Origin of the sequence: Variovorax sp. CCNWLW186, from assembly GCF_037203865.1 — a bacterium.
Lineage (GTDB): Bacteria > Pseudomonadota > Gammaproteobacteria > Burkholderiales > Burkholderiaceae_C > Variovorax.
In genome coordinates this window covers 55629-111270 of record NZ_JBBCBO010000001.1, presented here as the reverse complement: position 1 = coordinate 111270, position 55642 = coordinate 55629, and the positions used below count along the sequence as shown (strand labels likewise).

Here is a 55642-nt window from a genome sequence, read left to right as displayed (position 1 = left end):
GGCATACAGGCCCGGCGCGCCCGGACGGCGCACGAGGATGATGCCTTCCTCGCACAGCTTCGCAAGCGGCAGCGGCCGCGAGGCCTTGCTGCGCGCGAGGGCAAAGCGGTGGTCGCTGGGCATTGCCACCAGCACAGGTTCGCGCAGCAGCGTTTCGAAGCGCAGGCCTTCGGGCCGCGCCACCGGCACGCGCAGCAGGCCGCAGTGCAGGCGGCCGGCGTCGAGCGCCTCGGTGAGTTCGGCCGCGTTGTCCTCGCGCAGCTGCAGCTCCACCTCGGGATGCGCGCGGCGAAAAGCACGCAACGCCTCGGGCACGAAGCGGTGCGCCGCGGCCGAGCTGGTGAAGCCGACCGCCAGCGTGCCGGCCTGCCCTTTGGCCACGCGCGCCATGCGCTGCTTCATGGCCGCCATGTCCTGCAGCATGCGCAGCGCCTCCACCTGGAACAGCCGGCCCGCATCGGTGAGCGCCACGCCGCGCGGATGCCGCCGGAACAACAGCACCCCCAACTCGCGTTCGAGCGCCTTGATGGCTTGGCTCAACGGCGGCTGCTGAATGCCCAGCTGTTCGGCGGCCCGCGTCATGTGGCCGGTCTCGGCGACGGCCACGAAGTAGCGAAGCGGTCTTATTTCCATACTTTTTTGATATCGGAAGTGCCTCTTTATTTTATTTGACCCTAGGTCACCGTGCACCTATCGTCCGGCCGCTCATTCAAAAAAGCGGCCCATCGAGGCCGCATTCCGGAGACAAGTCCATGCGCAACTCGCGCCCTCCTGCATTGCCTGACGCGCCCTTTTGCGCCTGCCGTTCGTTCGTTGCCGTGATCGGTATTTCGCTGGTTCTTGCCGCCTGCGGCGGTGGCGGCGGTGGTGGCAGCGCCGGTGCCGGGTTCTTTCCCATCGCATCGCCCCCGCCGCCGTCCAATGGCGGCACGCCCGACACCGATCCGCCCGACAACCCGCCGCCCCCGACCGTGCAGCCGGTGGTCTCCTGCGCGGATCTCGCCGGCAAGAGCCTGCCCGCCTCGCTCATCAGCCTGCCCACCCAGGGCGCAACCGTGACCAGCGCAGTGCCGGTGGCGGCAAGCGACGCCGGCAACCGGCTCGGTGACTACTGCCGCGTGCGCGGCACCATCCAGCCGATGGACCCTGCTTCGCAGGCCATCAACTTTGCGGTCAACCTGCCCGAAAAGTGGAACCGCAAGACCATTCACTTCGGCGGCGGCGGCTTCGACGGCGTGCTGATCGACGGCACCGAGGTCATCCGCTTCGGCCCCGCCGGCAAGCCCGCGCCGCTTGCGCTGGGGTATGCAACCTACGGCGACGATTCAGGCCACCAGTCCAGCAGCATCACCGACGGGCGCTTTGCCGCCAATGACGAGCAGCTTGCGAACTACGGCGGCAATTCGCTCAAGAAAACGCGCGACGTGGCGCAGGCGCTGGTGCTCGCGCGCTACGGCATCGAGCCCGCCTACGCCTACTTTCTGGGCACCTCCACCGGCGGGCGCGATGCCCTCAGCTACATCCAGCGCTGGCCGCAGGACTACGACGGCGTGATTGCCAACGAGCCCGCGCTCAACTACACCGGCACGCGGCTGTCGAACGTAGCGGTGGGCCGGGCGCTCTACAGCAACGGCGGCGCCGGCTGGATGAACGTGGCCAAGACGCTGCTGGTGCAGAAGGCGGCAATGCAGGCCTGCGACAAGCTCGACGGCGCGGCAGACAACATCGTGAGCAACGTGGAAAGCTGCCGGCTGCTGAACACGCAGATCCTTGCGTCGCTGCGCTGCAGCGGCGGCACCGACAACGGCGATACCTGCCTTTCGGACGCGCAACTTGCCACCGTGCGCACCATCGAATCGCCGCTCGAGTTCAGCACCTACTCGCTGGCCAACGGCGTAAAGCGCGCAGGCGGCTACAACATCCTCGAAGGCACCTTGGTGGCGGGCCCCTTCACCACGCGCGACCTGGGCACGCGCAAGGTGCCGGGCAACCCCGCCACGTCGGCCGACGCCAACATGTACGTTACGGGCGACCAGTGGGTGAAGTACTTCGTCACGCGCATCGACACCTTCGATTCGCTGGGCTTCGACCCGCTGGACCCCGGCAGCTATGCCTCGCGCGTGAGCGAAGTGTCGGCGCTGACCGATGCCACCAACCCGAACCTCGCGCCCTTCTTCGCGCGCGGCGGCCGGGTCATCATGCTGCACGGCCTGGCCGACGAGGTGATCAGCCCCAACTCGACCATCGAGTACTACAAGCAGCTCATCGCCACCGTGGGCCAAGCTGCGGTGGACGAGCACGTGCGCTTCTATACCGTGCCGGGCATGGGCCATGGCACGGGCAGCTTCATTCCGAATTGGGACTCGCTTGCGGCGCTCGAGGGCTGGGTGGAGGCAGGCCTGGCACCTGCCACAGGCGTAGCCGTCGATGCGGTGGCAGGCACTTACGGCCGCACGCGTCCGCTGTGCCAGTTTCCGGCATGGCCCAAGTACCGCGGCAGCGGCAGCCTCGATGCGGCAGTCAACTACAGCTGCGTAACCGAGGTCGGCGATCCGCTGGCCTGCCCCAACCTGCCGGCCACCCCTGCCAGCTACAAGGGCGGCAACAGCTTCGGCGAAGAACTGCGCGTCGACATCGATCCGGCCACCATGGCCTACACCGTGACCATCGACGCCAGCTTGCAGCGCGCGGCGGGCACGCAGCGCAGCGGCTCCCTGGTGGCGCAAGGCAGCTGCAGCTATGCGAGCAGCGAGAGCGCGGCAGTCTTCAGCTTTGCGCCCGGCGGCGTGCTGCTGGGCGGAGTGAACGCGCCGAGCGGCGGCGGTTTTGCACCGCTCGTCGCCTTCCAGAACACCTTCGAGAACACGGCCGCACCGGCGGTGTTCAACCCGGTGGCCAACATCTTCAACGCGGTCGGCGTGCAACAGGGCACCGGCGCCGCGGTGGCGCATGCCTCATCGGTGCGGCTGCGCAATGCGGGCACTTTCCAGTATTGCCGCGATGCGGTGACCGGCGGGTTCATGACCTACGACGCCACATGCACGCAGACGGAGAAGGGCTACATCACCTACAACACCGCGCGCGGTGCCTTCGACCTGCGCACCACCTCGCCCACCGGCGGCGCCGTGACCACCGGCGGCACGCTCACAGGGTCGATGGTGATCGGGCTCGTGAACGGTGCCGCGGTGCCGCTGCACCTGGTGCGCGAATCGGCGGCAAATGCCGGCCTGCGGATGTTCGGCCTGCAGCAGACGCTGACGCCCGGCACGGCGGACGGCAGCTACGCCATGGCCGCTGTGACAGGCCAGAACCGCGAAGCCACCGTGGCGGGCAGCAGCTTCAACCTGGGCGGCACCTCTGCATCGCTCAGCTACGACACGCCTGTGCTCGGCGTGGCGCAGGCCGATGCGGGCCGGCCGGGCAATTTCATCTTCAACAGCGGCGTCCTCGGATTCGCTTCCACGGCAGGAACGAACGCGGCGCTGGAACTCGGAGTACGACATTGAAAAAACAACTTTCCACGCTGGCCGCTTTCGCGCTGCTGGGCACCGCGCTGCCGCTCTCCGCGCAAGCGGCCTCGCCCGCATCCAAGCAGGCACCTGCATCAACGCCCTGCCCCGCACCCGTGCCTGAGGCCGCACGCTGCTACACAGGCGAAGACGGCAACGGTTCTTTCTACTGGATCGCGATTCCGAACAACTGGAACCGCGGCGTGCTCGTGATGCATGCGCATGGCGGCCCGGAGACCGGGCCCCCCAAGCTCGAGCGCAGCCAGGAAGACCTGAAGCGATGGGCGATCACCGTGAAGGCCGGCTACGCCTGGGCCGGCTCCACCTATCGGCGCGGCGGCTACGGCGTGACGATGGCGGCGGAAGACACCGAGCGGCTGCGCCAGATCTTCGTGCGCCATTTCGGCCAGCCACAGCGCACGCTGCTGCATGGCCAGAGCTACGGCGCGGGCGTCGCGGCAAAGGCGGCCGAGCTCTATGCGCCTGTGGGCAGTGCAAAGTCGCCCTACGACGGCCTTCTGCTCACCAGCGGCGTGCTCGGCGGCGGCAACAGCGCCTATGACTTCCGGCTCGACCTGCGCGTGGTGTACCAGTACGTGTGCCGCAACCATCCGCGTGCCGATGAGCCGCAATACCCGCTGTGGATGGGCCTGCCCGCCGATTCAAAACTCACGCGGCCCGAGTTGGCCGCGCGCGTCAAGGACTGCACCGGGGTCGGCATGCCCGCCGCGCAGCGCACGCCTGAGCAGGCCGCGCGGCTCAAGACCATTCTCTCGGTCGTGAAGATCGAGGAGCGCTCGCTGCTGGGCCACCTGAACTGGGCGACCTGGCTGTTCCAGGACCTGGTGCAAAAACGCCTGGGCGGCCGCAATCCGTTCGGCAACATTGGCGTCGTCTACCAAGGCTCGGCCGACGATGCGGCGCTCAATGCGGGCGTGCTGCGCTACGCCGCCGATCCGCAGGCCAAGGGCGCCCTGGCAGCCGACAGCCAACCGACCGGGCGCACAGCGCTGCCCACGCTGGCGTTGCATGCCATCGACGACCCGACGGCTTTCGTCGAACTCGAGAACGCCTATCGCCGCATCCGCGACGCGGCCGGCACCGGCGGCCAGCTGGTGCAGAGCTTCAGCGCGGAGCGCGAGCACAGCTACCTGAGCGATTCGGAATACCCCGCGCTCTTTACCGCCCTGCTCGACTGGATCGACAAGGGCGAAAAGCCTACGCCGCAAAGCCTTGCGCAACGCTGCGCATCGCTGGCGCCGCGCTACGACACCGACGGCAAGAACGGCTGCCACATCAAGCCCGATTGGCAGCCGCCCGCGCTCGAGAGCCGCGTGCCGGCGCGAGCCCCCTGAATTTTCATTTTTACTTGACGGAGACTTCCATGAAAAAACTGTTCGCCCTTGCGGCGCTGGCCCTTGCCATGGGTGCGCATGCGCAAGACTTTCCCGCCGGAAAGCCGGTGACCATCGTCGTGCCCTTTGCAGCCGGCGGCCCCACCGACCGCGTGGCGCGCGACTTGGCCGAGGCGCTGCGCAAGCCCCTGGGCGGTGCGAGCGTGATCATCGACAACGTGCCCGGTGCCGGCAGCTCCATCGGCGCGGCCAAGGTGGCACGCGCCAAGCCCGACGGCTACACCCTGCTGCTGAACCACATCGCAATGGCCACCGTGCCGACGCTGGTGCGCAACCTGCCGTTCAAGGTCGAGAGCGATTTCGAGTACCTGGGCATCGTCAACGACGTGCCGATGACGCTCATCTCAAAACCCGCCATCGAAGCCGCCAACTACAAGGAACTGACCGCCTGGATTGCGGCCAACAAAGGCAAGATCAACATCGGCAACGCGGGCGTGGGCTCGGCCTCGCACCTGTGCGGCCTGCTCTACCAGAGCGCCACCAAGACCGACATGACGCCCGTGCCCTACAAGGGCACCGCACCGGCCATTACCGACCTGATCGGCGGGCAGATCGATCTGTTGTGCGACCAGACCACCAACACTTCGCCTCAGATCGAGGCCAGGAAGGTCAAGGCCTACGCGGTCACCACGCCCAAGCGGCTGACAACGCCGCTGCTGAAAGACCTGCCCACGCTCGACGAATCGGGCCTGAAGAACTTCCAGGTCACCATCTGGCACGGCCTGTATGCCCCCAAGGGCACGCCGGCACCGGTGCTGAAGAAGCTCAACGAGGCCATGAAGGCCGCATTGCGCGACGCGGACTTCATCAAGCGCGAAGAAGCGCTTGGCGCCGTGGTGGCCACCGACGGGCGCATCGAACCCGAAGGCCACAGGAAGTTCGTGGCGGACGAAATCGCCAAGTGGACGCCCATCATCAAGGCGGCGGGCGTGTACGCGGACTAGGCCCGCGCCTCCAGCGACGATTCGCGCATGTCGAAACAACGACTGCTTCGTTTGCCCTTGCAGCCGGCGATGACTACGATGTTTCCACCACTACAAGGAGCAGAGACATGTCGAATCACGTTTACAAGTCGCTGGAGCTCACCGGCTCGTCCCCTGTCAGCATCGAGGAAGCGGTGCAGACCGCCATCACCAAGGCGCACCAGACGGTGCGCAACATCCAGTGGTTTACCGTGACCGAGACGCGCGGCCACGTGGTGGACGGCAAGATCGCGCACTGGCAGGTCACGCTGAAGATCGGCTTCACGCTGGAGTAGCGAGGCGGTTCATGCAACCAAGAGTCACCGTCATCACCCTGGGCGTCGAAGACCTGGAAAAAGCCGTGGCGTTCTATCGCGACGGGCTGGGGTTTTCCACGGACGGCATCATCGGCAAGGAGTTTGAGAACGGCGCCGTCGCGTTCTTCGAACTGCAGCACGGGCTCAGGCTCGCGCTGTGGCCGCGCTCGAGCATTGCGGCCGATACCGGCCTGCCGCTGCGGACGGGCGGGCCGCTTGAATTCACCCTTGGGCACAACGTCTTGTCCAAGGCCGAAGTCGATGCAGTGATGCAGCAGGCCGCAAAGGCCGGCGCCACCGTGGTGAAGGCCGCGGCCGACACTTTCTATGGCGGCTACGCGGGCTATTTCACCGACCCCGACGGCCACCTGTGGGAGGCCGTCTACAACCCCCAGCTGCTGCCCGAAGCGGGAACAGACTAGGCCCCGGGCGCTTGCGCCTTCAGTCGCCGGGGATGTGCGGCGGATGCAGTTCCACCGCCTTGTCCGACTTCTTGCGCAGCCTGATGTTGAGCATTTCCACGACCAGCGAGAAGGCCATTGCGAAGTACACGTAGCCCTTGGGCACGTGGTGCCCGAAACCTTCCGCGACAAGCACCACGCCCACCACCACCAGGAAGGACAGCGCCAGCATCTTGATGGTGGGGTGGTTCGATACGAAGCGGCCGATGGGGCTGGCGAACAGCATCATGAGCAGCACAGACACGATCACCGCGGCGATCATCACCCGCACATCGTCCACCATGCCCACCGCGGTGATGATGGAGTCGAGCGAGAACACCAGGTCGATGATCATGATCTGCAGGATGACCGCCGCGAAGGTGGCCTTCACCGCGCTGGACTTCTGCTCGTGCCCGCCCTCGAGCGACTGGTGAACCTCGCTCGTGCTTTTCCAGATCAGGAACAGCCCGCCCAGGATCAGGATCAGGTCGCGCCCCGAAATGCCCTTGCCCAGCACCGAGAAAAGCGGATTGACCAGGCCCACGATCCAGGCAAGCACCAGCAGCAGCCCGATGCGCATGAACATGGCCATGAACAGCCCCACCCGCCGTGCGAACTCGCGTCTTTCGGGCGGCAGTTTGTCGACCAGGATGGAGATGAAGATGATGTTGTCGATGCCCAGCACGAGCTCGAGCGCAGTCAAGGTGGCAAAGGCAATCCAGACCTGGGGATCCGTCAGGAGTTCAAGCATCGGGGTTCTTTCGCCGCGGCAGCGCCGCCAAGAAGGTTGGGAATGTCCTGAAGTCTGCCATGCCCGATTTCCCCGCAAGGGTTTGCCCTATTTTTTAGTTATCAAACAAAACTATATTGATTACGTGAAATAACTTTATTGATGAGCCGGGCCGCCCCGGCGAAAGGAGACAGCGATGGTTCAATCCGTGTTCTCTTCGTACCGCCCGGCATGGGCGGCTCTTGCCGCGGCGTCCCTGCTGGCGGCCTGCGGCGGAGGTGGTGGCGGAGGCGGCGGGGGTGGCTTTCCGTTCGTTCCGCCGGCGCCCTCTCCCGGCGGCTCTGCACCTTCGGAAGCGCGCCCGGGCACGCTTCAGTCGTGCACCGATCTCGCCGGCAAGGCGGCGTTCGGCAGCACCGTGTACACCAGCGTGACTTCAGTGGCCGCGGGCGCGCTCACCGTGGCCGGCGCGAGCACGCCCGCGCCGGAGCACTGCCTCGTGCAGGGCCAGATGAACCAGCGCACCAGCAGCGTCGACGGCAAGACTTACGCCATCGGCTTCGAGATGCGCCTGCCCGTCAACTGGAACGGCCGCTTCTTCTACCAGGCCAACGGCGGGCTCGACGGCAACGTGGCGCGGGCCACGGGCAGCGTGGGCGGCGGTGCGCCCACCACCACGGCGCTGCACATGGGGTTTGCGGTCATCAGTTCCGACGCGGGGCACTCGGGCGCGCAGATACCGACCTTCGGCATCGACCCGCAGGCGCGGCTGGACTACGGCTACAACGCCGTTGCGCAGCTCACGCCCATGGCCAAGAACCTCATCGCCAAGGCCTACGGCCGCGAAGCCGACCGCTCCTACTTCGGAGGCTGCTCGAATGGCGGCCGCCACGCGATGGTGGCCGCGGCAAGGTTTGCCGGCCAGTACGACGGCATCCTGGCCGGCAACCCCGGCTTCAACCTGCCGAAGGCCGCAGTGGCCCAGCTTTACGGGGTACAGCAATACGCCCGGGTCACCACCGCCAACACACCGGCCGGCAAGCCCGACCTCCAGACCGCCTTCACGCCCGCGGAAATGAGCACCGTGGCCGACGCGGTGCTTGCGCGCTGCGATGCGCTGGACGGCGCCGCCGACGGCATCGTTGCGGATGTGCAGGCGTGCAAGCAGGCCTTCAACCTCGCCAACGACGTGCCCTCGTGCAGCGGCGCGCGCACCGGCAGCTGCCTCACGGCTACGCAGAAGGACGTGCTCGGCAACATCTTTGCCGGCGCCCGAAACAGCGCGGGCACCGCGCTCTACAGCAGCTTTCCGTTCGACGCCGGCATCAAGGGGGCCGACTGGCGCCAGTGGGAGTTCTCCAACTCGCAGAACCTCGACACCGCCGCGCTCGGCTTCGTCTTCAGCACGCCGCCGCTGGCGCCGAGCCGCCCCTTCGGGATCGATTTCGCGCTCGGGTTCAGCATGGACGCCGACGCGCCGACCATCTTCGCGAGCAATGCGGTCTACACCGAATCGGCAATGTCGTTCATGACGCCGCCCGACCCCGCCAACCTGTCGGCGCTGCGCGATCGCGGCAGCAAGCTCATGGTCTACCACGGCACCAGCGACGCGGTGTTCTCGTCGGACGACACCACCCGCTGGTACGAGCAGCTGCGCACGGCCAATGGCGGCGATGCGTCGGGCTTTGCGCGCTTCTTTCCCGTGCCCGGCATGAACCATTGCGGCGGCGGCCCGGCCACCGACCAGTTCGACATGCTGACGCCGCTGGTGGCGTGGGTCGAACAGGGCAAGGCACCGGCCACCGTGATCGCCAGGGCTCGCGGAGCGGGCGCCAATGTGGTCAACGCCGAGCTGCCCGCCAACTGGTCGCCCACCCGCACGCGGCCACTGTGCCCTTACCCGAAGACCGCGGTCTACCTGGGCGGTCCCCTCGAATCGGCTTCGAGCTTCGCCTGCCAGTAGGCAGCAACGCTACAGTGCCGCCGGCCTGATCCTGCTCGCCATGCCGGCGGTACCGAAGGCCTGGAACCGGTCGATGCACAGGTCGCGCGCGGCCGCGGTCGCTTCTTTCAGGAACTTGCGCGGATCGAATTCGCTGCGGTCGCTGCCCATGGCCCGGCGCATGGCGCCCGTCATGGCCAGGCGGATGTCGGTGTCGATGTTGACCTTGCGCACGCCGTGGCGAATGCCTTCCTGTATTTCTTCCACCGGCACGCCGTAGGTTTCCTTGATCTCGCCGCCGTATTCGCGGATCACGGCCAGCCATTCCTGCGGCACCGAAGAAGAGCCGTGCATCACCAGGTGCGTCTTCGGAATGCGCGCGTGAATGTCCTTGATGCGGTCGATTGCAAGAATGTCGCCGGTAGGCTTGCGGCTGAACTTGTAGGCGCCGTGCGAGGTGCCGATGGCAATGGCCAATGCATCCACGCCGGTGCGCGACACGAAGTCGGCCGCCTGCTGCGGGTCGGTCAGCAGCTGGTCGTGCGAGAGCACGCCCTCGGCGCCGCTGCCGTCTTCCTCGCCCGCCATGCCCGACTCCAGCGACCCCAGGCAGCCCAGCTCGCCCTCCACCGAAACGCCGACCGCATGCGCCATTTCAACGACGCGGCGAGTCACGCCCACGTTGTAGTCGTAGCTTGCCGGGGTCTTGGCGTCTTCCATCAGCGAGCCGTCCATCATCACGCTGGTAAAGCCCGAACGAATGGCCTGCATGCACATCGAAGGGCTGGCGCCATGGTCCTGGTGCATCACGATGGGGATCTCCGGGTACATCTCCACCGCCGCCTCGACCATCTTGCGCAGGAAAGGCTCGCCGGCGTATTTGCGCGCACCGGCCGAGGCCTGCAGGATGACCGGGCTGTCGGTCTTTTTTGCGGCCTGCATGATGGCCTGGATCTGCTCCAGGTTGTTGACGTTGAACGCCGGCACGCCGTACTGGTGCTCGGCCGCGTGGTCGAGCAACTGACGCAGCGAAATCATGGCCATGGAAAGCTCCTGTGGATGTGGGGAATCAAATGGATGAGGTCAGCGGCCGCCGTCCTGCAGGGCCTCAGCGGCCAGCAGGCGGCGCGCACGCTCGGCCACCACCTCCGCGGTCAGGCCGAACAGCTTGAACAGTTCGCCGGCCGGAGCCGATTCGCCGAAGCGGTCGAGCCCGACCACGTCGCCGTATTCGCCGACGAACTTCCACCACAGGCCGGTGCTGCCGGCCTCCACCGCCAAGCGCGGCAGGTGGCGCGGAATGACCGCATGGCGCCACGCGGCGTCCTGGCGCTCGAACACGTCCATGCACGGCACCGAGACCACGCGGGCCTCGATGCCCTCCTTTGCCAGCAACGCCGCGGCGGCCAGCGCAACGCCGACCTCGGAGCCGCTTGCCAGTAAGGCCACGCATTCCGATTGCGGGCGCCGCAGCACGTAGGCGCCGCGCGCAATCGATTCGATGCGCGCGCCATCTTCACCCGCATGCGGCAGCGCCTGGCGCGTGAGCAGCAGGCAGCTCGGCCCGTCCATGCGGCGCAGCGCCTCACGCCAGGCCACCGCGGTTTCGGTGGCGTCGGCAGGCCGCCAGACATCGACATCGGGAATCAGCCGCAGGCTCGATGCATGCTCCACCGGCTGGTGGGTCGGGCCGTCTTCGCCGAGGCCGATGGAGTCGTGCGTGAAAACATAGATGACCGGCAGCTTCATCAGCGCCGACATGCGCACGCCGTTGCGCGCGTAGTCGGAAAAAGTCAGAAACGTGCCGCCGAACGGACGAAAGCCGCCGTGCAGCGCCAGCCCGTTCATGATGGCCGCCATGCCGAACTCGCGCACGCCGTAGTGCACATGGTTGCCTGTGCCCGTGCCCTTGAGCGCGCGGTGGCCCTTCCAGTCGGTAAGGTTCGATCCGGTCAGGTCGGCCGAGCCGCCGATCAGCTCGGGCATGGTGGGGCCGACCTCGTCGAGCACCTGCTGCGAGGCCTTGCGCGTGGCCACCGATGCCTTGCGCTGTTCCGCGCCCGCGGCGGCCGAAGCCAACGCGTCTTCGACCTGCGCGGTGAGCGGCGCATCGGTGCGATGGCGCCGCAGCAGCTCGCGCGCAAGCACCGGGTGCTCGTGCGCATAGGCCGCAAAGCGCTCTTGCCACGCCTGGTGCAATGCGGCGCCCTTCTCGCGTGCCGACCAGGCCTGGGCAACCGCAGGCGGTACCTCGAAGGGCGCGGCGCTCCAGCCGAGCGCTTCCCGCGTCAGCGCTATTTCTGCATCGCCCAATGCTTCGCCATGCGCCTTGGCCGTGCCGGCGCGGTTCGGCGAGCCCTGGCCGATGCGCGTCTTGCAGCACACCAGCACCGGCCGGTCCGCCTCAACGGCCTTGGCAATGGCCGCATCGAGCGCCGCGGCGTCATGGCCGTCGACATTGCGCAGCACGGTCCAGCCATAGGCTTCGAAGCGGCCCGGCGTGTCGTCGCTGAACCAGCCGCCCACCTCGCCGTCGATCGAGATGCCGTTGTCGTCGTAAAAAACCACCAGCTTGCTGAGCCGCCATGTGCCAGCGAGCGAGCACGCCTCGTGGCTGATGCCCTCCATCAGGCAGCCGTCGCCCAGAAACACGTATGTGCGGTGGTCGATCACCTCATGCCCGGGCCGGTTGAATTCTTCAGCCAGCAGCTTCTCGGCCAGCGCCATGCCCACCGCATTGCTGATGCCCTGCCCCAGCGGCCCCGTCGTGGTTTCCACGCCGGGCGTCACGCCAAACTCCGGGTGCCCCGGCGTGCGCGAATGCAGCTGCCGAAAGCGCCGGAGCTCCTCCATCGGCAGCGCATAGCCGCTCAGGTGCAGCAGCGCATAGAGCAGCACCGAGCCGTGGCCGTTGGAAACGACGAATCGGTCGCGGTTCATCCAGCGCGGGTCGGCCGGGTCGTGCCGCAGCCGGTGGCGCCACAGGGCCTCCGCGATGTCGGCCATGCCCATCGGCATGCCGGGGTGGCCCGAATTGGCGGCTTGCACGGCGTCCATGGCCAGCGCGCGAATCGCGTTGGCGCACTGCGTGCGCAAGGCAAGGTTTTCAATCGTCATGCCGAAGATCCTGTTGATGGTGTTGTGCGGTGTGCAGGCAGTGCGCGGCGCGTCAGATCGCATAGGCCTTCTTGCGGCGTTCCATCAGGCGCAGGATCATCGGCGTGAAGATCAATTGCATGGCCAGCTCCATCTTTCCGCCCGGCACCACCAGCGTGTTGGCGCGCGACATGAACGAGTCGTGCAGCATGCTCAGCAGGTATGGAAAGTCGAAGCCGATCGGGTTGGCGAAGCGGATCACCACCAGGCTCTCGTCCGGGCTCGGAATGGTGCGTGCTATGAACGGGTCCGATGTGTCGACCACCGGCACGCGCTGAAAGTTGATGTGCGTGCGCGTGAACTGCGGGCAGATGTAGTGCACGTACTCGTTCATGCGCCTGAGGATCACGTCGGTCACGGCTTCGGTCGAATAGCCGCGCGTGTTCTTGTCGCGGTGCAGCTTCTGGATCCACTCCAGGTTGATCACCGGCACCACGCCGATCAGCAGGTCCACATGGCGCGCAATGTCGACCTTCTCCGTCGTCACGCCGCCGTGCAGGCCCTCGTAGAACAGCAGCTCGCTGGCGGGCAGCGTCTCCCATTCGGTGAAGGTGCCGGGCTCCTGCTTGTAGGGCGCGGCTTCCTGCGCGTCGTGCAGGTACTTGCGGCTGCGGCCGGCGCCGCATTCGCCGTAGTCGCGGAACAGCGCCTCGAGTTCCGCGAACAGGTTCGCGTCCTCGCCGAAGTGGCTGAAGTTCCGGTTGCCGGCGGCTTCGGCCTCGGCCATCGCCACCTTCATGGAGTTGCGGTCGTAGCGGTGAAAGCTGTCGCCCTCCACGATCGCCGCCTTGACGCTCTCGCGGCGGAAGATGTTCTCGAAGGTCCGCGTGACGGACGTGGTGCCCGCGCCGGACGAGCCGGTAATGGCAACGATGGGATGTTTGGCTGACATGGTGGCCTTGGAGAGATAAAAAAGCTGTGGTGCAACCGCTTTGCAATCGATTCGCAACCGCTCAGGCCGCGGTCGCAAAGAGTCCGCGCTTGCCGAAGAGCGGCGCCTGGTAGGTGTCCTGCGGGTCTTCGCTGTGGTAGGCCTCCACGCGCGCCACTTCTTCCGACGAGCCGAAGACGAAACCGATGCGCTGGTGAATCGACTCCGGCTCCACCGCCATCAGCCGCCGCCGTCCGGTGCTGGCCATGCCGCCGGCCTGCTCGATCAAGAACGAAATCGGGTTGGCCTCGTACAGCAGCCGCAGGCGCCCGTCGCGGCCCGATTCCTTGCTGTCGCGCGGGTACATGAAAACGCCGCCGCGCATCAGGATGCGATGCGTCTCGGCCACCAGCGAGGCGATCCATCGCATGTTGAAGTCGATGCCGCGCGGCCCCTCCTTGCCGGCCAGGCACTCGTCGACATAGCGCTTCACGGCCGGCTCCCAGAAGCGGCTGTTCGACGCGTTGATCGCGAACTCGCTGGTCTGCCGCGGAATGCTCAGGTTCGGGTGGCTCAGCACCCATTCGCCGAGTTGCGGATCGAGCGTGAACGCATGCGTGCCGTTGCCCAGCGTGAGCACCAGCATGGTCGAAGGGCCGTAGATCGCATAACCGGCGCCCACCTGTTCCGTGCCCGGCTGCAAAAAGTCTTCGGGCTTCGCATCGGCGTCGAGCGTCGGCGCGCGCAGTATCGAGAAGATGCTGCCCACCGCCACGTTCACATCGATGTTCGAAGACCCATCCAGCGGATCGAACAGCAGCAGGTACTTGCCGCGCGGGTACTGCTGCGGCGGAAGGTAAGGCTCTTCCATTTCTTCGGACACCATGCCCGCCACGTGGCCGCCCCACTCGTTGGCGCGCAGGAACATGTCGTTGCTCAGCACGTCGAGCGTCTTCTGCTCTTCGCCCTGCACGTTCTGCGTGCTGGCGCTGCCCAATACGTCGCCCAGCGCGCCGAGCGCCACCTTGCGCGAGATCGCCTTGCAGGCAAGCGAGACGTCGGTGATGAGCGCGTTGAGCGCGCCCGTGGCACCGGGGTGGCGGCGGCGCTCCTCGATGATGTACTGGGTCAGCGTGGCCTTGCCTGCAATGGGCATGATCGTCTCCTGTTGGATTTTCAAACTCTGGTCGTTGCCGTCGTCGTCGCTTCTTCATCGCGGCGCACGGGGTGCGACTCGCGCACCGTCAGCAGCAGCTGCTGCGGCGTGGCAACGCGCCAGGCCGGCGCCGCGCCGGCCGCCGCCGCATGGCCGCCATAGCCCCATGCCACCAGCGCCGCCGGACAGCCGGCCGCATGCGCCGCCAGTAGGTCGGCCGGACCGTCGCCCACCATCAGCAGCCGCGCGGGTTCCACACCCAGCTGGCGCGCTGCGGCCTGCAACAGGAAAGGAGCGGGCTTGCGCTGCGCCGCGGCGTCTGCGCCGTAGACCCCCGCCATCGCCGGCAGCAGACCCGCTGCATCCAGCACGGCGCGTGCCAGCGGCGTCGGCTTGTTGGTCACCACCACCATCGGCAGCGTGCGGCGCAGCCCGGCGACCAGTTCCGCAATGCCTTCGAACACGCCGCCGAACTGCAATGGCGCCGCCAGCGTGACGGCATCGAACGCGCGGCGCAGCCGCAGGCGCAGTGCCTCGTCGCCCGGCACGCCTTGCCGGCGCAGGGCCTGCACGATGAGCGCGTCGGGGCCGTCGCCGATCCACGCGCGCACGGTGTCCAGGTCGAAGCGGGCCAGTCCTTCCTGTTGAAGCGCGGCATTCAGCGCCTCGCGAATGTCGGGCGCACTGTCGACCAGGGTGCCGTCCAGGTCGAAGGCGATGGCGTCGATGCCGCGCAGGTCTTTCGTCATGCGGGACACCCTTCCACGGCATGCCGTCCCTGCAGTGCCTGGGCGCGGATTGCGTCGATGGCTTCGCGGTAGCGGCCGCCGCTGAAAACCGCGGAGCCAGCCACCAGCGTGTCGGCGCCCGCCGCGCCAATGCGCGCCGCGTTGCCGGGCTTCACGCCGCCGTCCACCTCGAGCCAGATGTCGCGCCCGCTCGCATCGATGCGGCGGCGCACCGCTTCGATCTTCGGCAGCACGCTCTCGATGAAGCTCTGCCCGCCGAAGCCGGGGTTGACCGACATCAGAAGCACCAGGTCGAGCTGGTCCAGCACATGGTCGAGCACCTGCAGCGGCGTGGCGGGGTTGAGCACCAGCCCCGCCTTGCATCCGCTGGCCGTGATGAGCCGGATCGTGCGGTCGATGTGCTCGCTGGCCTCGGGGTGAAACGAGATGATCGAGGCGCCCGCCTCCGCGAACATCGGGATCAGCGCATCGACCGGCTTGACCATCAGGTGCACGTCGATCGGCACCGTCGCGTAGGGCTTGATGGCCTCGCACACCAGCGGACCGATTGTCAGATTCGGTACATAGTGGTTGTCCATGACATCGAAATGGATCAGATCGGCGCCGGCCTCGATCACCGCCGACACCTCGTCGCCAAGCCGCGCGAAGTTGGCGGACAGCAGGCTGGGCGCGATGCGCATCGGCTGGCCGGACCGGGGCGGAGCGGTTTTCGGGTTCTGCATGTCAACACCCCTCCCGGTAGAGCGCCTGCACCGCATTGAGCTGCGGCGCCGTGGAGGCCATTGCCAGCAGTTCGTCGATTCCCAGCCATGGCGCACGCTGGAGCTGGCCGCCAGGTTCGCCGGGCAGCGGATCGGTGGTGTCTCCCAGCCCGGGCAGCACCAGCCCCGCGCCGCGAAAGTCGCTGCCTTCGGTCCAGAAGGTGGGCGTGACCAGCGTCCAGAGGCCGGCCCCAAGGGCGGAGCGCAAGCCGTTGGGCGAGTCTTCGATGGCGATGGCGCGCTCGGGCGGCACGCCCAGCGTTTCGAGCGCCAGCAGGTAGATGTCGGAAGCCGGCTTCTTTGCGCGCACCTGGTCGCCGCAGGCAATCACGTCGAACATCGTGAGGCCGCGCGGGCCCAGCGTGGCCTGCAGCAGCGCGTCGATGTTGATGGCAGTGGTTGTGCTGGCAATGGCCAGCCGCAAGCCGGCGTTCTGGGCCTCTTCAAGAAAGCGCAGCACGCCGGGGCGCAGTGCAATGCCGCCGCGGCGCGCAATGTCGGTGTAGTGCTGCGTCTTGGCGGCATGGATCTCGGGCACGCGTTCGTGCAGGCGCTTTTTCTCGGCTGTGCCCAGGGGCAGCGAGTCGATATAGGCCTTCATGCGCTCCTTGCCGCCCGTCACCGCCAGCAGCGAGCGGTACTCCGCCTGCTCCCAATGCCAGCCGATCCCCAGCTGGTCGAACGCGAGATTGAAGGCCATGCGGTGCACTTCCTCGGTGTCGGCCAGGGTGCCGTCCACGTCGAATACAAGGGCTTCGATGCTCATTTGCTTGCTCCTTCTGCCGGCGTTGAACTGGCCGGCGGGTTGAAGACGCGGCTCGCCAGGATGTCCTGCGCCTCGAGCGTGCAAAGCTGTTCGCGCGTCAGGGCCTGCTCGCTGCCGAAGAGGCGCGTGGCATGGCGCAGCCGGATGCGGTCGAGCGCATTGCGGATCGAACGCGCATTGGCAAAGTGCGGCTGGCTGCGCCTGAGGCTCACATAGCGCCCAAAGGTGGAGGCCGCGCCGTCATCAAAGCCGTAGTTCAGCCGCTCCAGCATGAGCTGCGCAATCTGCATGAGCTCGGCTTCGCTGTAGTCCGGAAAATCGATGTGGTGCGCAATGCGCGAAGCCATGCCCGGGTTGCTGCTGAAGAAGGTCTCCATGCGGTCCTTGTAGCCCGCAAGAATCACCACCAGGTCGTCGCGCTGGTTCTCCATCACCTGCAGCAGAATCTCGATCGACTCCTGCCCGTAGTCGCGCTCGTTCTCGGGGCGGTACAGGTAGTAGGCTTCGTCGATGAACAGCACGCCGCCCATGGCCTTCTTGATCACTTCCTTGGTCTTGGGCGCCGTGTGGCCGATGAACTGGCCCACCAGGTCGTCGCGCGTCACCGCCACCAGGTGGCCCTTGCGCACGTAGCCCAGCTGCTTGAGCACCTCGGCCATGCGCATGGCCACCGTGGTCTTGCCGGTGCCCGGGTTGCCGGTGAAGGACATGTGCAGCGAAGGCGGCTGCGACTGCAGCCCCTGCTCCTGGCGCAGCTTGTCGATCAATAGCAGCGCAGCAATGTCGCGGATTCGGCCCTTCACCGGCGCCAGGCCGATCAGCTCGGCATCGAGCTGGTCGAGCAGCGCCTTCACGCCCGAAGACTCGAAGAGCTGCTTCGGCGCGGTGGCAACGGCCGGGGCGGTGGGAGTTTCGGTGGCGTCCATGCGTGGCTCCGGCAATGCGTGTGCGTTGCGTGTTCCGCTCAGTACCGGCTGCCTTCGGGCCGCGCCTGCGCCGCATAGCTTTCGATGCTGTAGCGGATGGTGCGGCCCGGCTCTTCGGTGCGAATGAGGCGAAAGCCCGGCTCGTTCGAAGGCCGGTTGACGATGAACGACATCACGACCGACTCGGTGCCGTGCGTCGAATCGAACGCCGTCACGCGGATGTACTGCTGCGGAAAAGTCTTGCGGCAGGCCGCAAGCTCGAGCATGACGCCGGCGGCATCCTTGATGTCGAACATCGGGTTGCCGAACATCTCCCAGAAGGTGTTGCGCGGGTGCGGGTCGTCGGTGTATTCGAGCCCGATGGCCCAGCCCTTGTCGAGGCAATACTCGACCTGGCGGCTGATCTGCTCGTTGCTCAGGTCAGGCAAAAAGGAAAAAGTGCCTTGTGTGATTCGCATGTCGGTTGCTCCAGGAAAAAGGTGAACGGGCGGCCTCAGGCCATCGACGGCGTGGGCACGTAGTCCGACGTGTCGGTGGAGGCGTAGTTGAAGGAGATCTCGCCCCAGGTGTCGAGCGCGGCCGCCAGCGGGGTGCACCACTTGGCCGCGTCGCGCAATATTTGCGGGCCCTCGTTGGCAATGTCGCGCCCTTCGTTGCGGGCCAGCACCATGGCTTCGAGCGCCACCCGGTTGGCCGTGGCCCCGGCCTGGATGCCCTGCGGATGCCCGATGGTTCCACCGCCGAACTGCAGCACCACGTCGTCGCCGAACAGATCGAGCAGCTGGTGCATCTGGCCCGCGTGAATGCCGCCCGAAGCCACCGGCATCACCTTGCGCAGCGCGCCCCAGTCCTGGTCGAAGTAGATGCCGCGCGGCAGGTCGACCTTGGTGTGCGTGTCGCGGCACACGTTGTAGTAGCCCTGCACCGTCATCGGGTCGCCCTCGAGCTTGCCCACGGCCGTGCCCGCGTGGATGTGGTCCACGCCTGCCAGCCGCATCCACTTGGCGATGACGCGAAAGCTCACGCCGTGGTTCTTCTGGCGCGTGTAGGTGCCGTGGCCCGCGCGGTGCAGGTGCAGGATCATGTCGTTCTGCCTGCACCAGTGGCTCATCGACTGGATGGCCGTGTAGCCGACGACGAGGTCGATCATCACGATCACCGAGCCCAGCTCCTTCGCGAACTGCGCGCGGCGGTACATCTCTTCCATGGTGCCGGCCGTGACGTTCAGGTAGCTGCCCTTGACCTCGCCGGTGGCGGCGCTGGCCTTGTTGACCGCGTCCATCACGAACAGGAAGCGATCGCGCCAGTGCATGAACGGCTGCGAGTTGATGTTCTCGTCGTCCTTCATGAAGTCGAGCCCGCCACGCAAGCCTTCGTACACCACGCGGCCATAGTTGCGACCCGAGAGGCCGAGCTTGGGCTTGGTGGTGGCGCCCAGCAGGGGCCGGCCGAACTTGTCGAGCCGTTCGCGCTCCACCACGATGCCCGTCGGCGGGCCGGCAAAGGTCTTGACGTAGGCCACCGGAAACTTCATGTCCTCCAGCCGCGCCGCCTTCAGCGGCTTGAAGCTGAAGACGTTGCCGATGATGGAGGCGGTCACGTTGGTGATGGAGCCCTCTTCGAACAGCGAGAGGTCATAAGCCACGTAGCAGAAATACTGGCCCGGGTTGTTGGGCACTGGCTCCACCTTGTAGGCCTTGGCGCGGTACATGTCGCAGGCGGTGAGGCGGTCGGTCCACACCACCGTCCAGGTGGCGGTAGACGATTCGCCGGCCACGGCCGCGGCGGCTTCGATGGCGTCCACGCCGTCTTGCGGGGTGATGCGAAAGAGCGCCAGGATGTCGGTGTCCTTGGGCACGTAGTCGCCGTCCCAGTAGCCCATTTGCGCGTACTTCAGCACACCGGCCGAATAGCGCTTCTTGGCGTCGGTGATCTGGATTGCTTCGTTCATGTTGCCCATGGAGTGCCTCTCGAAAAGAAGTGTTTGGTGCTGTCGGTGAAGTGAATGTAGGCCGCATGAAAGATTAAGAAAAATTAAATCTTTTGACATTCACATTTGCCAAACCTAATATCACCGCATGCCTCTTTCCAAGCACGCGAGTTTTCGCCAGCTCGCCACCTTTCACGCCGTGGCGCGGCTCGGCAGCGTGTCGCTTGCGGCGGATGAAATGCACCTGACGCAACCGGCGGTGTCGATCCAGATCGGCACGCTCGAGGAATCGGCCGGCACGCCGCTCTTGCAGCGCACGGGCCGCGGCATCCGGCTGACCGAAGCGGGCGAATTGCTGGCGGGTTATGCGGGCCGCATCCTCGACCTGTGGCGCGAGGCGGGCGACGAAATGGCCATGCTGCAGGGCGTGTTCTCGGGCACGCTGCGCGTGGGCGCCATCACCACGGCCGAATACCTGCTGCCGCCCATATTGGTGAACTTCGCCAAGGAGCATCCGAAGGTGAAGGTGAAGCTGCAGGTGGGCAACCGCGACGAGATCGTGCGCATGCTCGCGGGGCAGGAGATCGACATCGCCATCATGGGCCGACCCCCTGCCGAGCTGAAGACAAACTCCAGCGCCTTCGCCAAGCACCCGATGGCCTTTCTCGCGGCGCCGAGCCATCCGCTGATGTCCGCGCCCAAGCCCACGCTTGCCATGCTCTCGGACACGCGCACGCTGGTGCGTGAGCGCGGCTCGGGCACCCGCACCACGGTCGAACGCTTCTTCAAGGACCAGGGGCTGCCGCTGCGCATCGGCTCCGAACTGTCGAGCAACGAGGCTATCAAGCAGATGTGCGCCGCGGGCTTCGGCATTGCCTTTCTGTCGATGCACACCTGCGTGCTCGAGATGAACGCAGGGCTGCTGGGCGTGCTGCCCGTGCCCGGCAACCCCGTGGTGCGCGACTGGTACGTGATGCACCTTGCGTCGCGGCAACTGCCGCAGGTGGCGCTGGCTTTCGAGGAATACCTGCGCATGCATGGCCAAGCGCAGATCCAGCAGCAGCTGGGTTCGCTGCCCGCGGCGCGCGCCCCGGCAAAGAAGCGCAGCGCACGGCGCGCCGCCTGAGCCTTTGGTGTCGCGGGCTCAGACGCCGAGCTGCACCCGCATGCCGACCCACACCGCCCGCGGCGCGCCCGGCGCCACGAACTGCGAGTTGCGCCACGCATCCGGAGACGCCACCACGCCGCTTGCGTCAAAGCCGTTGTGGCCCAGCTGCCCCGCGGTGCCATAGCGGCGGTTGAACACGTTGGCCACCTTGGCAAAAAGCTCCACGTTGCGCCCGAGCTTCCAGCGCGTGGTGAGGTCGAGCAGCGCATAGCCACCGATGCGGCCGCTGCCGCTGAAATCCGCCCCGTCGGGCATGTGCAGGCCGTTCTCGTTGCCGCGCACGGTCTGCCGGGAATACACGCGGTACTGAGCGCCCAGGCTCCAGCTGGGCGTGATCCGCCAGTCGACGTTGAGCTTGAGCGAGTGCGCCGGCAGGCCCGGCAAGCGGTCACCGGGGCGCACCGCGATCTCGCCTTCGCCGGTGCAAGCGGGGTTGGTCTCTGCGCTGCTGTTCGATTCGGACACCAGGCACGCCGGCGAGTCGTACCTTGCACGCAGGTAGCTGTAAGACAGCGACCAATCGACGCGATCGCTCTGCTGCGAAAGGCCGAGCTCCACGCCCTGGCGCAGGGTGCGCCCGAAGTTGCTGAAGTAGCCGCGCGAGAGCCCGCTGCTGACGAACAGCAGGTCGTCCTTGTTGACGGTGCGGAACACCGATGCGTTCCACCGCAGCCCATGGTCGAGCGTGCCGCGCAACCCGGTTTCGAAGGTCTGCGAAACCACCTGCTTGAGCGGCGGATCGGACTGCAGCGCATTGGGCAGCACGCAGGCGTTGGCCGGGTCGGAGCAGCCCAGCTCGATGGGGCTTGGCGCACGGCTGCCCTGGCTCCATCCGGCATAGGCCGTGAGCCGCGGCGTGGCCTGCCACGTGAGGCCGACGGCGGGGTTGAACTTCTTGTAGCGGCCTTCGCCGTCGAGCTGGGTCGAGAGCCCGAGCAAGGCGCGCCCGTCGTCGCGGGTGGACACACGTGTGTCGTTGTAGCGGCCCGAAAGGCTGAGCTGCAGGTTCGGCCGCAGCGTGATCAGGTCTGAAAGATAAATGCTCGTGGTGCGGCTCTTGCCCGCGAGCAGCGCGTCGGCCTCGGCTTCTTCCTGCGGCACCACGGCGCGCGTGCCGTCAAGAAAGCCTTCCGCTTCGGTCTGCAGGAAGTGCGTGCGCGCGCGGTCCACCGAGGCGCCGAAGGTCAGCTGGTGAATGCCGGCCGTGTAGGTCGACTGCAGCGCCACGCCCTCGCCGCGCTGCCGCGTGTAGGTGCGGTTCTCCACGCCCGATTCTTCGACCTCGGGCGGTTCGAAATCGTCGTTGAGGTCGCCGTTGAGCGTGCTGTAGCGCGAGCGCCGCGTGTAGGCCGTCATGGAAATCGTCTGCACATCGCTCAGCCGGTAGCTGGCATTGAGCGTCAGCATCGACATGCGGTTGTCGGTGCGGTCTGGCCGCGTGTACACCTGCCTGCGGTTCTGCGCCAGCATCGACTCGGGCAGCAGGCCGTTGCCGATCATGCGGTTGTCGCCGTGGGTAAAGCTCAGGTCCCACGAGAGCTTTCCGCTGTCTTGTCCCACCTTGGCAAACAGCTGGCGCACGCGCGAGGGCGAGTAGTTGCGCCAGCCGTCTTCGTTGAGCCCGCCAAGCGCGAGAAACAGGTGCCCGCTTTCGCCCAGCTTGCGGCCGTGCGTGAGCTCGGTGCTCACGCGGCCGAAGGAGCCGGCCTGCAGCTCCAGCTCGGTGCCGGGGTGCGTGTCTCCCCGCTTGGTCTGCAGCGACAGCGCACCGCCGAGCGTGTTCAGCCCGAACAGCGGGTTGGAGCCCGGCAAGAGCGTGATGCTCGAGATGGCCGCCCTCGGAATCAAGTCCCAGTTCACCACGTCGCCGAAGGGCTCGTTCACGCGCACGCCGTCCTGGTACACCGAGAGGCCCTGCGGCGTGCCCAGCACCGGGCTCGCGGTAAAGCCGCGGTAGTTCACATCCACCTGGTACGGGTTGCCCTGGATCTCGTTCACGTTCACGCTCGGCAGCTGCGTGGACATGAAGTCGGGCAGATTCAGGCTCTGCGCGCGGCGCAGGCTCCGGTCATCGGCCGTCTGCACGTTCGACGGGATCTGGTCCTTGGGCACCTCGATGCCCGGCACGGGCGTGGTGCTGACCACTTCGACGGCCGGCAGGCTGCCCGGCTGCGCCGCGGCCTCTTGCGCCTGGCCCGGCATCGGGCAGGCTGCGGCGGCCACGGCAAGGCCGATCAGCCGGCGGGTGTTCTTTCTTGGCTGCTTGCTCGGTCGGCTCACAAATGCTCCTCCTCTTCAAGTGCCGGTGCGCGTAAGCCCCAGCTTTTCCACCATGGCGCGCTCCTGCGCAAAGATTTCCCGGCAAGACTGCGCGTACGCTTCCGGCCCCAGGTAGTCGACTTCCTGGTCGTACTTGGCCAGTTCGTCCTTGAAGCGCTGGTCGAACATGGCCTTCCTGAAGGCGTCGTGCAGCACCTTCACCACGGCCGGCGGCATGCCGCGCGGCCCGGCCAGGCCATAGGGCGACTTGGCCACGATGTCGAAGCCGAGTTCGCGCAGCACGGGCACCTGCGGCCAGCGCTTCGACCGCTCGCCTGAAAAAATCGCCAGCAGCCGCAGCGTGCCCGCATCCACCGCCGGCCCAAAGCCCGTGGAGTTGACGCCCGCCATCACCTGCCCGCCCGCAATCGCGTTCAGCTGCTCGGCCGTGCCCTTGTACGGCACGTGGATGTAGCGCAGGCCGCGCGCCGTGAACAGCTCTTCCAGCACCATGTGCGGCGTGGTGCCGATGCCGTTGGTGGCAATGGTCAGTTCGCCGGGGCGCGCACGCGCGAATGCGAACAGGTCTTCGAGCGAACGCACCGGGCTGCCCGCCGCCACCAGCATGCCGAAGGTGACGCTGGACACCTGGATGACCGGCGTCACGTCGCGGATCGGGTCCCACAGCACCTTTTGCGTGTGCGGTGCGCGGAACACCGGCTGCGGCATCTGCGCGATGGTGTAGCCGTCGGGCCGCGCCTGCTGCAGCACCGGCATGGCCAGCGTGCCACCTGCGCCGCCGCGGTTCTCGGTCAGCACCGTCTGGCCCAGCGGCACGGAGGCCAGTTCGGCAAGAAGGCGCAGCGAGATGTCGGTGGCTCCACCGGCGGGCCACGGCACCCACAGCGTGATGGGGCGCGAGGGAAAGGGCTCGGTCGAAGCGCCGGCGCGCGCCAGGGGCAGCGCGCCCAGCGCCAACACGGCTGCATCGCGCAGCCAGCGGCGCCGGGTGGAGCCGCCCTGCCCGATCATGGCCCGCCTCCTCCGCGCTTGGTCAGGCCGCCGAAGCCGCGCTGCGGGTCGTAGCCCCAGCAGGCAAACCCGAAGAAGACGACGAGGCAGCCCAGCACCACGTAGGGTGCGAGGCCCGGGTCCTTGCCATAGAGTGCGAAGCGGATCCACTCCACGGCATAAGTGAACGGGTTGAAGCGCGCCAGCTGGTACACCCATTCGGCGCCGGACTCCTGCAGCTTCCACAGCGGATAGAGCGCGGTCGACAGGAAGTACATCGGAAAGATGATGAAGTTCATCGTGCCCGCGAAGTTCTCCAACTGCTTGATGTGCACCGACAGCAGCAGGCCGAGCGCGCCCAGCATGAGCGCCCCGGCCGCCAGCGCCACCAGCGCATGCAGCCCGGCAAGCGACAGCAGCGGCAGCTCGGTGCCGATGAGCGCCGCCACGATCACGAACACCAGCGCCTGCAGCACCGACAGCAGCGCGGTGGCGCACAGCTTGGAAAACAGCAGCCATGGCCGCGGCAGCGGCGCCGTCAGCAGCAGGCGCATCAGCCCCATCTCGCGGTCGTACACCATGGCCAATGACGACTGCATGCCGTTGAACAGCAGCACCATGCCGACCAGCCCCGGCACGATGTAGACGTCGTACGGAATGTAGGTGTCGTAGGGCTCGACGATCGCCACGCCGAACACGTTGCGAAAACCCGCCGCAAAAACCGCCAGCCACAGCAGCGGCCGCACCAGCGCCGACACCAGCCGCCCGGTCTGCTGCGAGAACTTGTAGAGCTCGCGCAGCACGATGGCGCGCATCGCCTGCAGCGCGTGGCCAAGGCCCCGCCGGGCGGCGGGCTCGGCTTGTTCGCCCGCGGGCGTTTCGGTTTTCAGCGCGCGTTCGGACATAGCTTCTCCGGCGCATCGGCCCCCAGCGTGTCGAGCACATTGCGGGCATGCAGCACACCTTCGGCCGGCGCCTGCGCAATCACGCCCTGGCCGTCGGTCAGCAGCATGGGCTGGCGCAGCTGGCCGTCCCAGGCGCGGAAGCTCAGGCCGGTGCCCTTGGAGCCGTCGAGCGCGCTCTTGCCGATGGCCTGGGCCCAGGCCGCGTTCGGGCCCTTGGGCGCCGCAATGGCGACGGCCGTCAGGGTCTTGCCCGCCATCCAGGCGGACCAGTCGTGCGCCGTCATCGGCCGCTTGGCGGCCTTGGCAAAGCGCCGCGAGACCTGCGGCGCGCCGTAGCGCTCGAACTGCGCATGCCAGGCCAGCGCCACCAGCCCGCCGTCGCCCACGACCGGGCGCGGCAGCACGGTGCGGTAAGGCAGCGTGCGGGCAAACTCGCCGTCGCTGTCGACCACCCACACGGCGTCGTAGCTGTTGCCCGCCGTGAGCAGCAGCGGATTGGCCAGGTCGCGCTCACGCGGGTCGGCCGAGAGCTTGAACGGCTTGGTGGCCACCACCTGCAGGCCGTAGCGCTTGATCGACGCCTGCGCGGTGGCGGTGCGCAACGCATCTTGCGGGCTGCCGCCCACCAGCAGAAGCAGCTTGCTCCATTTGCGCGACACCAGCGTCTGCGCCAGCGCATCGCTGCGCATGCGCTCGCTGGGCATCAGGTGGAACAGGCGAGCGCGGCAATCCTGCTGGCGCAGGCGGTCGGATGCGTCGCCCAGGTTCAGCACCGGCAGCTTCACGGCATCGGCCACGGCCAGCGTCCAGTCGGCGGGCAGGTCGGTCAGCAGCACCGCAGCGCCGGCTTTCTCCGCCGCCACCGCCGCGGCGCGTGCCGCCGCTATGGAAGCGGCCGGCGCGGTGGAAAGCGCCACCTCGGTTCCCGCCGCCTCGAGCTCGAACTTCGCTTCCTCCAGGGCCACTTCGAGCCCATCGGAAAGCGGCCCGCCCGGATGGCCGAGGTAGGCCCGCTCGAGCCGCGAGCGTTCCATGCGAGGGTCGTCGTCGGGCGTGATCAGCGTGGCCTTGAGCACGGCCGCGCCCACCGCCACCGGCGCCACGAACGACGCGAGCGCCGCAGCCGTCAACCAGGCGCCCGCTGATCTTTGTGCCGGTGCGCGCATCCTCATTCGACGATCACGAGCCCATAGGGCACGCGCCCTACCGGAACGCTCTTGATGGCCTTGGCGCCGGCCACGTCGACCACGGTCACGTCGTCGCTCAGGCCGTTGACCACGTAGAGCCGCGCCTGCGCCTTGTCGAGCGTGACGTTCCAGGCCCGCTTGCCCACCAGCACCAGCGAGCCCACCTTGCGGCTCGGCACATCGACGAAGGCCACGTGGTTGGCGCGGCCAAGGCCCACGAAGGCCCGCTTGCCGTCGCTCGTCATCTGGATGCCCACAGGCGTGATGTCTTCGGCGCGCGCGCCCTTCACTTCGAACTTCAGCGTGTCGATCACTTCGTTCGTGGCGGTCGAGACGATGCTGACGCTGGCGCCCAGCTCGTTGGTGATCCACAGCTCTTTGCCGTCAGGCGTGATCGCCATGCGCCGCGGGCGCTTGCCGGCCTTGATGTTCTTCACCACCTTGCCGGTGGCGGTGTCGATCACGTGCACGAGGCTGGCCACCTCGGAGGTCACGTACAGGGTCTTGCCATCGGCGCTCACCTTCACGCCTTCCGGCTCCGCACCCACCTTCACCGAGCGCAGCTTCTTGCCGCTGGCCGTGTCGATGAAGCTGGCTTCGCCCGCGTCTTCGTTCGAAACGTAGATGACCTTGCCGTCCGGCGAGAGATCGAAGGCCTCGGGCTCGTCGCCCAGCGCGATGCGCCGTACCGACTTGCCGCTGGCGGGGTCGATCAGGTCGGCCTGGTTGGAGTCGGTGCAGGCCACCATGATCTGCCGCTCGGGCGTCAGCTGGATGTGGCGGGCCCGCTTGCAGGTGGCAATGGTGCCCTTCACGGTCAGCGTTGCCAGGTCGATCATGGTCAACGCGTTGTCCTTCTCGCTCGAAACGTAGGCCGTTCCCTGCGCCAGCGCGGCGCCGCTCGCGGCCAGTGCGAGCGCGCCAGCGGCCGTGCGAAGCAGCGCGCCAGGGCCCTGAAGGAAAGAAAGTTGCGGCATGCGATGTCTCCATTTTTTCTTCGGTTCGGATTCTTTTTTGTTTCAGGCCGTGCGTGCGATGAAGCCCGCCTCCAGCGTGGCGCCGCCCAGCAACCCGGTGACCTGCGAGGGCGTGCCGTCCGCCAGCAGCGCTCCCTTGTGCAGCACCAGCACGCGGTCGGCCTCCTCGGCCTCTTCGACCCGATGCGTTGCCCACAGCACGCACACGCCGCGTTCGCGCACGTCCGCGCGCAAGGCCGCCAAGAGGTCCTGCCGCGATTTCGGGTCGAGCCCCACCGTGGCTTCGTCCATCAGCAGAACGGCGGGCCGGTGCAGCCCGGCGCGCGCAAGCTCGACCTTGCGGCGGTTGCCGCCCGACAGCTCGCGCACCTTGCGGTCGAGGTCGGCGTCGATGTTCAGGCGATCGCAGGCCGATGCAATGCGCTCTTGCGCAAGCCGCCGCGGCAGGCCGTGCAGGTCGGCCTGGAACAGCAGGTTGCGCCGGATGCTCAGGTCCAGGTCGAGCGACATCTGCTGGAACACCACGCCGATGTGCCGCAGTGCAGCAGTGGCCGAGCGGCGCAGCGAATGGCCAGCGACCTCTACCTCGCCTTCGTCGGCCGCGAACATGCCCGTCAACACCTGGAACAGGGTCGACTTGCCCGCGCCGTTGGGGCCGAGCAGCGCCACGAACTGGCCCGCCGGCAATTGCAGCGACAACGACCGAATCGCCGTGCGCGTTCCATAGCGCTTGGTTAAGTCGATGGTTCGCAGCATGTAGATCGGTGAGATTTGTCGAGCTGTTCGGGCTTCGATGGTATGGGCCGTTTGCTGATCAAGCCGCAAATTCTGTGCCTCTGGCCAGCAAGGGTTTTCACTGTGATGCGTCGCTATTCATTTGCCCGCGCAAGCGGCCCCTGCTGCTCATCCACGCCGGGCATGCGTACTTTGCACGAGACACTTTGCGTCAAATTTGGATGCGCACACAAGGCGCACGCGAGCGCATGCGCGTTGTGCTGCGCTGCGCAATGCTTCGAACGGCCCGGGATTTCCCTAGGTCCGATGCGCCTTGCGGTACGCCGTCGCAAGCTGCGCGCTGACACACTGCTCAGGCGTCCCCGCGAGTGAAGCCAGAGGCCTTCGCAACCGGCGCGCGATGCAACGTGGGCCGGGCACGGCTGAAAACGGCAGGCATGGATGTTGCGGACCGCAGCATTCGCCAAAGCGATCGAAAGATCTGCTGGCTGCTGCCAGATCCGTGTTCCAAACCCACTGAAATGTGAGGAGACATATATGAAGTTTTCCAGGCAGATCGCCGGCCGTCTCGTACGGCATATCGGCGTCGCGGTGTTGGCTCTCCCGGCTTTGGCGCTAGCCAATGCCGACGTGGAGAAAAACATCGCCAACTCCAAGAACTGGGCCACGCAAGCGGGCGATATGTTCAACCAGCGCTACAGCAAGTTGAATCAGATCACCAAGAGCAACGTGGGCAAGATGCAGGTCGCGTGGACGTTCTCCACCGGCGTGCTGCGCGGACACGAGGGCTCGCCCCTGGTGGTCGACGGCACGATGTACCTGCACTCGCCGTTTCCCAACAAGGTGTACGCACTCGACATCGAAACCCAGAAGATCCTCTGGAAGTACGAGCCCAAGCAAGACCAGTCGGTCATTGCCGTCATGTGCTGCGACACCGTGAACCGGGGCCTCGCCTATGCCGAGGGCAAGGTCTTCCTGCAACAGGCGGACACCACGCTGGTGGCGCTCGACGCAAAGACCGGCAAGGTGGCGTGGACGGTGAAGAACGGCGATCCGAAGGTCGGCGCCACCAACACCAACGCCCCTCACGTCTTCAAGGACAAGGTCATCACCGGCATCAGCGGCGGCGAGTTCGGGGTGCGCGGCTTCCTGGCCGCCTACAACATCAAGGACGGCAAGCTGGCGTGGAAGGGCTTCAGCACGGGCCCCGACGAAGAAATGCTGATGGACCCGGCCAAGACCATGACCTGGACCGACGGCAAGCTCGCGCCGGTGGGCAAGGACTCTTCGCTGAAGACCTGGAAGGGCGACCAGTGGAAGATCGGCGGCGGCACCACCTGGGGCTGGTACAGCTACGACAAGGCGACCAATGCCGTGTACTACGGCACCGGAAACCCGTCGACCTGGAACCCCTCGCAGCGTCCCGGCGACAACAAGTGGTCGATGAGCATCTTCTCGCGCGACGTGGACACGGGCAAGGTCAACTGGGTCTACCAGATGACGCCTTTCGACGAATGGGACTTCGACGGCATCAATGAAATGATCCTGGCGGACATCAACGTCAAGGGCAAGCCGACCAAGGCGCTGGTGCACTTCGACCGCAACGGCTTTGCCTACACGCTGGACCGCGTGACCGGCGCGCTGCTGGTGGCCGAGAAGTACGACCCCAAGGTGAACTGGGCCACCCATGTGGACATGAAGACCGGCCGCCCGCAGGTGGTTGCCAAGTACTCCACGGCGCAGAACGGCGCGGACGTGAACACCAAGGGCATCTGCCCCGCGGCGCTCGGCAGCAAGGACCAGCAACCCGCCTCCTTCGACCCCAACACCAAGCTCTTCTACGTGCCGACGAACCACGTCTGCATGGACTACGAGCCGTTCAAGGTCGAATACACCGCGGGCCAGCCGTACGTGGGCGCCACGCTGTCGATGTACCCCACGCCGGGCAGCCATGGCGGCATGGGCAACTTCATCACCTGGGACGCAGGCACCGGCAAGATCGTGCAGACCAAGGCCGAGAAGTTCTCGGTGTGGAGCGGCTCGCTGAACACCGCCGGCGGTATCTCCTGCTACGGCACGCTGGAGGGCTACCTGAAGTGCGTGGACGCCAAGGACATCAACAAGGAGCTCTTCAAGTTCAAGACGCCGTCCGGCATCATCGGCAATGTGTTCACCTATGAGCACAAGGGCAAGCAGTACATCGGCGTGTTCTCGGGCATTGGCGGCTGGGCCGGCATCGGCATGGCAGCGGGCATCGACCCCGAGAAGAGCACCGAAGGCCTGGGCGCCGTCGGCGGCTACAAGGAGCTGAGCCAGTACACCGAGCTCGGTGGTTCGCTGACGGTGTTCGCGCTGCCGAAGAACTGACGAGACCGCAACCCGCGGGACAGAGATGAAACGCGGGGCCGGGAGAGCGCACTCACGAGAGGGCTCTCCCTTGTATTTCCCACAATATCGGAGACCCTGGAGCCATGAAATTCCGTACGTCAGCGTTGCTGTCTTCCCTTTTTCTGATTGCAGGCGTGGCCTGCACCCTGGCCGTTGCAGCGCCGGACCCGGCGCCCTACAAGGTGACCGATGGCTACAAGGTCGACCCTGAGACCATGAAGGGCTTCCGTACCTGGCGCTCCGCGGCCTGCGACCGCTGCCACGGGCCCAACCAGGAAGGCATGGTGGGACCTTCCCTCATCACCAGCCTGAAGACCCTGAAGAAGGAAGAATTCATCAAGGTCGTGCGTGACGGACGGCTGGACAAGGGCATGCAGAGCTTCGGCAACAACCCGGCGGTGATGGAAAACATCAACCAGCTCTATGCCTACCTGAAGGGCCGGTCCGACGGCGCCATCACGCGCGCCCGCGTGGAAGAAAACAAATGACCGCCCGGCCGCGCGCTGGCAGGCCCGTTGCTTTCGGCGCACGCCTTGGGGCCGTGCTGGCGGGCGTGGCATGCTGCTGCGCGCTGGTTCCGGCGGTGGCCGTGGCCCAGGAAACGCCGCCGCGCAAGGCGCTGCGCGTGTGCCAGGACCCCAACAACATGCCCTTCTCCAACGCCAAGGCAGAAGGCATCGAGAACCGCATTGCAGAGTTGTTCGGCAAGGCGCTGGGGCTGCCGGTAACCTACTACTCGTTTCCGCAGCGGCTGGCCTTCTTTCGCAACACGCTGCGCTACAAGCTGCCGGGGCAAGACTATCCGTGCGACATCGTGATGGGCGTGCCCGTCGGGCTCGACGAGGTTTCGGTCACCAAGCCGTACTACCGCTCGACCTACGCGCTGGTGTTTCCCAAGGGCAAGGGCATGGACAACGTGGCCTCGGCGGAAGACTTCCTGAAGCTCGATCCGGCCAAGCTCAAGTCGCTGCGAATCGGCATCTATGACCGCTCGCCGGCATCGCAATGGCTCAACCGGCACGGCCTGCTGGAGCAGGGCATTCCCTACAAGCTGATGAGCGCAGACCCCGCCCAGTACCCGGGCGAGATCGTCGAGCGGGACCTGGCCGAAGGCAAGCTCGACGCCGTGGTCGTGTGGGGGCCGATTGCGGGCTTCTTCGCCAAGCGCGTCAAGACGCCGAATCTCGTCGTGGTGCCGCTGAAGTCCGAGAAGGGCCTCAAGCTCGACTACCAGATGGCCATGGGCGTGCGCTACGGCGAGCGCGAATGGAAGCAGCAGATCGAGGGGCTGATCGAATCCAAGGCGCCCGAGATCCAGGCCATCCTGAAGGAGTACGGCGTTCCGCTGGTCGATGCATCTTTCGGAGCGCCCAACAACTGATCGGGTCTTTCATGCGCTTCGCCATTGCCTTCCCGCTGCGCGCCCTGCTCTGCGCTCTGCTCCTTGCCCCGGTCGGCCCGCATGCCGAGACCGACAAGCGCGACTTCTCGCAGGCCGAGCGGCTGCTTTTCATGACGCCGCAGCTCAAGGGCCTGCAGGCGCCCATGCTGCTGCGCTACACCTTCGGCAAGACCGGCACCTTCGAGCAGAACTTCGACGACAGCGTGACCGTGGCGCTGAGCGCCAAGGCGGACGGCCGCTGCTGCGACGCCAAGGGCGTGTTTCTGAGCGACGCGCGCAAGGTCCAGGTGCCGGACGTGCCCGCGGCCGAGGGCAACCCCGTCATCCTTTATTTTCTGGAGCACGACGTGCGCGAGATGAAGCGGCTCACGCGCGGCTCCGACTACCACTTTCGCAAGCGCATTCGCATGGCGATCTACCAGGCCGCCGATGTACGCGACGTGTCGCTGCGCTACCAGGGCCGCACGGTCAAGGGAAAGGAGATTGCGTTCAGCCCCTTCCTGGACGACCCGAACCGGCCGAAGTACGAAAGATTCGCGAAGAAGAGCTACCGCTTCACGCTCTCCGACGCCGTGCCGGGCGGCGTGTACGGCATTCGCACCTCCATACCGGGCGAGAGCGCTGCGGCGCAGCCCCTGCTCGTCGAAGAGCTGCTCATCGACGGTGCCAAGGCGCCGGCACGCTAAGGTCGCCTTTTTCGAATTTCCCGCGAAAGCCATGACAAAAAACATTCTCCGCATTCTTTGCCTGCTGGCCCTGCCGATGGGCGTGCACGGCGCCCCGCGCACGAACAACGACTTTCCCACGGTGGACCGCGTGCTGTACGTGCAGGAGTGCATTGCCGCCCATCCGGACGCGGGCAACTTCGAGATGACGAACAAATGCTCTTGCGCGCTCGACGCGCTCGCCAAGGAAATCAAATACGAAGACTACGTGCAGCTGAGCACCGCGGCCAAGGCCACCACCATCGGCGGCGAGCGCGGCGGCTACATCCGCGATTCGGAAAAGCTGCAGGCCGACATCAAGCGCTACAAGGCGCTGCAGGCCAAGGTGACCAAGGGCTGCTTCATCGGCCCGCCGACCGCCCGCTGAGGCACACCACCCAGGGCAAGCTGCCATGACGGCCACCGCACCCCCTGCGCGCCTGATGCTTGCCGCCCTGCTGCTGCTCTTCTGCACCTCGGCCGGGGCCGCGCCGTTCGCCTACATCACCAACCAGGGCAGCCACGACGTGTCGGTGATCGACCTTGCGACGCAACGGGTGGTGGCGAGCATTCCGGTGGGCAAGTCGCCGGCCGGCGTGGTCGCGTCCAGCCGCGCGGGCCGCACCTTCGTCTCCAACCCCGACAGCAAGACCATCTCGGTCATCGACATGCGCCGGCAGAAGGTAGTGAACACGCTGCCTGCGGGCGACGGGCCGGTGGGCATCGACATCTCCGGGGACGGAAAGCACCTGTACGCGGCTGACTGGTACAGCAGCCGTCTGCTGGTGTTCGATGCACTGGCTGACAAAGCCTCGAAGCCATTGGCCTCGATTGCCGTCGGCCGTGCGCCGGCGGGCGTGGCCGCGCATTCGGACGGCGCCACGGTGTTCGTGGCCGAGCGCGATGACGACAGCGTGGCCGTGGTCGACACCGCCACGCGCCGGGTGGCTGCGCGCGTGCGCGTCGGCAGCCATCCGTTCGCGCTGCTGTACGACGCCCCGCGCGCGCGGCTCTATGCACTCAACGTGCAGAGCAACGACGTTACGGTGGTCGATGTGCGCGACACCCGCAGGCCCGCCTTCGTCGCCACCGTGAAAGTGGGCAAGGCGCCCTACGGCGCCGCGCTGGCGCAGGGCGGCGCGCTTCTGTATGTGACCAACCAGCACGAAGACACCGTGAGCGTGATCGACGCCGCCTCGCTGAAGGTGCTGCGCACCCTGCCCGGCTTTGCCTACCCCGAAGGCATTGCTGCGCATGGCGACCGCGTGTATGTCGTGAACTGGATGGACGACAACGTGCAGGTGCTGGACGCCGCGAGCGGGCAGAAGCTCGCCACCATCGCCACGGGGCAGAACAGCCGCGGGTTCGGTGCCTTCATCGGCGCGCCCGTGGAGCCTTGAATCTTTTCCGACGACCTTTCTTTTCTCCTTCATCACGGACGTTTTCCATGCCGACTCAACCTTTCAGCCGAAGAACTCTCTCCGTCCTGCTCGCATCCGCCCTGCTCACCGCATCGGCCTCCAGCCTCGCCCACGGGCCGACGCGCCAGAAAGTGAGCGAGAAAGTCACCATCGAAGCGCCCGCCGATGCGGTATGGGCCAAGGTCAAGAACTTCAACGCGTTGAAGGAGTGGCACCCCGCGGTGGCCGACAGTCCGGCCGACAAGGGCAACGCCGAAGGCTCGGTTCGCACCGTCAAGCTCAAGGACGGCGGCACGCTGGTCGAAACGCTCGAAAGCTACGACGACGCGCAAAAGAAATACAGCTACCGCGCCAAGGACGGCGGCGCGCTGCCGGTCACCAACTACACCTCCATCCTCTCCGTGGTGGCGGACGGCGGCAAGTCGGTCGTCGAATGGCGCGGCGCCTTCTACCGCGGCTTTCCCAACAACAACCCGCCGCCGGAGCAGAACGACGAAGCCGCGCTCAAGGCGGTGACCGGCGTCTACAAGGGCGGGCTCGCCCACCTGAAGAAGATGATGGAGTCGAAGTAGCCCCGGCGGGCTTCGATGGCACCACCATGGGCTCCCAGGAACAACTCGAAGACTGGCGGCGCCTTGCGCTGCGCGTGGAAAGCGAAGTCGCCAAGGCGGTGATCGGGCAGGCGGAGACGATCCGCCTCATCAACGTGGCGCTGTTCGCGCGCGGCCACGTGCTGCTCGAGGGCGACGTGGGCGTCGGCAAGACAACGGTGCTGCGCGCCTTCTCGCGCGCCATCGGCGGCGACTTCGAGCGCGTGGAGGGCACGGTCGACCTGATGCCGGGCGACCTGGTCTATCACACCTATGTCGATGCGCAAGGCCGGCCGCGCATCGATCCCGGGCCGCTGCTGCGCCACGGCGAGCGGCTGGTCACCTTCTTCTTCAACGAGATCAACCGGGCCCGTCCGCAGGTGCAGTCGCTGCTGCTGCGCGCCATGGCCGAGCGCACCGTGTCGGCCTTCGACCGTGAGTACAGCTTTCCGCACATGACGGTGTTTGCCGACCGCAACAAGGTCGAGCGCGAAGAGACCTTCGAACTGGCCTCGGCGGCACGCGACCGCTTCATGTTCGAACTGAACATGCCCAAGCCGAGCGACCGCGCCATTCGCCAGTCGCTGGTATTCGACACGGCCTACCACGACACCGAAGGGCTCATCGACAAGGTGGCGCCCGCCATCCTGCCCTGGGACCGGCTCAACGCCATTGCCGCGGAGGTGCAGCGCAGCGTGCGCGCCAGCGAAACCATCGAGCGTTATGTGCTCGATGTGTGGGAAGCCACCGAAGCGCCGCAGAAGTTCGGCATACGCCTGGACAACGTCGACATGGACCGGCTGATTCTTGCCGGCGCGAGCCCGCGCGGCATGAGCGCGCTGCTGCGCGCGGCGCGCACGGTGGCGTGGCTCGAAGGCCGCTCGCACCTGGAGCCGGCCGATCTTGCGGCGGTGCTGCCTTCGGTGCTTGGGCACCGCGTGTTCTTTACGCCGGTGTACGAGTTGCGCCGCGCCGAGCTGTCGGAAGCGCTGGTGACGCAGATCATGGACAAGATCGCAGCGCCATAACCATGAACGCCCCCCGAAGCGCCTTCGGCGCCTCCCCCCACTGGGGGGCGCACCCAGCGGCCCGGCAAAGCCGGTTCCGCGGGTGCTCCCGAACGGGCTTCGCTGCGCTGGCCGGTGCTATCACGTTGGAAAACTGACCGTGGACCGCGTCGACGAATTCCACTACCAGCTGCCGCGCCGCTTCGGCGGCTGGCGGCCGGGTGCGCAGCGCGGGCTGAGCCAGGGCAGCGGGCAGGAATTTGCCGCGCACCGGCGCTTGTTCGACCACCCCGATCCGCGCCGCATCGACCTGCGCGCCAGCGTGCGCGACGGCCGCGGCGACTGGCTGGTCCGCATCCATCGGCTCCGCGTGGCCATCCCCGTGCACGTGGTGGTGGACGTGTCGGCGTCGATGCATTTCGGCGCCGAGCGGCGCAAGCTCGACGTGGTGGCCGACCTGGTTGAGGCGCTGGGCTACAGCGCCTTTCGGGCCGGCGACACGGTCGGCCTGCTGGCCTTCGACCAGCGGGAGCGCGAAGACCTGTTCGTGCCGGCGCGCCACAGCCGCGGCAACGGCAGCCTGATGGCGAAGATGCTGCGCGAATGCCGCGCGACACCGGGCGCGGCGCCATCCGACGACAGCGCCTTGGCGGGCCTGCGGCGTGCCACCGAGCGACTGGTCGGCCGCGGGGGGCTGGTGTTTCTTGCTTCCGATTTTCACTGGCCCATTGCAGCGCTCGGCGAGCTGCTTCCGCAATTCGCGCCGGCCTGCGTCGTTCCGTTGGTGGTCTGGGACCCGGCCGAAACCGAGCCGCCGGATTCGCGCGCGCTGGTGGCCCTGAGCGATGCCGAAACCGGAAGCCGGCGCAGCCTGTGGATGCGCGATTCGCTGCGCACGCGCTGGCGCAACGCCGTTGCCGCCCGGCGCGCGGAGCTCACTGAGTTGTTCAACGCGCAAGGCATGCCGCCCTTTCATTTGCACGGGCGCTTCGACGCCGAGGCGCTCACGCGGTACTTCATGGAGACGACGGCATGAAACGGCGCCTGGTCGCCCTGCTGGTGCTCGCCATCGCGGCCGGCACGGCAACCGCCGCCACGGTGGAGCAGCCGCGCGCCTTCGGGCATGTGATCGGCGATGTTCTCACGCAGCGCGTGCTGCTCGAGCAGGCCGGGCGGCCGCTGCAGCCCGGCGCACTGCCCAGCGCCGCTCGCATCGACCTGTGGCTGGAGCGCAGGCCTTCGCGCATCGAGACCGATACCGAGGGGCGACGCTGGCTGGCCATCGACTACCAGGTGATCAACGCGCCGCGCGCGCTCACCGCCGTTTCGCTGCCGGCGCTCAGCATCGCGACTGCATCGGGCGAGCCGCTCGCGCTGCCGGCCTGGCCGATCAGCATTGGCCCGCTGACGCCGCTCGAAGTGGCGGCGCAAGGCGATCTGCAGCCGCTGCGACCGGACCGCCCAGTCGCGCCGCTTCCCACCTACGCGCTCGGGCAACAGCTGAAGTTCTCGGTTCTTGCGCTGCTGGCCGTGCTCGTGGCCTGGCTCGGCTGGTGGGCGTGGCGCAACCGGCGCGAAGCGCAGCAGCTTCCGTTCGCAAACGCCTGGCGCGAACTGAAGCGGATCGGCGACCCTGCGAGCCCGGAAGCCTGGCGCGTGCTGCATCGCGCGCTCAACCGGAGCGCCGGCCGCGTGGTGCACCACGCCAGCCTGCCGCAGCTCATGGCCGAGGCGCCATACCTGCGACCGCTGCTGCCGCGGCTGGAGGAGTTCTATCGCGAATCGACGCGGCGCTTCTTCTTTGCCGAGAGCGTTGCTGCGGCCGCGCAGCCCGAGGGCGCCTACCCGCTCCGGCCGCTGTGCCGGGCCCTGCGCGATGCGGAAAAGCGCCACAGGCATTGACGGGAGCAGAGCCATGCGCTTCGACCTCGCCCAGCCCTGGATGCTCGCCCTGCTGCCGCTCGCGCTGCTGCCGCTCTTGCGCAGGCGCAGCGACACGCTGGGCTTTTCCTACGTGGCCTGGCTGCCGGCGGATCGGGTCGGCCGCCTTGTCGGCTTCATGTGGCGCGCATTCGCGGTCGGCGCCATGGCCTTCACCGTTCTGGGCCTTGCCGGGCCGGGCCAATCGGGCGCGGTGGTCGAGCGTGCCGGGCGCGGCGCCGAGGTGCTCATTCTCATGGACCGCAGCAGCAGCATGGACGCGACCGTGCACACCAACGGCCTTCAGACCGCAGGCCGCATGTCGCAGGAACCCAAGGCCAAGGTGGTGCGCGACCTGCTGAGCGAGTTCGTCGCCAAGCGGCCCGACAACCGCTTTGCCTTCATGACCTTCAGCACGGTGCCGGTTGCGGTGGTGCCCTTCACCCAGAAGACCGACACCGTGCAGGCCGCGCTCGCAGCCACCGCCATCGGCCGCGGCCTGCCCGAAACACGCATGGGCGTGGCGCTGCTCGCCGCCATCGAGGAATTCGAAGGCCGAAGCTATTCGGGCAGTCGCGTGATCCTGATCGTTTCGGACGGCGGCGCCCAGCTCGACGAGGCAACGCGCGAGCGCATTCATGCCGGCCTCGCGCGCGAGAAGATCGGGCTCTACTGGATCTACGTGCGCAGCGGGCCGAACTCGCCCAACCTCAACACCGAGACGGTATCGGCCTACGGCCTTGGCGAGGAATTGGCGCTGCACAAGTTCTTCAAGACACTGGCCACGCCCTACCGGCTCTACCAGGTGGACGATTCGAATGCCATGGCGGCCGCCATGGCCGAGATCGACCGGCAGCAGAATTTTCCGCTGACCATTCACGAGCGGGTGCCGCGGCGCGACCACGGCGCGGCCTTCTATCTTGCGGCCATGCTGTGCTGCGCGGGCCTGCTCGCGTGCCGCTCGGTGCAACTGCAAAGCTGGCGAAAAAGCACATGAAGCGGCGCACGGTTCACCTGGTGTTTGGCGTGCTGAGCCTGTGCTGCGTGGGCATAGCTTGCGAGCGCGGGCTGCGCCTGCACCGCACGGCCGGCCTGAACACCGAAATCACACGCATCGCAGCCACGCCCGCAGGCAAGGACGCAGCGCCGGCGCCGCTTTCGGCCCCGCGCGAACTGCAGCTGGCGCAGGCCCTGGCCCTTTCGAAAGCCGGCGCGCACGATGCCGCGCTCAAGGGCTATGCGGCGCTGATCCAGAGCGGAGAACGCGACCCGGTGGCGCGGCAGGCGCTGTTCAACCTGGGCAACATGTACCTGCGCCAGGGCATGGCGCAAGAGGCCGGCGCGCTGCCGCTGTTCGAACTGGGCAAGCAGCGGCTGCGCGACCTACTGCGCGCCGCGCCGCAGGACTGGGACGCGCGCTACAACCTGGAGCGTGCGCTGCGGCTGGCGCCCGAAGACCATGAAGCTTTTTCCGCCGAGCAGCAGCCGGCGCACGAGCAGCGTCGAGTCCGGGTTCCGGGCTTCGTCGCCGGAGACCTGCCGTGACGCCATCGATGCCGCCGCAACGGCGCTCCGCCTGGCGGCGCATCGGCGGCACCACCGGCAACTGGCCGCTGGTGCTGGCCCTGCTCCTGCTCGCACTGGCCGTCTGGCCGCCGCGCCTGCAGTTGCAGCAACCGGTGTTCAACTGGCAGGTCAGCTTCGACATCACGCAGAGCATGAACGTCGAGGACGTCGAGCTGAACCACACGGCCGTCAGCCGCCTGACGCTCGCGCGCGCCGCCATGCGCGATGTGCTGGGTGCGTTGCCTTGCGGCTCCAAGGTGGGATGGAGCGTTTTCGCGGACTACCGTTCGCTGGTGATCCTCGCTCCGGTCGAGGTCTGCAGCCACTATGAGGAGCTGCTGGCCTCGCTGGAGCGCATCGACGGCCGCATGCGCTGGGCCAACGCCAGCAACGTGAGCAAGGGCGTGACCTGGGCGGTGCGCGGCGCCCGAAGCGTGGGGCCGGACACGGGCTTCATCTTCATCAGCGACGGACAGGAGTCACCGCCGCTGCGCATCAACGAAACACCACCGATGACGGACATCAAGCCCGGCGATGTGAAGGGCTGGCTGATCGGCGTGGGCGGCGATGTGCCGGTGCCCATTCCCAAGACCGGCAGCACCGGCGAGCCCGCCGGCTACTGGCGGGCGGACGAGGTAGTGCAAGGCTCGGCCATCGGCGGCACGCTGAACCATGAGCATCTTTCCGAACTGCGGCAAGACCACCTGCGATCGCTGGCCGAACTGGTGGGTGTGAACTACCGGCGCCTGCAGACACCCGATGCATTGAAAACGGCGATGCTCGACCGCCGCTATGCGCAATACCTGCCTGCGGATGCGGACCTGCGCTGGATTCCTGCCCTGCTCGCGCTGCTGTTGCTCGCGTGGCGGTTCGCACCGGATTTCGGCTGGGTGCGCGAGCGGCGACCGAAGGCGCGAAATAAGAAAGCGGCTGAACGGTTGCAGCCGCGCGGCCTCACGCGTCCGGCGTGACGTGCGCTGCGGAAAGCCGGCGTGAATTGGCCGGATCGCGAAACACCAGCGGATGCTCCACCGGCGCCGCAGGGTCGCGCGCGGCGGCACGCTCCACCGCCTCGACCACCCGGTGGTGGTCCGGGCTCTTCGCGCACACCGGGTCGGCGGCGGCCGCATCCTGTGCGAGCAGGTAGGCCTGGCAACGGCAGCCCCCCAGGTCCTGCTCGCGCTGGTCGCAGCTGGCGCAAGGCTCTTTCATCCAGCCGGTGCCGCGGTAACGGTTGAAGCCTTCGGAGTCGAACCAGATGTCGCGGAGGCCCTGCGCCTTCACGTTCGGAAACTCGAGTCCCGGCAGCATCTTGGCGGTGTGGCAAGGCAGCGCGGTTCCATCCGGCGCCACGGTAAGAAACATGCTGCCCCAGCCGTTGACGCACTTCTTGGCCTTGCCCTCGTGGTAGTCGGGCGCCACGAAGAAGATGCGCATGCGCTCGCCCAGGCGCTTGCGCCAGGCGTCGGTCACCTCCTCCGCATGCCGCAGCTGCTCGTGCGTGGGCAGCAACTGGTCGCGGTTGACAAAGGCCCACGAGTAGTACTGCGTGTTGGCAAGCTCCAGGTACTCGGCCCCCATCTCGTGCGCCATTTCGATGATGCGGTCGATGTGGTCGATGTTCATGCGGTGGATCACCACGTTCAGCACCATCGGCCAGCCCTGGTCCTTGATGATCTTCGCCACCCGGTTCTTCAGCTCGAAGGTCTTGGTGTGCGAGAGAAAGTCGTTCATCTCGCGCGTCGAATCCTGGAACGACAGCTGCACGTGGTCCAGGCCCGCGGCCTTGAGCGCGGCGGCGCGCTGTGCCGTAAGGCCCACGCCCGAGGTCAGCAGGTTGGTGTAGTAGCCCAGGCGCGCGGCCTCGGCAATGATGATTTCGAGGTCGTCGCGCAGCAACGGCTCGCCGCCTGAAAGGCCGCACTGCACGGCGCCGAGCTCGCGGCCTTCGCGCAGCACGCGCAGCCAGTCGTCGGTGCTGAGCTCGTCCTCCTGTTTGGCAAAGTCGACCGGGTTGAAGCAGAAGACGCAATGCAGTGGGCAACGGTAGGTCAGCTCGGCCAGCAGCCAGAGCGGCGGTCCGGGGCGTGGTGCGGCATTCATCATGGGCGTCATGGGCGTCATGCAGGGTCCCAGCGCAGCCAGTTCTGCTGCGCCGCCATTTCGACGAAGCCGCGCACCTCGGGTTCGAGCCCGGTGGTGTCGAAGGCTTGTTCCAGGTCGGCCACGATCTGTGCCACGCTGCGCTCGCCATCGCAGCGCTTCATGATCTCGCCCGCGCTGCCGTTCAGCCGCACCATGCCCTCGGGGTACAGCAGCACGTGGCAGTCTTGCGCCGGCTCCCATTGCAGGCGAAAGCCGGGGCCGACACGGGGTTTGCTTTCGGCGGTGAGCATGGCTTTGGTTGCTGTCATGTGCTGCTGATCCCGTAGCGCGTGGCCATCGCATCGTTCATGGCCCAGAGAATGTCGAGCTTGAACTGCAGCACGTCCAGTGCGCGCTCTTGCAGCGCCCGGGTGTCGAAGTGGTCGAGCGTGATGGCCAGGCCCTGCTCCACGTCGCGCCGTGCCTGGCTCACGCGGTTGCGAAAGTAGCTCAGGCCGCCCGGCTCGATCCAGCTGTAGTGCTCCGGCCAGGTGGCCAGGCGCTGCTTGTGGATTTCGGGTGCGAAAAGCTCGGTGAGCGACGAACACACCGCCTCTTGCCAGGGCGCGCGGCGCGCAAAGTTCACGTAGGCATCGACTGCAAAGCGCATGGCCGGCACCACATGGCGCAGGTCGGTCACCTCTTCGCGCGACAGGCCCACGGCTTCGGCCAGGCGCAGCCAGGCCTCGATGCCGCCTTCGTCCTTGATGCCGCCGAGCTCGAAGCCGTCGTGGTCGAGGATGCGCTGCACCCAACCGCGCCGCACCGCGGGATCGGGGCAGTTCGAGATCACCGCGCCGTCCTTGATGGGAATCGCGATCTGGTAGTAGAAGCGGTTGGCCACCCAGCCCCGGATCTGCTCGGGCGAGGCGCGGCCGCTGTTGAGCATGACGTTGAACGGATGGTGGATGTGATAGCTGCGGCCGCGTTCGCGCAGCTTGGCTTCGAATTCTTCGCGCGTCCATGCCGGCGCGTTCTTTTCGCCGCCCGCGGCCGGTCGAAACGGATCCTGGATTCTGTCGGCGTGCATGGTGGTGGGCTCGGCGCTTGGCTTCAGAGTTGAATCGTCATCCCGTCCTCGCAGGGCTCGATGCCCGCGCGCCGCAGCAGTGCGTGCTCGTCGGAGTCTTCGTCGAGGATGGGGTTGGTGTTGTTGATGTGAATGAGCATGCGCCGCGTGGCCGCGGGCAGCCGCGTCAGCCATTCGATCATTCCGCCCTCGCCGGACTGCGGCAGGTGGCCGATCTCGCGTGCGCGCTTGCCGCTCACGCCCAGGCGCACCATTTCGTCGTCGGTCCAGAAGGTGCCGTCGACCATGACCGCGTCGGCCGTTGCCATGGCGTCGAACACGGGCGGCGTGATCGCGCCCAGGCCCGGCGCATAGAACAGGCTCTTGCCGCTCCTGCGGTCGAACAGGGTCACGCCGATGTTGTCGCCCGGCACCTGCTGTTCGCGGTGCGGCGAATACGGCGCGGCCTTGCCGGTGAGCGGCATGGCGCGAAAGCTCAGGTCGGGCACGCCCGGGACCTCGAAGGCATTGCCGTCGAGCGCAATCGGGTGACGCGCCACGCCGCAATAGTGCGACAGCACGCGCAGCACGGGATTACCCTGACTCAGGTCTTCGGCGACCGGGTCGGTGCACCACAGCGGCAGCGGCGTGCCGCGCTCGCGCAGCATGAAAAGGCCCGTGGCATGGTCGACCTGCCCGTCGATCAGCACCACGCCGGCAATGGCGGTGTCGCGCAGCGCGCGCCCCGGTTGCAGCACCGGGCTGCTGCGGATCTGCTCGAGGATGTCGGGCGACGCGTTGAACAGCACGCCGTCTTCGCCATGGTCGGGCCGCACGAAAATCGACGACTGCGTGCGCGGCTTGGCGCGTACCGTGCCCGCGCGCACACCGGCGCAGTTGGGGCAGTTGCAGTTCCATTGCGGAAAGCCGCCGCCGGCGGCCGAGCCCAGAACGGTGATGCGCATCGAATGAGGAAGAAAGGGAGTTCGAAACAACCCGCCCCGGGCGAGCCGGGGCGGGTTGTGAAGAGGCGCGCAATCAGCGTGCGCTGACGTACATCGTGATCTCGAAGCCGAAGCGAAGATCAGTTGCCGTCGGGGTTTCCCATTTCATATTGTGTCTCCTGCAAGATGGCACAGCGCCACATGGCAGCTGCGGGAACTTCGAGCGCTCCAGAACGCATATTGAACCGATGCACCGCCGCAACCTAGCCGTGAAATCATGAATGGGACTTCATGATTTTCATGAATAGCGGCCACGAAGTCACCGCGTACCATGGCCCTCGTGCTTTCTACCGGCCTGTACCCAGAAACCCAGCCTTGGCGCACCCACGCAATGCAGGTGCCGCACGGCCACGTGCTGCATGTAGAAGAAAGTGGTGATCCGGCCGGTATCTGCGCCGTGGTGCTGCATGGCGGGCCCGGCTCGGGCACTTCGCCGCTGCTGCGCCGCTTCTTCGACCCCGCGCGGTATCGGGTGATCAGCATCGATCAGCGTGGCGCGGGCCGGAGCCGACCACGCGGTGTGACGGCGGACAACCGCACAGACGATCTGCTTGAGGATTTGCGCCTTGTGCGCGAGCAGCTCGAAGTGCCGCGCTGGCTGGTTGTCGGTGGTTCGTGGGGCGCCACGCTGGCGCTCGCGCATGCAGCATTCGAGCCGCAGGCAGTCGCGGCTTTGCTGCTGCGCGCGGTGTTCTTGCCGAGCGCCGAATACATCGAGGATTTCTTCCAGGACACCGCGCGCCGTGCGCCTGGCGCATGGGCGCGGTTTGCATCCGCGGTGCCGACGGATGAGCACCACGACATGCTGGGCTATCTGGCTGCCGGCCTTCAAGAGCCGCCCGCCGACAGCGATACGGACCTGCCCCGTCGGCTTGCCCTTGCCTGGTGGCAATGGGAGAGAACGTTGGCCGGCGGCGAACCCGTTTCGAATACCAATGTGCAACCCGACCGCCAGACACTCGACGCGCTGGTCGACCGCTACCGCGTGCAGAGCCATTACTTGCTGCATCGCTGCTGGCTCGATTCGCCTCCCCTTCTCGAACGGCTTGACGCGCTCCCCCAGGTGCCTACCCTGTTGCTCCATTCGCGCGACGACCGCATCTGCCGCCCCGAAGGCGCACAGGCGGTGCACGAGCGCATCGCGCACAGCCAGCTGCGTTGGGTCGACGGCGCGGGCCACGACCCTTCACATCCGGCGATGGCTTCGGCCATGGTCGCCGCGCTCGACAGCTATGCGCTGCATGGCCACTTCGGCGACAGCCCCGTGCCATGACGCTGCGCCTGAAAATCAACCTGATCGTCAGCCTGCTTACGCTGCTGTTCGTTGCGGCCATGCTCGCGCTGCAGGTGCGCGCCATGCGCGAGTCGGTGCATGAAGAAGTCGTGGCTGCCAATCGCGTGGCCGCGCAGTTGCTCAACCGCACCGCCTGGCTCTACGCGGCGCAGGGCACGCCGGCCATGCTGTCGTTTCTGCAAGGTGTGGGGCGCGTGCGCTCCAACGACATCACGCTGCTCGACAACGACGACCGCGTGCTGTACAGCTCGCCGACCTCGGTCTACAAGGCCGGGCGCGATGCGCCGGATTGGTTTGCCGGCCTGGTCTCGCCACCGCCGTCGCAACTCTCCATCGCCTTTCCGGGCGGGCGGTTGATGGTGCTTTCGAACGCATCGCGCGCGGTGCTCGACGCATGGGACGACTTCGTTCTTTTGATGCTCAGCGCGCTGGGCCTGCTGGCGGTCGTCAATGCGGGCGTGTTCTGGCTCGTGGGGCGTGCAACCCGGCCATTCGCCGACATCGTCCATGCCCTCAACCAGCTCGAAAGCGGGCGCTTCGATGTCGCGCTGCGCGCCCTGCCCGGCACCGAAGCCGCGGCCATCGGCGCTGCGTTCAACCGCATGGTCGGCATGCTGCAGCAGCACATCGAAACCGAGCGGCGGGCCGTGCGGGCCGAAGGCCGCCTTTCGGAAAGCCGCGAGCTCGGCCGCTGGGTCGACCAGAAGATCGAACAGGAGCGCCGCCTCATCGCGCGTGAGCTGCACGACGAACTGGGGCAATCGGTCACCGCAATGCGCAGCATGGCGCTTTCGATTGCGCAACGCGTGCAGGCGCTCGATCCGCAGGCCGAGCAGGCCGCACGCCTGATCGCCGAAGAATCGGGCCGGCTCTACACCGCCATGCACGGCATGATTCCCCGCCTGACGCCGCTGGTGCTCGACAAGTTCGGCCTGGTGGCGGCACTCGAAGACTTGGTGGAGCGCACGCGCAACAGCCATGGCGACGTGCAGGTCGAATGGCATCAGGAGCTGGAGCTCGACCGCCTGCGGCTCGACACCGACACCGCGCTGGTGCTGTACCGCGCCGCGCAGGAAGGCATTACCAACGCCCTGCGCCACGGCGAGGCGCACCGCATCGTGCTGGCCTTGCAGGGCGAAGAGCAATCGGTCAAGCTCACGCTCACCGACGACGGTCGCGGCCTGCCCGGCCCTGAGGCTGCAAGGGAAACCAGCACAGGGCACTATGGCCTGCGATGGCTCGCAGAGCGCATCGACAGCCTGGGCGGCGAATTGCGCCTTGAACCCGCCGAGCCCAGCGGCGCCCGACTGACGGTGCGGCTGCCCATGCGGGCAGGCGAAGCGGAGAACACGAACACATGACCCAGGCAGTTCAGGCGGCTCAGCCGATTCGAGTGATGCTGGTGGACGACCATGCGCTGGTGCGCATGGGCTTTCGCATGCTGCTGGCCGACGCGCAGATCGAAGTGGCGGCCGAAGCCGACACCGGCGAACAGGCCTGCCAGGACTACCCGCAGGTGCGGCCCGACCTGGTGGTGATGGACCTTTCGATGCCCGGCATGGGCGGCCTCGAAGCCTTGCGGCGCCTGTTGGCCCACGACCCGAAGGCGCGCGTGCTCGCGCTCTCGGCGCACGAGGACACGATTCATCCGCGCCGCGTGCTGCGCGCGGGTGCGCTGGGCTACCTGGCCAAGCGCAGCGCGCCCGAAGCGCTGATTGCCGCCGTCAAGGCGGTGGCGCGCGGCGAGCGCTACATCGACGCGAACACCGCGCAAGCGCTGGCCACGGCGCAGATAGAGGGTGAGGCCAACCCCGCCGACCTGCTCAGCGAGCGCGAGTTCTCGGTCTTCATCCAGCTTGCGCGCGGCATGACGGTGGCGCAGATTGCGAGCACGCTGAACCTTTCGCTCAGCACGGTGGGTTCGCACCTGTACCGCGTGAAGCAGAAGCTGGGGGCGACCAACCAGGCGGAGTTGACTTGGGTGGCGCTGCGGTGGGGGTTGATTCAGGTTTAGCGTCGGCTCAATTGCGATCGAGAACCGGCCAGCCGGCTTTCAGCGCATGGGCACGCAACCGCTGGTCCGGCGCAACCACCACCGGATCAGACACCGCCTCCAGCAACGGCAGATCGCTCGTCGAATCGGAATAGAACCACGACTGCTCCAGCGCATCGAGCCGCGTGCCGCGCAGCGCAAGCCATTCGTTCACATGCGCAAGCTTGTGAACACCGAAGCACGGGTCGCCATCGATGCCGCCGTCGAGCGTGTCGTCGATCACGAGTGAGCGCGTGGCCAGCACGTCGGCAACGCCGAACACACGGCCGAAGGGTTCGGCGATGAAGCGGGTGGTGGCGGTGACGATGGCGCAGAGGTGGCCGGCGTCCTGGTGCTTTCGCACCAGCGCACGCATCTGGCCGGGCACCCGCGGTTCTATCTCGGCTTCGAACTCGGCCGCCCATTTTCGCAGCGTCGCCATGCCGAAGCTTGCCAGCGGCGCAACGCTCACGCGGTGCAGCTCGCGGATGTCGAGCGTGCCGTCCACATACTGCTGGCAATAGCCGAGGTAGACCGTTTCGGCATCCGCCGGCAGCACGCCGCGCGCCACAAGGAGGCGCGTCCACGCCATGCCGCTGTCGAACGGAATGAGCGTGTGGTCGAGGTCGAAGAGTGCCAGTTTCATTGCATGCAAACCGGCCGCCAGCCGCTGCTGCGTCAGGCGGCCGACGCCTCGTGCGGCTGGAGCTGCGCTTGCATGAGCAGCTGCGCAGGCAGCACGCCGCGCAAAGCGTTGCACACCACGAGCTTCTGCGCCGTTTGCAGGTCTTGCAAATACAGGCTGCGTTCCGCGGCCTCCCAGATGGAATCTTCGATGAGCACGCCGCGCATCACGCCGGGCAGCGCGCCGTCGGAGACGGGCGGCGTCCACCAGCGTCCGTCGATGCGCGCGAAGAGCGTGCTGCGCCCACCTTCGACGAGCCGGCCGTCTTCGGTGAAGAACAGGCTGTCGAAGGCGCCGGCGCGTTCGGCGGCGCGCACGCCGGCGTCGTAGTGCTGGCGCACGGTCGTCTTGAACGCGCCCAACGGGCTGGCATTGGGCAGGCGCTGGTCGGCCACGATGAGCTTTACCGCGCCGGGAGGCAGAGGCGGCAACGGCGAGTGCGTGATGCCGATGCGCCCGTCGTGCGCGAGCGCCAGGCGCAGGCGTGAAGGCTGGCTGGGCGAAAGCGCGGGAAGCGCATCGCGCAGCGCTTCCATTGCGGCATCGCGGCTGAACCTGAAGCCCAACGCGCGTGCGCTGCCCGCTAGCCGGCCCAGGTGCCGGTCGAGGTAGCGGATGCCGTCGCCCGGTGTAACCAGCATGGTTTCGAAAAGCTCGAAGCCGGGGTCGAGCGCAGTGAGAAAGCGCGCCTTGAGCAAGCACTCTTCGAACTCGTCCGCCGCGACGCTGTCTTGCACGATGCCCGCCCCGACACCCAGGCGCAGCGGACGCAAGCCTTCGGCCTCGTCGCCGAGCGTGAGTGTGCGAATGGCCACCGAGAGGCAGAAGTCGCCGATCGACGCGCCCTGCCCCGGCGCATCGATCCAGCCGATGGCGCCGCAGTAAAGGCCGCGTGGCGTGCTCTCGAGTTCCGCAATCCACTCCATGGTGCGGTGCTTGGGCGCGCCGGTGATGGAGCCGCAGGGAAACACCGCGCGCAGCAGCTCGGGCATGCCGACGTTCGCGCGCAGCCTTGCCTGCACCGTCGAGGTCATCTGGAACACCGTGGCGTAGGGTTCAACGGCAAAGAGCGTCGGCACCTTGACCGAACCGACCTGCGCCACGCGGCCGATGTCGTTGCGCAGCAGGTCGACGATCATCACGTTCTCGGCGCGGTTCTTGGTGTCAACCGAGAGCAGGCGTGCCATTTCGCTGTCGCCCTCGGGTGCGTCGGCGCGCGCGGCGGTGCCTTTCATGGGGCGCGCGGTAAGCACGCCCGCGTCGTGGCGCAAAAATAGCTCCGGCGAGCAAGAGAGCACGTGGGTCGCATCGCCCTCGCCGGCCTTGCCGGTGCCCTCAGGCAAGGCGATCAGCGCGCCATAGGCCACGGGCTGCCGCTCGCGCAGCCGCCGGTAGAGGGCCACGGGCGAGCCGTAGCTTCGGCCATGCAGCCGGTAGGTGAAGTTGACTTGGTAGGTCTCGCCCGCGGCAATGGCCTCGTGAATGCGAGCGATGGCCTCGGTGAAGGCGGCTTCGTCGATGCTGGGGTGCAGGTCCATCACGCCGGCGGGCTGCGGCTGGCCAGCTGCATGCGGTTCACCAGCCTCGTGCTGTTCGAGCTTTGCCAGCCAGGCACCCGCCTCGCCGGCCGAGAGCCGGGCGCATTCGCGGAACATGAGCACGCGCAATGCCGAAGCGTCGGCCGGAGAAAGCCGCGCCTGCCCCGCGTGAAGCAGTTTGGCGCCCCATTCGTAGTCGGCCAGCAGTACCGCGTGCAAGCCTTCGCGCAAGTCGGCATCGACCTGCGCCCACACCTCGTCGAGCCGGGCCGCGTCGGTGCACCGGTGTTCGCGGACGAACCCGGTGTGCAGCCGGCTGGTGGGCCGCTCGGCCGTGGAGCCGCAGTCGTCGAGAAGCGCGAAGGCGGGCAAGGTCAGCTCCAGTCGTCCATGTCGTGTTTGATGCGGTGGCGGTTGGCAATCAGCTCGTCCACCGACGGCTCGTTGCTCAGCGCGCGGCGGATGGCGAGCTTGGTGGCTTCGTAGTTGGTGCGGTACATGTCTTTCTTGTCGAGATTCTCGTCCTTGGCGCAGCGCGGATCGATCCACACCAGGCTGATGATGCACAGCGTGTTGGCCAGGTTCCTGGGAATGATGCCATCGATCAGGCAGTCGACCACCGCGTCGGCCGTTGCGCTTTGCACCACCCCGCCAAACAGGTCGATGTTGGCCGAATCCTTCAGCGTGACCTTGGGCACCATGATGGTCGCGGGCCGCACGAGCTGGTTGCAGGCACGAATCGCGAACATGGCGGTGTGGCCCTTGCTCTGGGCCATCATGCCCGCGAAGGCATGGCCCACCGGGCCGTCGGTCGCGCCGATCAGGATTTCGGGCATGGCGTCGGTGAACTGCCCTTCCCTCGCAAGAACGGTGGCTTCGCCGGCGTGAAAAATATAAGGATGCGTCATATCAAAGGAAGATTTGGCAGGAGGGTTTTTGAAGAAACGTGGGGAAGCGGGTCACAGGCACACGATGAGTTCGCCCTTGCCGTCGGCGGAAAGGTCGCCCAGGTGGCGTTCGATGCGGCGCATCGGCAAGTCGCTGAAAAGCCCGCCATGGCGTGCAAGATCGCGCGCCAGCAGCGACCAGAAGACCGGCGTCGCGGCGCGGTTCGGCACGAAGGTCGGCGCCGACCGGGTGCCTTCGGGCAAGGCTGCCCGCGCCTCCGCGAAAACAATGCTGCCGCGGCGCATGCCATAGCCGGCATGCGCGCCAACACTGCCGCCCACGGCAATCGTGCCGGCCACCATGCGTGAGCCCAGGAAGGCGCCCGCCCCGCCATGGACCAGCGCGGTGCCGCGGCGCATGCGGTCGCCAAAACGCTCGCCCGCGTTGCCATGAACGACGAAGGTGCCGCCGCGCATGCCGTCCATGCTGCCGGGCAAGGTGCTGGCGGCAAAGTCGCCGACGTCGCCCTTTACGTCGATGGTGCCGCCGGCCATTTCGCAGGCGGCCAACAGGCCGGCGCGGCCTTCGATGCGCAGCTCGCCGCCGCGCATGCAGCCGCCCGCATAGTGGCCGGCATGGCCTTCGATGCGGATGCGGCCGGTGTCCATCTGCCAGCCGATGCGGTCGACGCGCTCGAGGTTGCCTTCGAAGCGAAGCACGCCCTCTTCCTTGTCTGGCGCAATGCTGAACAATTCGGCCAGCGCAAGCATCTCGTTGCCATGGCCCACGGGCAGCTGTTCGACTTGCGCCGCCGAAAGTCCGGCCAGCGCTGACGGCGTGATGCCGCGCAGATCGACGCGCAATGCGGGCACTTGCCGCAGCCTGAGGTTCCATCCGCTCATGGCGCATCTCCCGCGCCGAGCAGCTTGTGCAGATGAAAGTGAAACGGGCCGAGCTTGCCGCCGTAGTTGCCCGCCGAAATACGCACCAGCCCGCCGGCCGGGCCAATGCCAATTGCCGCTTCCATGCCCACGCACATGGCGGCAGCCACATCGGCTTCGGTCAGGCCGTCGATCACGATCTCCATCACGCAACCGATCTGCGCTGCGTGCGTACCGCCATTGCTTGCCAGCTCGCTGTGAGGCACCAGCCCGACGAGGCTCGGACAGAACGCACCATTGGTCGATGCGTTCAGGTTTGCGTAGCGGCTCCCCACCTTCGAGCCCGACCGCACCACGCCACCCGGAAACGGCATGACCACATTGGGCAGCCGCTTCATCGCGGCCACGGCGGCCTCGGCGGCCGCCAGCGCGCCGTCGGTGTCGCGCGCGAGCAGCAGCAGGTTGCCGCCGCCCACGGCCTTGACCACGGGCGTGTCTTCCTGCGCCACGAATTCGCCGTCCATCACCGGCACGCGCCAGTAGCGCACGCCGTCGATCACCTTCGAGATCTGCCAGCCATCGCCGAAGAAGCGCAAGTTCTTGCCAAGCGCCGCAACGTCGCCGCCGGCCGTGCGCGGCAGGCCGGCAAACACCGCCGTGGTCGGGCAGGTCAACACGCATTGGCCGACACGGCGCTCCAACTGCTTGCCCAGCTCCTTGCCCGACATCGAAAAGATCAGCACGTTCACGCCCGGCCGGCCGTCGGGTGTTTCGTGCGGGCCCAGCTCGCGCTCGATACCCGCCTCGCAGCCGCACGCGATCACCGAGGTTGCAAAGCCCGTGGCCGATACCGCCGCATGGCGCGCCCACTCGAGCGTGTGCGCCGTGATGACGATGCGGGTCGCCTTCATCGGAAAGGCCTCGGCGAAGGTCTGGTCGATGACGACGCCGTTGCGCTGAACGGATGAAGGGCCCGTCATGCCGCGAACGCCTTCTTCATGACGAGGCCTCCTGGAAGCACTCCGCCGGCAGCAGCCGCCCGCCGTTGCAGCAGCGGCAAAGCTCATCGTGGCCGATGGCAATGTGGTCGAAGTTGACCGAGCCATGCGCGGCCAGGTGCCGGCGCAGCCGCTGCTCGATGCCGCGGTCGTACTCCGGCGCCACAAAGTGCGTTCCGCCCGTGGGCACCGCCGTCACTCGCCCGGCGCGCGAGACCAGCACGCCGTCCTTGAACACGTATTCGGGCGTGGCGAACATGGCCTCGCGGTTCTCGTTTTCGCGATACACCGCGATATCCGCCGCGGCGCCCACGCCAAGGTGGCCACGGTCGCGCAGGCCGAGCAGGCGCGCGGGGCCGGCGCGCGTCATGATGGCAATCTCGTAGAGCGACAGCTCGCGCGTGATCGAGCGCAGCGCGGCCTGCGCCGCCACCTCGGGGTGCAGCTTGGCCAGTTGCTCCTCGCGAAAGCTGCGGTCCATCAGCAGGCGGATCAGATGCGGGTAGCTGGTAAACGGCCCGCCGTTGGGATGGTCGGTGGTCAGCACCACTCGCCACGGATCGTCGACGAGCAAGAAAATTTCTAGCCCGATGACCCACTGCAGCGCGTTCACATAGCTCTGCTCGCGGTAGCGGAACGGCACCACGCCGCAGCCGGCTTCGCATTCGATATCGGCGCCGATCCATTTGCGCGGATCGGCCAGGCCCGATTGCGCATGCTGGCGCATGGTGTCGCCCGAAGCTGTGACGGTCTGGCCGAACATGATCTGGCCGACGTCGATGCTCACGTTCTTGTTGGCGTTCACCGCTTCAGAAAGCTGCAGCGCGGCGGAAGAAAACTTCTTCGGCCCCTCTGTACCGTAGGCATGGAACTGGATGTGCGTGAGGTGCCCGGGCAAGCCGTCCAGCGCGGCAATGGTGTCGAGCGTGGACTGGATGTTGCCCGCCACCCCCAGGTTGCTGCCGTGAATGTGCAGCGGATGCGGCACGCCAAGCTCGCGCAGCGCGCGCGCCAGCGTGTGCACCACCTGCCTGGGCGTGACCTGCCAGTGCACATGGTTCTCGTCGACATCGAGCTTGCGCTGGTTGAACTTGAAGGCCGAGATGCCGCCCGGGTTCACCACCTTCACGCCCATCGCCTTGCTGGCGTTAATGGTCCAGCCCGCGTAGTCGCGAATGCGCTCGAAGTCCCAGCCCTCGGCCAGCATGCGCAAGAAGAGCTCGTCGTTTCCGAGCATCACGTATGCGCCATGGTCGAGGATGGGCGTGTCGCCCATTTCCATGTGCGTGTGGCGTGCGTTGCAAGCCATCATGGCCGGCTCGAAGGCCGCCGTGTAGCCCATCTCCACATAGCGGTAGCCCGTGGCCAGGGTGCCGGGCGCGCAGCCGCCGCACGATGCAAGCTCGAGCAGGTTGTCCGGCAGCGCCAGGGGGTTGGCATTGGCGTGATGGTCTTCGGGCAGCAGCATGCGCGCAAGGTTGACCTTGCCGCCGCCGATGTGGGTGTGCATGTCGATGCCGCCGGCCATGACGATGCAGCCGCCGATGTCGATCTCTTCGGTGGCGGCCTCGTGCGGCGCCAGATCGACCATGCGGCCGTCGCGCACGTACAGGTCGCACACCTCGTCGCGGCCGTTCGTCGGGTCGATCACGCGGCCACCGCGCAGGCGCAGCGTCGTCATTGCGCCCGCTCCCGCTTCAGCGCTTTCACGGCTTGCGTCAGGCGCCTGACGACATCGTCCACGCTGGGCAGTCCGTCTTCGTACAACGGCCGCAGGGGCAAAAGCACCGAGCCATCGGTGCGAAACAGATGGCCGCTACAACCGATGCCGGGTGTCGAGACGGGAATGAACACCTGCTTGCGCGCACTCGCCCCCCCACCCTGCGGCCGCATGCCCGGGTGCCCGAGCACGATGCGCGGCATGTCGGCCTGGGGCGGTGCGGGCTCGGGGCCGTAGCTCGACACCCACAGCAGCGCGTCGACTGCGTCGTCGGCCAGCAGGCGGCCGGCATCGAAGCACAACGGCTCATGCTCCAGGCCGAGCGGCCCGGCACGCGAGCGCAGCGGCAGGCCCGAAAGCCAGGTGAACACCTGGTTGACTGTGGCGGCACCGTCGCCACCGCCCAGCGAAAGCGACGCAGCGCGCGTGCTCCGGTTGAGCGTGGCGACGATGCGCTGGATGGCTTCGACAATCAACGCGCCCTGTGCCGGCAGGCGGCCCGGCTCGTACACCAGCACCGAATAGCGCGCCGCCCGCAACCGCACGGACAGGGCAACCAGCTCGGCCGGTACGCGCGCGTCGTCTGGCCAGATGCGGCCCGCCACCAAAGCCGCGAGCAAGCCCACGGTATCGAACATGTCGCCTGCCATGGGCAGCATTTCGGTCTGCACGTCGTCGCGCTCGCCTATGCCGCATCGGCGGAAGAACTCCGGATATCGCGCCGTGGGGTCGCCCGTCATGCAGACGATCAGCTCGGCGCGCGTTCTTGCTTCCGCCAGCGTGGTGGTGAAGCCGCCGCGGTCTTGCAGCGCACGCAGGCCGTGCATCATGGCCTGGCCCTGCGCGGCATCGCAGATGGCGCCGGTTTCGCAGGCCAGCGCGTACAGCGCGCGGGCACCCGCCACATCGGTCCCAAGGCCGCCGAACAGGGGCTGATGGCTGGCTGCGAGCACGGAGGCAGCGGCAGCAATGGCCGTGTCGAAGTCGCAGTCGCTGCCATCGACCTGTGGCTGCGACGCGACGGGGGCACCGTTGAACTCGGCCAGCGCAGCGCTGGCCCGCGGGCAGTCGCTGCCGACAAGCTTCAGCGGCGTGCCGGGCGGGCCGACATCGACGCCGAAGGTATCGCACAACAGGGGGCAGAACGGGCAGGTCCACGGAAGGTGGCCGGGCTGCGCGGCGGCGGGATCGAGTTCGCTCATGGGCTGGCGACCACGCAAGCCATGTGCCATTCACCGCCCGGGCGGGGCCTGCCTAGCGGCGTCTTGGCCGGACAGCTACAGGAAGGCCTTCATGACACACGCGTTTGAGACACAGTGTTGCGATTTTGGCGGTCAATGCGTGCCGGCAGAGGCCATCGGCAGTACTTGCAAGCCCCCGCTGGGATGGCACGGTTCGTGTGTGCGGCGGGTTGATGGCATGCCTCACCCACCCTCGTTGCGCCGGACCCGCCGGATCAGCGGTGCACCCGCGGCAACTGAAGGTCGTGCAATGCGCTGGCGACCAGCCAGGCGTCGGCACCGGCGGCACTGGCAAGCGCCAGGTCCTGGGGGCTGCGGATTCCACCGGCGCCGATGACCATGGCCCCCGGCGCCAGCCGCCGCACCTCTTGCAAGGTTTCCAGGTCGGGCCCGGCGCCGGAGCCGACACGCTCGAGCGTCATCACGATCAGCCGCCGCGGCCACAGGTCCACCGCGTCCCAGCAGCCGGCCTGGTCGAGCCGCCGGCCGTCGCGGCGGTCGAGCGAGAGCGCGGCGCCGGGCACGCCCGCTTCAGCATCGCCGTTCGCGTTTTCGAAACAGCGCTCAAGGGCTTCGCGCGAGCGCAGCGATTCGCTGCCGAAGACGAGCACGATGCGGGACGCGAAAGGCGCCAGCTGCTTGCGCACTGCCTCGCCAGCCGCGGCGTCCGCCAGGCCCACGTCGAGCCAGAGTTCGATATGGGGCAATGCCTCGAGCACATCGGTCAGCACGGCGATCTGCGCCGCGCCGCCTTGCAGCGCATCGAGGTCGGCCACGTACAGCTGCCGCGCCGCGCAGTGCTCGCACAGGATGCGCGCCACCGTCACCGGATCACTGCTGGCGCACAGCGCCGAAACGATCGGCCGGTACGACTTGCGATCGCCGCGCACCGCCCTCACCACCTGGCCCTGCAGCAAGTCGACGACGGGAATCAGGTTCAGTTCGGAAGTCATTGGGAAGTGATGGGGAACGTACCCGGAAAGTGGATGATGAAATGACGACACGCGTGTTTGTCTATGAGTATCTCAGCGGTGGCGGCTGGAGCGACTACAGCGACGATGCGGCCGCCGATGAGCTGCTGCCGCTGGGCCTCTCGATGCGAGACGCCATGGTGGCCGACTTGATGCGCGTCGCCGATTGTTCGGTCTCGGCCGCGGTCTGCGAACCGGGGAACACCCTGCCCGCCGGCGCGGCGCCGCTGCGGCCGCTTGCCAACGAATCGGCTTTCGACTTCGTGGCGCGCCAGAGCGTGCTGCACGATGTGGTGTGGCTGGTCGCGCCCGAGACGGACGGGCTGCTGGCCAGGTTCCAACGCACGGTTGGCAACGCGCGCTGGC

At 67.1% G+C, this 55642-nt stretch carries 55 protein-coding genes (2 of these 55 only partly in view); 24 read left to right on the top strand and 31 right to left on the bottom strand.

Annotated elements, in window-relative coordinates:
- Window positions 1-633, bottom strand: partial view of a LysR family transcriptional regulator gene (locus V9K97_RS00550; protein WP_337315809.1) — the 5' portion only. 288 nt of this gene lie to the left of the window's left edge; 633 of the gene's 921 nt are visible here — the first part of the coding sequence; its start codon is at window positions 631-633; its stop codon lies beyond the left edge, outside the window.
- A gap of 119 nt (window positions 634-752) precedes the next feature.
- On the opposite strand from V9K97_RS00550, the gene V9K97_RS00545 reads away from it, so the two are divergent.
- The 5 genes from V9K97_RS00545 to V9K97_RS00525 all read left to right on the top strand — a co-directional run bounded on the left by V9K97_RS00545 (window position 753) and on the right by V9K97_RS00525 (window position 6625).
- Window positions 753-3506: a tannase/feruloyl esterase family alpha/beta hydrolase gene (locus V9K97_RS00545; protein ID WP_337315808.1), complete on the top strand. Its 2754-nt coding sequence runs from the start codon at window positions 753-755 to the stop codon at window positions 3504-3506.
- Entirely contained in the window at window positions 3503-4864 is a 1362-nt protein-coding gene (locus tag V9K97_RS00540) for a hypothetical protein (protein WP_337315807.1), read from the top strand. The genes V9K97_RS00545 and V9K97_RS00540 overlap by 4 nt, the downstream gene beginning before the upstream one ends.
- A gap of 29 nt (window positions 4865-4893) precedes the next feature.
- A complete protein-coding gene (locus V9K97_RS00535) occupies window positions 4894-5868 on the top strand; it encodes a tripartite tricarboxylate transporter substrate-binding protein (protein WP_337315806.1) in 975 nt (324 codons plus the stop codon).
- A 107-nt stretch (window positions 5869-5975) separates the two neighbouring features.
- Window positions 5976-6182, top strand: a complete 207-nt coding sequence (locus tag V9K97_RS00530; protein ID WP_258505777.1) for a dodecin — start codon at window positions 5976-5978, stop codon at window positions 6180-6182.
- 11 nt (window positions 6183-6193) lie between these two features.
- Window positions 6194-6625, top strand: a complete 432-nt coding sequence (locus tag V9K97_RS00525) for a VOC family protein (RefSeq protein WP_337315805.1) — start codon at window positions 6194-6196, stop codon at window positions 6623-6625.
- 19 nt (window positions 6626-6644) lie between these two features.
- On the opposite strand, the gene V9K97_RS00520 is transcribed toward V9K97_RS00525, so the two are convergent.
- Window positions 6645-7394 carry a TerC family protein gene (locus V9K97_RS00520; RefSeq protein ID WP_337315804.1) on the bottom strand — a complete coding sequence of 250 codons (750 nt, stop codon included), beginning with the start codon at window positions 7392-7394 and terminating at the stop codon, window positions 6645-6647.
- Between the two features lie 175 nt (window positions 7395-7569).
- Between V9K97_RS00520 and V9K97_RS00515 the strand changes: the two genes are divergently transcribed.
- Window positions 7570-9336: a tannase/feruloyl esterase family alpha/beta hydrolase gene (locus V9K97_RS00515; RefSeq protein WP_337315803.1), complete on the top strand. Its 1767-nt coding sequence runs from the start codon at window positions 7570-7572 to the stop codon at window positions 9334-9336.
- Between the two features lie 9 nt (window positions 9337-9345).
- Here V9K97_RS00515 and fba read toward each other — a convergent pair whose 3' ends face one another.
- The 10 genes from fba to V9K97_RS00465 all read right to left on the bottom strand — a co-directional run bounded on the left by fba (window position 9346) and on the right by V9K97_RS00465 (window position 19651).
- Complete coding sequence (fba, locus tag V9K97_RS00510) at window positions 9346-10359, bottom strand: class II fructose-bisphosphate aldolase (RefSeq protein WP_258505772.1); 1014 nt, start codon at window positions 10357-10359, stop codon at window positions 9346-9348.
- A 39-nt stretch (window positions 10360-10398) separates the two neighbouring features.
- Entirely contained in the window at window positions 10399-12432 is a 2034-nt protein-coding gene (tkt, locus tag V9K97_RS00505) for a transketolase (RefSeq protein WP_337315802.1), read from the bottom strand.
- A 52-nt stretch (window positions 12433-12484) separates the two neighbouring features.
- Window positions 12485-13363 carry a phosphoribulokinase gene (locus V9K97_RS00500; RefSeq protein ID WP_281150462.1) on the bottom strand — a complete coding sequence of 293 codons (879 nt, stop codon included), beginning with the start codon at window positions 13361-13363 and terminating at the stop codon, window positions 12485-12487.
- Window positions 13364-13424: 61 nt separating this feature from the next.
- The gene (locus V9K97_RS00495) at window positions 13425-14498 is read right to left on the bottom strand and encodes a class 1 fructose-bisphosphatase (RefSeq protein ID WP_157613465.1); all 1074 of its coding nucleotides are present in this window, start codon (window positions 14496-14498) and stop codon (window positions 13425-13427) included.
- A gap of 20 nt (window positions 14499-14518) precedes the next feature.
- Window positions 14519-15247 (bottom strand): HAD-IA family hydrolase, encoded by a 729-nt coding sequence (locus V9K97_RS00490; protein WP_337315801.1) that lies wholly within the window; start codon window positions 15245-15247, stop codon window positions 14519-14521.
- Window positions 15244-15969, bottom strand: coding sequence for a ribulose-phosphate 3-epimerase (gene rpe / locus V9K97_RS00485; RefSeq protein ID WP_337315800.1), 726 nt, complete (start codon window positions 15967-15969; stop codon window positions 15244-15246). Before rpe ends, V9K97_RS00490 begins: the two co-directional genes overlap by 4 nt.
- A 1-nt stretch (window position 15970) precedes the next feature.
- Window positions 15971-16774, bottom strand: a complete 804-nt coding sequence (locus V9K97_RS00480) for an HAD-IA family hydrolase (protein WP_337315799.1) — start codon at window positions 16772-16774, stop codon at window positions 15971-15973.
- Window positions 16771-17700: a CbbX protein gene (gene cbbX / locus V9K97_RS00475; protein WP_337315798.1), complete on the bottom strand. Its 930-nt coding sequence runs from the start codon at window positions 17698-17700 to the stop codon at window positions 16771-16773. Before cbbX ends, V9K97_RS00480 begins: the two co-directional genes overlap by 4 nt.
- A 38-nt stretch (window positions 17701-17738) precedes the next feature.
- The gene (locus V9K97_RS00470; protein ID WP_157613461.1) at window positions 17739-18158 is read right to left on the bottom strand and encodes a ribulose bisphosphate carboxylase small subunit; all 420 of its coding nucleotides are present in this window, start codon (window positions 18156-18158) and stop codon (window positions 17739-17741) included.
- 35 nt (window positions 18159-18193) lie between these two features.
- Window positions 18194-19651 (bottom strand): form I ribulose bisphosphate carboxylase large subunit, encoded by a 1458-nt coding sequence (locus V9K97_RS00465; protein WP_337316023.1) that lies wholly within the window; start codon window positions 19649-19651, stop codon window positions 18194-18196.
- Between the two features lie 127 nt (window positions 19652-19778).
- On the opposite strand from V9K97_RS00465, the gene V9K97_RS00460 reads away from it, so the two are divergent.
- Window positions 19779-20756, top strand: coding sequence for a LysR family transcriptional regulator (locus V9K97_RS00460; protein WP_337315797.1), 978 nt, complete (start codon window positions 19779-19781; stop codon window positions 20754-20756).
- Window positions 20757-20774: 18 nt separating this feature from the next.
- Here V9K97_RS00460 and V9K97_RS00455 read toward each other — a convergent pair whose 3' ends face one another.
- Genes V9K97_RS00455 through V9K97_RS00430 form a run of 6 tightly spaced genes read right to left on the bottom strand, consistent with a single transcriptional unit; the run spans window position 20775 to window position 27893 of the window.
- Window positions 20775-23078, bottom strand: a complete 2304-nt coding sequence (locus tag V9K97_RS00455) for a TonB-dependent receptor (RefSeq protein ID WP_337315796.1) — start codon at window positions 23076-23078, stop codon at window positions 20775-20777.
- Between the two features lie 15 nt (window positions 23079-23093).
- Window positions 23094-24089, bottom strand: a complete 996-nt coding sequence (locus tag V9K97_RS00450) for a Bug family tripartite tricarboxylate transporter substrate binding protein (RefSeq protein ID WP_337315795.1) — start codon at window positions 24087-24089, stop codon at window positions 23094-23096.
- The gene (locus V9K97_RS00445; protein ID WP_337315794.1) at window positions 24086-24973 is read right to left on the bottom strand and encodes an ABC transporter permease; all 888 of its coding nucleotides are present in this window, start codon (window positions 24971-24973) and stop codon (window positions 24086-24088) included. The genes V9K97_RS00450 and V9K97_RS00445 overlap by 4 nt, the downstream gene beginning before the upstream one ends.
- A complete protein-coding gene (locus V9K97_RS00440) occupies window positions 24955-26145 on the bottom strand; it encodes a branched-chain amino acid ABC transporter substrate-binding protein (RefSeq protein WP_337315793.1) in 1191 nt (396 codons plus the stop codon). The genes V9K97_RS00445 and V9K97_RS00440 overlap by 19 nt, the downstream gene beginning before the upstream one ends.
- Window positions 26142-27137: a PQQ-dependent catabolism-associated beta-propeller protein gene (locus tag V9K97_RS00435; RefSeq protein ID WP_337315792.1), complete on the bottom strand. Its 996-nt coding sequence runs from the start codon at window positions 27135-27137 to the stop codon at window positions 26142-26144. Before V9K97_RS00435 ends, V9K97_RS00440 begins: the two co-directional genes overlap by 4 nt.
- A 42-nt stretch (window positions 27138-27179) precedes the next feature.
- A complete protein-coding gene (locus tag V9K97_RS00430) occupies window positions 27180-27893 on the bottom strand; it encodes an ABC transporter ATP-binding protein (protein WP_337315791.1) in 714 nt (237 codons plus the stop codon).
- A gap of 516 nt (window positions 27894-28409) precedes the next feature.
- Here V9K97_RS00430 and V9K97_RS00425 point away from each other — a divergent pair.
- The 13 genes from V9K97_RS00425 to V9K97_RS00365 all read left to right on the top strand — a co-directional run bounded on the left by V9K97_RS00425 (window position 28410) and on the right by V9K97_RS00365 (window position 39841).
- Entirely contained in the window at window positions 28410-30239 is a 1830-nt protein-coding gene (locus V9K97_RS00425; protein ID WP_258505756.1) for a methanol/ethanol family PQQ-dependent dehydrogenase, read from the top strand.
- Between the two features lie 104 nt (window positions 30240-30343).
- Window positions 30344-30748 (top strand): c-type cytochrome, encoded by a 405-nt coding sequence (locus V9K97_RS00420; protein ID WP_258505755.1) that lies wholly within the window; start codon window positions 30344-30346, stop codon window positions 30746-30748.
- Entirely contained in the window at window positions 30745-31641 is an 897-nt protein-coding gene (locus tag V9K97_RS00415) for a substrate-binding domain-containing protein (RefSeq protein WP_337315790.1), read from the top strand. The genes V9K97_RS00420 and V9K97_RS00415 overlap by 4 nt, the downstream gene beginning before the upstream one ends.
- An 11-nt stretch (window positions 31642-31652) precedes the next feature.
- Entirely contained in the window at window positions 31653-32348 is a 696-nt protein-coding gene (locus V9K97_RS00410; RefSeq protein WP_337315789.1) for a hypothetical protein, read from the top strand.
- Between the two features lie 31 nt (window positions 32349-32379).
- Entirely contained in the window at window positions 32380-32754 is a 375-nt protein-coding gene (locus tag V9K97_RS00405) for a hypothetical protein (protein ID WP_258505751.1), read from the top strand.
- A gap of 25 nt (window positions 32755-32779) precedes the next feature.
- A complete protein-coding gene (locus V9K97_RS00400) occupies window positions 32780-33766 on the top strand; it encodes a YncE family protein (RefSeq protein ID WP_337315788.1) in 987 nt (328 codons plus the stop codon).
- A 47-nt stretch (window positions 33767-33813) separates the two neighbouring features.
- Complete coding sequence (locus tag V9K97_RS00395; protein WP_258505749.1) at window positions 33814-34359, top strand: SRPBCC family protein; 546 nt, start codon at window positions 33814-33816, stop codon at window positions 34357-34359.
- 26 nt (window positions 34360-34385) lie between these two features.
- Window positions 34386-35405, top strand: a complete 1020-nt coding sequence (locus tag V9K97_RS00390; RefSeq protein WP_337315787.1) for an AAA family ATPase — start codon at window positions 34386-34388, stop codon at window positions 35403-35405.
- A gap of 139 nt (window positions 35406-35544) precedes the next feature.
- A complete protein-coding gene (locus V9K97_RS00385) occupies window positions 35545-36420 on the top strand; it encodes a DUF58 domain-containing protein (RefSeq protein ID WP_337315786.1) in 876 nt (291 codons plus the stop codon).
- Window positions 36417-37286, top strand: a complete 870-nt coding sequence (locus tag V9K97_RS00380; protein WP_337315785.1) for a calcium incorporation protein MxaA — start codon at window positions 36417-36419, stop codon at window positions 37284-37286. Before V9K97_RS00385 ends, V9K97_RS00380 begins: the two co-directional genes overlap by 4 nt.
- 13 nt (window positions 37287-37299) lie before the next feature.
- Window positions 37300-38301, top strand: coding sequence for a vWA domain-containing protein (locus V9K97_RS00375; protein ID WP_337310710.1), 1002 nt, complete (start codon window positions 37300-37302; stop codon window positions 38299-38301).
- Window positions 38298-38849, top strand: a complete 552-nt coding sequence (locus tag V9K97_RS00370) for an MxaK protein (protein ID WP_337315784.1) — start codon at window positions 38298-38300, stop codon at window positions 38847-38849. Before V9K97_RS00375 ends, V9K97_RS00370 begins: the two co-directional genes overlap by 4 nt.
- Window positions 38850-38857: 8 nt before the next feature.
- The gene (locus V9K97_RS00365; protein WP_443302408.1) at window positions 38858-39841 is read left to right on the top strand and encodes an MxaL protein; all 984 of its coding nucleotides are present in this window, start codon (window positions 38858-38860) and stop codon (window positions 39839-39841) included.
- Here V9K97_RS00365 and pqqE read toward each other — a convergent pair.
- The 5 genes from pqqE to pqqA form a co-directional block, all read right to left on the bottom strand.
- Window positions 39825-40985: a pyrroloquinoline quinone biosynthesis protein PqqE gene (gene pqqE, locus V9K97_RS00360; RefSeq protein ID WP_443302406.1), complete on the bottom strand. Its 1161-nt coding sequence runs from the start codon at window positions 40983-40985 to the stop codon at window positions 39825-39827. The genes V9K97_RS00365 and pqqE overlap by 17 nt on opposite strands.
- Before the next feature lie 5 nt (window positions 40986-40990).
- Window positions 40991-41284, bottom strand: coding sequence for a pyrroloquinoline quinone biosynthesis peptide chaperone PqqD (gene pqqD / locus V9K97_RS00355; protein ID WP_337315782.1), 294 nt, complete (start codon window positions 41282-41284; stop codon window positions 40991-40993).
- A complete protein-coding gene (pqqC, locus tag V9K97_RS00350; protein WP_337315781.1) occupies window positions 41281-42045 on the bottom strand; it encodes a pyrroloquinoline-quinone synthase PqqC in 765 nt (254 codons plus the stop codon). Before pqqC ends, pqqD begins: the two co-directional genes overlap by 4 nt.
- Window positions 42046-42068: 23 nt before the next feature.
- A complete protein-coding gene (pqqB, locus tag V9K97_RS00345; RefSeq protein WP_337315780.1) occupies window positions 42069-42989 on the bottom strand; it encodes a pyrroloquinoline quinone biosynthesis protein PqqB in 921 nt (306 codons plus the stop codon).
- 73 nt (window positions 42990-43062) lie between these two features.
- Window positions 43063-43137, bottom strand: a complete 75-nt coding sequence (gene pqqA / locus V9K97_RS00340; RefSeq protein WP_010100094.1) for a pyrroloquinoline quinone precursor peptide PqqA — start codon at window positions 43135-43137, stop codon at window positions 43063-43065.
- A 162-nt stretch (window positions 43138-43299) separates the two neighbouring features.
- On the opposite strand from pqqA, the gene V9K97_RS00335 reads away from it, so the two are divergent.
- Genes V9K97_RS00335 through V9K97_RS00325 form a run of 3 tightly spaced genes read left to right on the top strand, consistent with a single transcriptional unit; the run spans window position 43300 to window position 46336 of the window.
- Window positions 43300-44301, top strand: coding sequence for an alpha/beta fold hydrolase (locus V9K97_RS00335; protein ID WP_337315779.1), 1002 nt, complete (start codon window positions 43300-43302; stop codon window positions 44299-44301).
- Window positions 44298-45683 carry a histidine kinase gene (locus V9K97_RS00330; RefSeq protein WP_337315778.1) on the top strand — a complete coding sequence of 462 codons (1386 nt, stop codon included), beginning with the start codon at window positions 44298-44300 and terminating at the stop codon, window positions 45681-45683. The genes V9K97_RS00335 and V9K97_RS00330 overlap by 4 nt, the downstream gene beginning before the upstream one ends.
- Entirely contained in the window at window positions 45680-46336 is a 657-nt protein-coding gene (locus V9K97_RS00325) for a response regulator (RefSeq protein ID WP_258505736.1), read from the top strand. Before V9K97_RS00330 ends, V9K97_RS00325 begins: the two co-directional genes overlap by 4 nt.
- Window positions 46337-46343: 7 nt before the next feature.
- Here V9K97_RS00325 and V9K97_RS00320 read toward each other — a convergent pair whose 3' ends face one another.
- The 8 genes from V9K97_RS00320 to V9K97_RS00285 form a co-directional block, all read right to left on the bottom strand.
- Window positions 46344-47000 carry an HAD family hydrolase gene (locus V9K97_RS00320; protein WP_337315777.1) on the bottom strand — a complete coding sequence of 219 codons (657 nt, stop codon included), beginning with the start codon at window positions 46998-47000 and terminating at the stop codon, window positions 46344-46346.
- A 32-nt stretch (window positions 47001-47032) separates the two neighbouring features.
- Window positions 47033-48949 (bottom strand): aminodeoxychorismate synthase component I, encoded by a 1917-nt coding sequence (gene pabB, locus V9K97_RS00315; protein ID WP_337315776.1) that lies wholly within the window; start codon window positions 48947-48949, stop codon window positions 47033-47035.
- Between the two features lie 2 nt (window positions 48950-48951).
- Window positions 48952-49485 carry a formaldehyde-activating enzyme gene (gene fae / locus V9K97_RS00310; protein ID WP_258505733.1) on the bottom strand — a complete coding sequence of 178 codons (534 nt, stop codon included), beginning with the start codon at window positions 49483-49485 and terminating at the stop codon, window positions 48952-48954.
- 51 nt (window positions 49486-49536) lie between these two features.
- On the bottom strand, window positions 49537-50367 hold the full coding sequence (locus tag V9K97_RS00305; protein ID WP_337315775.1) for a formylmethanofuran dehydrogenase subunit C: 831 nt from the start codon (window positions 50365-50367) through the stop codon (window positions 49537-49539).
- The gene (gene fhcD / locus V9K97_RS00300; protein ID WP_337315774.1) at window positions 50364-51326 is read right to left on the bottom strand and encodes a formylmethanofuran--tetrahydromethanopterin N-formyltransferase; all 963 of its coding nucleotides are present in this window, start codon (window positions 51324-51326) and stop codon (window positions 50364-50366) included. Before fhcD ends, V9K97_RS00305 begins: the two co-directional genes overlap by 4 nt.
- A gap of 16 nt (window positions 51327-51342) precedes the next feature.
- Entirely contained in the window at window positions 51343-53025 is a 1683-nt protein-coding gene (locus V9K97_RS00295; RefSeq protein WP_337315773.1) for a formylmethanofuran dehydrogenase subunit A, read from the bottom strand.
- Complete coding sequence (locus V9K97_RS00290) at window positions 53022-54266, bottom strand: formylmethanofuran dehydrogenase (protein WP_337315772.1); 1245 nt, start codon at window positions 54264-54266, stop codon at window positions 53022-53024. The genes V9K97_RS00295 and V9K97_RS00290 overlap by 4 nt, the downstream gene beginning before the upstream one ends.
- A 254-nt stretch (window positions 54267-54520) precedes the next feature.
- A complete protein-coding gene (locus V9K97_RS00285; protein WP_337315771.1) occupies window positions 54521-55258 on the bottom strand; it encodes a HisA/HisF-related TIM barrel protein in 738 nt (245 codons plus the stop codon).
- Between the two features lie 41 nt (window positions 55259-55299).
- Here V9K97_RS00285 and V9K97_RS00280 point away from each other — a divergent pair, with 41 nt between their 5' ends.
- Window positions 55300-55642: the beginning of an ATP-grasp domain-containing protein gene (locus V9K97_RS00280; protein ID WP_337315770.1), read on the top strand. The gene runs 644 nt beyond the window's last position; the window shows 343 of its 987 coding nt (coding positions 1-343); it begins with the start codon at window positions 55300-55302; its stop codon lies off the right edge, out of view.

Coding starts and splice junctions, on each gene's coding strand:
- V9K97_RS00545 (WP_337315808.1), top strand. CDS start 753: ATGCGCAACTCGCGCCCTCCTGCATTGCCTGACGCGCCCTTTTGCGCC.
- V9K97_RS00535 (WP_337315806.1), top strand. CDS start 4,894: ATGAAAAAACTGTTCGCCCTTGCGGCGCTGGCCCTTGCCATGGGTGCG.
- V9K97_RS00530 (WP_258505777.1), top strand. CDS start 5,976: ATGTCGAATCACGTTTACAAGTCGCTGGAGCTCACCGGCTCGTCCCCT.
- V9K97_RS00525 (WP_337315805.1), top strand. CDS start 6,194: ATGCAACCAAGAGTCACCGTCATCACCCTGGGCGTCGAAGACCTGGAA.
- V9K97_RS00520 (WP_337315804.1), bottom strand. CDS start 7,394: ATGCTTGAACTCCTGACGGATCCCCAGGTCTGGATTGCCTTTGCCACC.
- V9K97_RS00515 (WP_337315803.1), top strand. CDS start 7,570: ATGGTTCAATCCGTGTTCTCTTCGTACCGCCCGGCATGGGCGGCTCTT.
- fba (WP_258505772.1), bottom strand. CDS start 10,359: ATGGCCATGATTTCGCTGCGTCAGTTGCTCGACCACGCGGCCGAGCAC.
- tkt (WP_337315802.1), bottom strand. CDS start 12,432: ATGACGATTGAAAACCTTGCCTTGCGCACGCAGTGCGCCAACGCGATT.
- V9K97_RS00500 (WP_281150462.1), bottom strand. CDS start 13,363: ATGTCAGCCAAACATCCCATCGTTGCCATTACCGGCTCGTCCGGCGCG.
- V9K97_RS00495 (WP_157613465.1), bottom strand. CDS start 14,498: ATGCCCATTGCAGGCAAGGCCACGCTGACCCAGTACATCATCGAGGAG.
- V9K97_RS00490 (WP_337315801.1), bottom strand. CDS start 15,247: ATGACGAAAGACCTGCGCGGCATCGACGCCATCGCCTTCGACCTGGAC.
- rpe (WP_337315800.1), bottom strand. CDS start 15,969: ATGCAGAACCCGAAAACCGCTCCGCCCCGGTCCGGCCAGCCGATGCGC.
- V9K97_RS00480 (WP_337315799.1), bottom strand. CDS start 16,774: ATGAGCATCGAAGCCCTTGTATTCGACGTGGACGGCACCCTGGCCGAC.
- cbbX (WP_337315798.1), bottom strand. CDS start 17,700: ATGGACGCCACCGAAACTCCCACCGCCCCGGCCGTTGCCACCGCGCCG.
- V9K97_RS00470 (WP_157613461.1), bottom strand. CDS start 18,158: ATGCGAATCACACAAGGCACTTTTTCCTTTTTGCCTGACCTGAGCAAC.
- V9K97_RS00465 (WP_337316023.1), bottom strand. CDS start 19,651: ATGAACGAAGCAATCCAGATCACCGACGCCAAGAAGCGCTATTCGGCC.
- V9K97_RS00460 (WP_337315797.1), top strand. CDS start 19,779: ATGCCTCTTTCCAAGCACGCGAGTTTTCGCCAGCTCGCCACCTTTCAC.
- V9K97_RS00450 (WP_337315795.1), bottom strand. CDS start 24,089: ATGATCGGGCAGGGCGGCTCCACCCGGCGCCGCTGGCTGCGCGATGCA.
- V9K97_RS00445 (WP_337315794.1), bottom strand. CDS start 24,973: ATGTCCGAACGCGCGCTGAAAACCGAAACGCCCGCGGGCGAACAAGCC.
- V9K97_RS00440 (WP_337315793.1), bottom strand. CDS start 26,145: ATGAGGATGCGCGCACCGGCACAAAGATCAGCGGGCGCCTGGTTGACG.
- V9K97_RS00435 (WP_337315792.1), bottom strand. CDS start 27,137: ATGCCGCAACTTTCTTTCCTTCAGGGCCCTGGCGCGCTGCTTCGCACG.
- V9K97_RS00430 (WP_337315791.1), bottom strand. CDS start 27,893: ATGCTGCGAACCATCGACTTAACCAAGCGCTATGGAACGCGCACGGCG.
- V9K97_RS00425 (WP_258505756.1), top strand. CDS start 28,410: ATGAAGTTTTCCAGGCAGATCGCCGGCCGTCTCGTACGGCATATCGGC.
- V9K97_RS00420 (WP_258505755.1), top strand. CDS start 30,344: ATGAAATTCCGTACGTCAGCGTTGCTGTCTTCCCTTTTTCTGATTGCA.
- V9K97_RS00415 (WP_337315790.1), top strand. CDS start 30,745: ATGACCGCCCGGCCGCGCGCTGGCAGGCCCGTTGCTTTCGGCGCACGC.
- V9K97_RS00410 (WP_337315789.1), top strand. CDS start 31,653: ATGCGCTTCGCCATTGCCTTCCCGCTGCGCGCCCTGCTCTGCGCTCTG.
- V9K97_RS00405 (WP_258505751.1), top strand. CDS start 32,380: ATGACAAAAAACATTCTCCGCATTCTTTGCCTGCTGGCCCTGCCGATG.
- V9K97_RS00400 (WP_337315788.1), top strand. CDS start 32,780: ATGACGGCCACCGCACCCCCTGCGCGCCTGATGCTTGCCGCCCTGCTG.
- V9K97_RS00395 (WP_258505749.1), top strand. CDS start 33,814: ATGCCGACTCAACCTTTCAGCCGAAGAACTCTCTCCGTCCTGCTCGCA.
- V9K97_RS00390 (WP_337315787.1), top strand. CDS start 34,386: ATGGGCTCCCAGGAACAACTCGAAGACTGGCGGCGCCTTGCGCTGCGC.
- V9K97_RS00380 (WP_337315785.1), top strand. CDS start 36,417: ATGAAACGGCGCCTGGTCGCCCTGCTGGTGCTCGCCATCGCGGCCGGC.
- V9K97_RS00375 (WP_337310710.1), top strand. CDS start 37,300: ATGCGCTTCGACCTCGCCCAGCCCTGGATGCTCGCCCTGCTGCCGCTC.
- V9K97_RS00370 (WP_337315784.1), top strand. CDS start 38,298: ATGAAGCGGCGCACGGTTCACCTGGTGTTTGGCGTGCTGAGCCTGTGC.
- V9K97_RS00365 (WP_443302408.1), top strand. CDS start 38,858: ATGCCGCCGCAACGGCGCTCCGCCTGGCGGCGCATCGGCGGCACCACC.
- pqqE (WP_443302406.1), bottom strand. CDS start 40,985: ATGACGCCCATGATGAATGCCGCACCACGCCCCGGACCGCCGCTCTGG.
- pqqD (WP_337315782.1), bottom strand. CDS start 41,284: ATGACAGCAACCAAAGCCATGCTCACCGCCGAAAGCAAACCCCGTGTC.
- pqqC (WP_337315781.1), bottom strand. CDS start 42,045: ATGCACGCCGACAGAATCCAGGATCCGTTTCGACCGGCCGCGGGCGGC.
- pqqB (WP_337315780.1), bottom strand. CDS start 42,989: ATGCGCATCACCGTTCTGGGCTCGGCCGCCGGCGGCGGCTTTCCGCAA.
- V9K97_RS00335 (WP_337315779.1), top strand. CDS start 43,300: ATGGCCCTCGTGCTTTCTACCGGCCTGTACCCAGAAACCCAGCCTTGG.
- V9K97_RS00330 (WP_337315778.1), top strand. CDS start 44,298: ATGACGCTGCGCCTGAAAATCAACCTGATCGTCAGCCTGCTTACGCTG.
- V9K97_RS00325 (WP_258505736.1), top strand. CDS start 45,680: ATGACCCAGGCAGTTCAGGCGGCTCAGCCGATTCGAGTGATGCTGGTG.
- V9K97_RS00320 (WP_337315777.1), bottom strand. CDS start 47,000: ATGAAACTGGCACTCTTCGACCTCGACCACACGCTCATTCCGTTCGAC.
- fae (WP_258505733.1), bottom strand. CDS start 49,485: ATGACGCATCCTTATATTTTTCACGCCGGCGAAGCCACCGTTCTTGCG.
- V9K97_RS00305 (WP_337315775.1), bottom strand. CDS start 50,367: ATGAGCGGATGGAACCTCAGGCTGCGGCAAGTGCCCGCATTGCGCGTC.
- fhcD (WP_337315774.1), bottom strand. CDS start 51,326: ATGACGGGCCCTTCATCCGTTCAGCGCAACGGCGTCGTCATCGACCAG.
- V9K97_RS00295 (WP_337315773.1), bottom strand. CDS start 53,025: ATGACGACGCTGCGCCTGCGCGGTGGCCGCGTGATCGACCCGACGAAC.
- V9K97_RS00290 (WP_337315772.1), bottom strand. CDS start 54,266: ATGAGCGAACTCGATCCCGCCGCCGCGCAGCCCGGCCACCTTCCGTGG.
- V9K97_RS00285 (WP_337315771.1), bottom strand. CDS start 55,258: ATGACTTCCGAACTGAACCTGATTCCCGTCGTCGACTTGCTGCAGGGC.